We start from the raw sequence: 50,228 nt of genomic DNA on the forward strand, positions 1-50,228 counted from the left end.
ATACTGGTCGCCTCCCTAAGAAATACAATAATATATTGTAGGGTAGGACTCCAGTTTCGTTAGGGGGCCGTGGAGCTATCGCAGGTTTTTAAACCAGCTACTGAAGTGAGCACTCAAAAAGATGTATTTCTGCAGGCTTTTACATAGTCACTCTGTCCCTGCCAATCTTATAGCCTGATATAAATTGTTTCAACGAACCGGAACAGTACGCAGGTAAGCCAAAGCATGGCGGCATGTACATAGGGAAGGAAGGATGTGTTGATCTTATGAAAAAGTTTTGGACAGGAGTATTATGCGGAACCGCCTTATTGGTTGCTACCGCTGCGGCATCCTCGGATACAATTCAGGCCACGTTGTTTCCCAGTAAAGTAACGATTCATAATGGCGATCAGAAGATCACTGTCGATGGTGACGAAATGATTAACTACAACAACAAAGCATATATTCCTCTTCGCACGTTTTCGGAAGCGATGGGTGCGACAGTAGATTATCAGTATCCGTCGGAAAGCACAGATGGATTGCACAAGATCGATATTTACCAGAGTGTGGCTCCGATAGAATGGACTTTAGAGCGGAAGTCTGTGGATCCATTTTGCGGAAAAGAACAACCATTCCATATCACAATAGGTGTTGATCTGATAGATGATAAACCTAGCGATCGCGCTTTTATTGTTAGCATGAATAACAACACGGATGATGACATAACTGTAGGTCCCATCGATCTAACTTTTCAAGTTCGTTCAACTGAAAGTAATGAGGTGGTATACGGTCGTCCACTGCCTTCTTTTGCAGGGGTGATTCCAAGCTCATACGAATATTTTGCGAAAGTTACATGGGATCATATCGGGATAGACGGCAAGGAAGTTCCTCCTGGACAAAGTGTTGGACAGTGATGAAGAGAAGACAGCCATCATTGAAAGACTTGGCGCCTGTAATTTGGGTTACTTTGGGATAACATTAAGATAATTCATCCCCGCGAAGAGTAACTCTAATTTCTTGGAAATTGGTTTTTAGATTAACCCGCAACGAAACGCCATGTAATTGGTATAAGGAAGGATATGTTAAGATTGTGAAGAAGTTTTTGACAGGAGTATTATGCGGCACCGCCTTACTGGTTGCTACCGCTGCGGCGTCCTCGTATACAATTCAGGCCACGTTGTTTCCCAGCAAAGTAACGATTCATAATGGTGATCAGGAGATCACTGTCGATGGAGATGAAATGATTAACTACAACAACAAAGCGTATATTCCGCTGCGGTCCTTCTCGGAGGCGATGGGCGCGACTGTAGTTTATCAGTATCCGTCGGACAGTACAGATGGTTTGCACAAGATCGATATTTATCAGGGTGTGGCTCCGATTATATGAAATCTAGTGAGGGTAGGGGTAGACCCCTTTTGTGCAGGTACTCAAACCATTCACATTACCCCCCACTACTTGGAATGGATAAATGGCAATGAAAGCCTTGATCTTGGCGTCAAAATAACCAATAATCTCGGTGAAGATATTGTTATAAACGCAATCGATCTTATTTTACAAATTCGTCCACTAGATAGCCAAGAAGTAATATACAGCCGTACACTACCGACTTTTTCAGGAGTCATTCCCAATGCTTTTTCATACGAGGCTAAATTTACATGGGACCTTACCGGGAATGATGGGAATCGAGTAGCTCCAGGGGATTATTTCGTTGAAGTGGTACGACCTGAGAATGTACGATACGAATCGCTGGATAGTGTTGAAGAGAAAACGACTCCCATTTATAAAGGGGTGGGGGGTTGTAATTTGGGGTACTTCGGGACAACGTTAAAATGATTTCCAGGGATCATACCGGGATGGACGACGGAAAAGAAGTAGCACTCTGTGATTACATTCGCTCTTCTCTTTCATCGTTGCCCATTGAACCATTGGACCATTGGAGCAAATGATGGGCCAGGCGAGGATAAAGCCAACACGTCGCAAAGACGAGCAAAAGTGCATTAAAAATCTGCCTTTTTCCAAAAAGAAGGCGAAAGACGCTCAAATGTGCAGGTCTTTTGGACGAAATGGGGCCATTTCGCAAAAATCGCTCCAAAGACCTGCATTATCGCTCTAGAATCAGGCATGTGGCGACTTTTACCCAAAAAGACCTGCACTATCGCTCTAGAATAACCCATCACGCGGCTTTTCCCAAAAAGACCTGCACTATCGCTCTAGAATCAGGCATATGGCGACTTTTACCCAAAAAGACCTGCACTATCGCTTTAGAATAACGCACCGCGCGGCTTTTACCCAAAAAGACCTGCAGTTTTGCTTGTCTTTTACACAATCCCGGCGGACAACCGGGCCTGTCCCAGAGTTCGCATAAAACTAAGCTCTCCGGTACTGAAAATCCGCAAACCGGATATTGGGACAGCTCTCTGGGCCGTATCAGGCTAAAACGTTCGGTTTTAAATGCCGATTTTTTGAGCTGCCTACGTCATTTACCGCCAAATTGAACTGGAACAACGCTCCAGAATTTGCGATATAACCGGAATGAGAGATTCCGCCATCCGGGTAAAGCCTAAATCATTGGGGTGAACGCCGTCCACGGTGCACTCGTCATAGCGCTCTCCAAGCAGCCGGTCTCCGTCGCAGAAGAATACTCTGTCGTCGCCGGCTTCATTAAGCTTGCGGACGAGCTCGGTCGCAATTCGCTTCCGTTCCATTCGGTCTTGCCGGGAGATGCTGTTCACCTGCTCCTTCGCATAAGGAATCCGCGACACGACCAGGATAGGAACGAGCCGCTGCTCTTCCCGGTAGAGGCGAAGGAACGGCTCCAGAGTCCGGCCATACAGCTCTGTCGAGCAGTTGGCTTCATAATCGACAATGAAGCAGTCCACATGGGGAATAAGCCGGATGACTCTGGCCACCTCCTCTTCCCCCTTGCCGCTGCCCGAGAACCCGAGATTGATCACTTCCCGCTGCAATCGTCTGCCGATCTGCTGAGGATAAGCAAGACCCGGACGGCTTGCGCATCCCCCTTGAGTGATCGAGGTTCCATAGAACACCAGGCGGCCTCTTGAGCTTGGAAAATCATTGGCTTCCAGGGCGGCTTCCGGAGGGAGGCCCACCATCACTTCCGTCACACTTTGGTACAGAGGAAAATTAAGCGTGACCGTACGCAGCCGATCCGGCTGATCACCTTCAAACAGCAACGACTCGTACTGCTGCTCTCCCGGCTTCATTCGGCTTGTTCCTATGTACCGCTCCTGACCGGGCTCCCCTACATAAGCATCGAAACCGATCTGGCCGGTAGCAGGCATATGATCCATCGATGCCGGCCCCCGCAGCTTAACCCGGATCGCTACCCGCTGCGCATCGGTCTTAAAGCGAATTTGTCCGCCTGCGGTACAATCCGCAAGCTTATCGACCGCTTCGGGCAAAGCATGATTGGGGTGGAGCGGCAAACGGCGGTATACCCTGTCCTGCTCCAGCCATGGGAAACCCAGCACTTTAAACGGAGCGGAAAGCGGAGAATGCCATTTCCAAGTCCCCTTAGGCTGCTTTAGCAATAAATTCGTATCCAGAAGCTGAAACAGCGTCTGACTTTCTACGGACAACCTTACCACTCTCCATATACTCCAAACAAATTTACACAGGATGGACGGCCCCCCCATCCAAGATTAAAATTCGTTATCTTTCCCTTGAATAATTACCCTTTAACAGCCCCCATCGTCGCCCCTTCCATCAGAAGACGCTGGAACAGCATAAAGATAATGACGGACGGCACCATGGCAATCGTAACTCCGGCAAACAGCGTGACCCAATCGGCGGTATATTCCATCTGCTTGTTGGCGGAATACATCTGTACCGCAATCGGATATTTCTTGGGATCGCTTAAATAGATGAAGGGTCCCATGAAATTATTGTAATATCCAAGAAACTTGAATACGGCTACGGTGACGATCCCCGGAGTGGACAGCGGAACGATGACACGCCAGAATCTCTGGAACAGCGTCGCCCCGTCCATCGTCGCACTCTCTTCCAGCTCCTTCGGCAAAGAGCTCATGAAGCCTCCGAGCAGCATTAGAAAGAACACGCTCTCCCCCAAGCTGGACAACAGAATCAAGCCGGTCAGGCTGTTGGTCAAGTCGAGCTCCCGCATAATGACATATTGGGGAACAAGCGCGTTGACCCCGGGAAGAAACAAGGACAGCATGATCAGGCTCCAAATCAGTTTTCTTCCCTTAAATTCCATACGTGTCAGGGCGTAAGCATTGAGGGTCGTAAAGAACAAGCTGACCACCAGGCTCCCGCCAACATAATAAAGTGTATTTAGAAGCGACTGTCCGAATCCGTATTGGTTCCAGGCTTTCAGATAGTTGCCCCACTTAAGCTCTGTAGGCAAAGCCCAGATATCCTGGAAAAACTCCGGATTGCTCTTCAGAGATTCGTAAATGACCCAAACCAGCGGAAAAAGAATCGTCAGCGCCCACAGGTACAGGATTATTCGCCAGACGACATCTAACCATGTCCGTTTTTCCTTCAAAATTATCCCTCCGAACCTTCAAGCGAATAGAGACTAGTACTCATAGCCCCTGTTTGGTAAAAATTTATCCATCAGCAGCTTGGCAGTGACCAATATAACGAAAAGAATCATCCCCACAGCAGACGCATAGCCGAAGTTCCTGTATTCTTCCCCGAAGGCCAAATTAAACATATAGAGCCCGATGACATCGGTAGCCCCATAAGGACCTCCGTTGGTCATGATGAGTATGATCTCGAAGCCCTTCATCGTTCCTACCACCAGGAACAGCGCACTAACGCGTATTATTGGCGATACAAGCGGAATCGTAATCCGGAACAGACGAGTCATATGCCCGGCCCCTTCGAGGATCGCTGCTTCATACAGCGATTTCGGAATCGCAAGCATGGCATTGGCGAAGATGATGACGTACAAGCCGACTCCGCCCCAGACCCATGCCGGGATAATGGCCGCAAGCGCTGTTTTGTCACTACCTAACCAATAAAAGTTACCCATGTCTATTCCGACCAGTTTAAGCATCGCGTTCAACAGGCCATAGGTGCCGTCATAAACAAATGCAAAGAGAAGTGCAACCACAACCGTGGACAATACATTCGGGAAGAAAAACAGCACCTTCAGGAAACCGTTCTCACGATAGCTTTTATGGGTGATCAAGTAAGCCAGTAATAAGGAGATAAGAACGACGAAAAGCGGAACCGTCACCATAAAAATCAGATTGTGGGTTAAGGCGCGCCAGACATATTGATCTTGAAACGCAGTAATGAAATTTGAAAATCCGACAAAGGTGGAATCTGTAAGTCCATCCCAATCCAGCATTGAATAGTAGACGGACAAAATATTCGGAAATAAAGTAAACAGCAAATACCCTCCGAAGGGCGGGATGATAGCCAGTGCGAGAAAAATATATTTCTGCGTGTTCGCGTTATCCAGCCTCATCCTTCTTCTCGAGGTCTGTGGCTTTCTTACCACGGTTGATTCAGACATCGAAGTCAACTCCTATCATAAAATGGAGAGCGGAGAGTGAGCCTCCCCGCTCATGGCAGCATTTACTTCTTCGCTGCCTCCACCGCTTTTGTCAGCAATTTCTCCGCTTCCTCCAGAATAGGCTTCGGATCCTGCTTGCCCAAAGCAAATTTCACAATATTTTCGTTCAACAGCTTCTCTGCCTGCGCCAGGTTCGGATCCGAGATGCTGACCGATCTGCTTGCTTTATACGTATGGGCTTTATTATCCGCAATGTACTTCAGAACAGCTTGAGCCGAGCTCGTAAGATTAACCGTTCGGGACGGGTCCTCCGTCAAATCCTTGCGCATAGGCAGCGCACCCGCTTCTTCCGCAGCAATTTGCTGATTATCAAGGTGAAGCAGCCAAACGATTAATTCCTTGGCCCACTTCTTGTTCAAATCCGGTTTGGCCGCCCAGATGTAGTTGAACCCTGTAGTCCCGCTTCGAATCCAAAGTGTCTGGTCTTCGCTGTCCCGGAACGGAACGGCCATATACCCCCATTCGAAATCCGCGGGTGTCGCTTCCTTCATTTCATTCTCGACGTGAGTTCCGGTCGATACCATGGCCGCCTGTCCTTGAAGCACTTGCATTTGCGATTGCGTGTGGGTTAAAGCCGGCAGACCTTCTGCAAAATACCCTAGTTTACCCAGCTCATAAAAGCGTGTCCAGGTCTCAACCGTTTCCGGACTGGTATATTGCGGCAGCGTATATGTTTTGTAATTCTCGATAAATTGTTCGGCATGTCCGTTAATATCAGCCAATTCAAAATTTTTCGCCGGTCCGAAAGCCCACGTATGATAGTTGGGATGGATGCCCGGGAACGTGATTGGAGCGATGCCGTCCGCCTTAATATCCGCTAACAGCTGCTTGAACTCCTCCCAGGTTTTCGGGTTTTGATTCCAGCCATGCTCCTCGAACAGCTTCTTGTTGTAGAACAGTCCGCCGAAGCTGGTGAAGATGGCGAATTCATACCTCTTCCCTTGAATCAACGGTGTAGATTCATACATTCCCGGCATACTCAGATCTTTCACTGTTTTATCAGGCACATCCGGAAGCTTGTAGTCCCAAATGTCGTCCATGGGCTCCAGCTTCCCGGCTTCAGCCAGCGATACAACGCCGCCGGCAGGTGCGGTATTGAACAAGTCGAACATATCTTTATCATTGCCTGCTGAAATCTTGGTGGAGAGGATCGTTTGCATATCTGATGATGCCGTAATATCTATCTTGACATTCGGATATTTCTTAGTGAAGGATTCCACTGCTTTGTCAAACCATTCACGCCCGTAACCCCCAATGAAATAACCGACTTTAAGCGTAACCTCCTCATTTTTCGGCAATCCATTCTCAGGGTATACCTCTACTTCTGCAGACTGCCCCGGACTGTTCGACGGGGATGAAGCAGGTCCCGAAGTATTCCCGTTGCCGCCGCAAGCCGCGAGCATAGTAGCCGATAGGATGGCGGCCGCTCCAGCAGACATCCATCTTTTCATTTTGGTGTTGAACATCGTTATAGCCTCCCCTTTTCATTAATAAATAAAATTGATTGACTAAATTCTGTGTTTAGTTTACTACCTGTTTGTTAATTGAATATCAATTATGAGCACGGATTATGTAAAAATAATGTTGTCGTCTCCTTCCAGCTTCACCTCCCCGCCCAATGAAATCGTTTTCAATAATTGGTGTAGTCTCATCGGTTTTTCCTTCTCGGGATTAAAACAGCGTGTGCCTTGAGCTTCCTAAAGAAAATCAGGAGGCTTATTAGCCCTGCGTTAATGCCATGTTTAGCTATAGCACCCTCAGAACTTATGCCTTCTCCCGTATCCGGCAATCAGACAACTCGCCGCCTCTGCATCAGACAATGCAACAAGCCCGAAAAACAAAGTATAAAAGTTTTCAATAGTTAATCAAATTGCTTTATTAATTGATATAATTAATAATATCGTTCTTTTTCGTATTGTCAATCCTAAATTACTGCAGAAGTTGAAACTTTTCTTTATTCCCGCTTTAGTGCTAAACTAGGGCGAGAATCTTCTGCTAATTACAAACCGTTAGCTGTTTATTTTTTGAAAAGAACTGGGAGTGTGGAAGGGGAAAATGAGGCATGAGCGACTCAGAAAAAAGAACAAGCCATATGCTTTTGAAATCAATTAATCAACAGAAAGTACTTTATCTTATTTATTCCGAAGGACCGATATCCCGTGTGGAATTAGCAGAGAAAACGGGGTTAAGCCGGCAAACGGTTACCAATATTGTCAATCGGTTGCTGAAGGAAAAGGTGATTACCGTTGGCGAACATATGGCCCTGGAGTCGGGAAGCGGCAGAAAAAGAATCGCGCTCCATGTCAACAGCGGCAAACTGTATGCCATCGGAATAGAGCTTGCAGGAAAATATATTCGAGGCTGTGTCTATAATTTGCGCCAAGAACGCATAGCCTCCTCCGAACGCACCATCGATAAATATGGATCGATCGAAGTCCTGCTTCGCCTGCTGCACGAAGTCATTGATGAACTCCTTCCCCAAGTGCCGGCCTTGGACAAGATCAAGGGCATCGGCATCAGTATGCAGGGGCTCGTTGATTCACAGAACGGCATCATCCTGCGAACTCCCGGAATAGGTGTTCACCGCTTTCCGCTTAAACAATTGCTGGAAGACAAGTATCATATTCCGGTCTATATAGAGAATGACGTCAATTTACTGTCCGTTAACGAAAATATGAACGGCTGTCTGAAAGATTCCAGGGACAATATTACAATAAAATTCGATTACGGAACGGGCGGCGCTATCGTTTCCGAGAAGCGTCTGATCCCGGGCTCGAACTTCGTGGCAGGCGAATTCGGCCATTACAAAGGCTTCTATGGAGCGGACGCCTACCCTTGCCACTGCGGAAGAAGCGGTTGCCTTACCACCCTGGCCTCTATTAGCGGTCTTAGCGTATCTATGAAGTGTACACTTGAACAGTTTGCGGAAGGTGTACGTAACGGCGATCCCAAGATGCTTCGCTTGTACGAACTCGTGATCGAGGGAATTTCTATCGCAATTACCAACATCATCACCTTTATTAATCCCGATAGCGTGCTGCTGTCGGGCAGGGTACTGCGTACTATAAGCCCCTATATGATCCCTGAGATCAGAGCAAGGGTAATCAAGCAGCTGCCTGTTACCGTCAACAATGTCCGGATCATGCATCTGGAGGACAAACCGGATGAGACCAAGCTGGCGGCCGGCCTTGTCATTAAGCGGGCTTTTGAAATTCCGCTGGATACCCTGTCCCTATAGGGTTGTATTGGCTAATAGCCTCTTTGGCAGGGAAGGGGTTGTCTCATAAGTCAAGCTATGATTTTTCAAGCCCCACCTAGAGTTAAATTTGGCTGCTATAAAAGGACCCCGTTCCCACTCAAAGTGGGATTTGAGGTCCTTTTTGCTTCGTTTTGGGATGTTCCCTTTTTTGTGCGAACACTTTTGGAACAGCCCCTTCTTATCCTTTCAATTCTAGCTGCCCCACACCTGAATTAACGACTGACTCCTTGAATGAAGCGTTCGTTTGGCGGCTTCCGTCACATAAGGAGCCATGGACTTTTTGTTCAAGTGCTTCTGGAAGTCCTCCAGCTTCTTAACCGCCTGATCCGCTGATCCCTTGTCCCATTGATGCCTGGCTTGCTTGATCGATTGCGACAGTTGATTGGCCAGCGGGTCGCTCACCTCTCCCGAAGCGATATACTGATTGAGGATACTTTCCAGAACGGCAATATCCATCCGGCTGGTAGTGACTACTAGAGGTTCGCTTGGCTGGGAAACGCCCAGTGTCGGATGCTCCGCAACGACGGTGAGGCGATACTCCGTATCCGGCTCCAGCCCCTCTACCCGATATACCGATTCCGTAACCGTAGTTATCCACCTGTTATCCGCATAAACCGAATAGGTCACTGCCGCCCCGTCACGGAGATCTACTTGGTCCCAGCTTAAATCCAGGCCCGTTGCCGTAATATTGTGAGCCCGAAGTCCTGTCGGCGCCGCCAGAACGGCCTTCGTGCGGAAATTCCACAAGTCGGAAACCGTTCGGCCCCCGAACTGATCTTTGGCGATAACATACCAGTAATAGACTTGATCGCCGGACAGCCCGTTCCACGTCATCTGCACGCTATCCCCGCTTTCCGCCTGCACGGTGCTTCCAATTTGCTCATCTGTGAACACCTGAACCACGAAGGAATCGGTCCCTACCCGTTTCAGTTGCGGAGTAAGCTCCATCGCGAGTGTCCATTCATCCTTCTCCGGCTCATAATGATTGTAATCATCCAGCTCGGGAGAATAGGTATTCACATACACCAGCTTGTTTTTCGTATCGAAATGCAGCAGCTTGAGATATCCCGAGCCGCCTTCTCCGATCCCTTGGTAATCGGCCAGCATTTGGTGTACCGTTCGATCTGCTATACCATCCCCATCATCGTCAATCTCATCGCTCCTCACAGCGCTTCCCGTGAAGTGACCGCTTATCACCAGCTCTACGTTCGGATTCGGCACCACTACCTCATTGTACAATCTATTGCCTGTAGCGGAGCGTTCCGCTTTCGCCGTCAAATATTCATGAGTGACAATCACTGCCTTGCGCTCGGGAAACTTCTTGATCGCCTGATCCGTCCACTTCAGGACACTGTCATTCAGCCCCCAGCCGACATAAACGATAATGTAATCATTGCCTGCGGCCGAGATGAGATCATAGTGTGCGCGATTATTCTCGTAAGATTCTCCATAATAAGGCATGTCCTTGAAGCGGTCGGCGCCAAAATATTTTCCAAACAGCGAATAATCGGGTTCGCCGCCCGTTACGCCCCCATCAAAAACATCGTGGTTCCCGGCAGCAACGCCATAAGGAATACCCGCATCCTCCAACACCTTCATGAAGCGATCCGCCCGATCCCACTGATCCAGATTGGGGGTTGTATTCACAATATCTCCGACATGAGCGACATAACGAATTTTCATCGCATCCTTGTTGTCACGAATCCATTCCACCTGGGATTGGAAATACTTCGGATAAATTTCCGCATACATTTGGGTATCCGGCAGAACGACAAATGTATAATCATATTCGTCAGCAGACGGAATCAGATCCTGAACCATGGCTTGAATACGACCTTCATTTACATAAGGACCTGCATCAATAGTTGCCGCCAATGTGAAATCGTCGTCGGATTGAGCAATGAGAGAGGCTAGCGGCTGCCACTCATTCGCTTCGTAATTCCAGGCATACATGGTCACTTTACGTCCTTCCAGCGAATGGCCTTCCCACTGCAGCTCTATGGAATCGCCGGCTCCAATGTCGTCCCCTACCTCAACCTCAAAGCGATGATAGGGAAAGTGGGTGATAGAGTCCGTTGTAACGTACTCGTCATCGGAAGCGGCCAGCTTAGCCTTCTCCTCAGCGGAAAGCAGTGTTTCTCCGTGAGAAACTATCGTTAGAGGCGGTTCTCTATCTACAGAATTGACGTATATGTTCATGGCTTCGCTTGCGCCATCTATGCGATTTCCGCGATAGAACCCAACCTGCATGGGGTCGTTGGACGGATCGCCCACTTTCACCTGAAGCTCTGCCGTTGTGCCTACATTCCCCTCGCCGTCTGCCGGTGCAAGCAATTCCGGTGAGTAGGGATGCTCTTCCGGTGTGCTGAAGTTTATCGTCTGAGCGGTCGTTTGGCCAACCTTGTCCGTTGCGGTCAAGAGCAGTTCATGCGTTCCAGGGTCTAATAACCCCGAAGAGGTTAGATACGGAACTTGAATCTCCTTGCCGTCCAGAACTGCCGTAAATGAAGATACTCCGGATACATCGCTGGCTTGAGCCTCAATCGTAAACTCGCCTTTGTAAGTCTGGCCCTCCGCCATATTGGTCGTTATCACCGGTCCGCTGTTATCTGTTGTTACATTCACGGAATGCTCAAGCCCGTTATGGTTCTTTACCTTGACCTGGTGCTCACCGTCCGGCATGGAAGCCGTATTCCAACGGTAGGAGGAAGCATTCCACTTGTCTTCCGGGATCGTGAAGTTGAAATATACAATCGGCAGGAACCGTCCGCTATCTCCCATATCTAGGACGAGTGACGGATCTTCATACTGCGGATCTCTCAGCTCGGTTCCGTCCGCAAGAATCAGCCGCACGTTGCGAATGTCGAAATCATCCAGCCCGCCCTCCGGAGCATGCTCATAATAAGCACGATTGACGGAGCCTGCCCGAATGGCAATCGGGTTCCTTTCCCCATACTGCAGCAATTCCGGACTGATTGGAACTACAACTGTCGGGAAGCCTTTCGTTCCCAGAGGAATAAGCTTCAGCTCCTGCTCGCCCATCGTAATAAAATTCTGTCCTTTATCAATGCCATCGACCTCGAAGACAAAATAGGCGGGCTTGTCCATCGCTTTGCGAACCGGCCGCTTCTCCCATTGGCTCTCCGGGATCGCGAAGTTGAAATAGACGACCGGCAAGAACCGTCCGTTGTCGCCCATATCCAAGACAAGCTTGGGGTCGGCATATTGGGGATCGCGAAGCACCGTGCCATCGGCAAACTCCAGCCTCACATTACGGATGTCATAATCATCCAATCCTGGCTCGGGCGCCTCTTCAAAATAAGGACGTTTCGTAGAGCCGGCCCGAATGGCGATCGGATTATCCTGCCCATACTTGAACAGTCTCGGACTCATGGGCACCCTGACCGTAGCGAAGCCTGTCGTATTCAGCGGGATAATCTGAACGACTTCATTTCCAACCGTAATTGCATTTTGCCCCGCATTAATGCCGTTCGCTTCGAAAACAAAATAGGGCATGGAGGAGAGCGTTTTCTCTTCATCCGTCTCTTGTACGCTTTGGCCGTCTATCATTAGTGTCAAGTGCTCCGGCAGCTCATTGGCAAAAATAACTTTGTCGCCGGTCAGGACATCGCCGTCCTTCACATTCCATTCAAGTGCGTCAGGATTCCCCGCCAGCGAAAGAGTTTTCTCGGCGGTAGCAACCACGTTCATGCCGTCAGTCGCCTCAAAATAATAAGTCAAGGTCGGGCTTCCGTACCACTGCTCCAACTCGAGCGAATGCCTGAATAAACCATCCTCCCCCTGAATAATGTAAGCGGTTTTAAAATCAGGATCGTAAGCGGCCTTATACTTCAGAGATACCGATGTCAGCAACCGATCGTCGCCGGCTTCTGCCACAAACTCCATCGGCTTCATCAAGTCAGGGGTGTCAGAAGTAGTCAAATCGGTGATAACCGGCGCCACATGGTCCGGTACAACGATGTTCGGCTGTGCCGGAACCTGTTCCGGGCTAACCGTACCCGGCGTTGCCGTATCGGCATATGGGCTCACCAGCTTCATCCTTATACTGCCGGGATCCGGCGTCTTATAGTGAACTCCCTTATCGGGACTCGTGGCGATATATCCTTGATTATACCGGGCTACGACAAGATCTTGTCCTGTGTTCGTCGCCAGCACGATCTCACGATCTCTTGCGTCATGCATGCCGGACGGAATTCGCACAATCGTTTCGTTCTCTACCAGCGAAGTGCCATAATTAGCGTTAAAATCGGCTACGGTCAGGTCCTCATTTGTCCCAACCATCCCCCACAAGACCAATACTCCCTTCGGAGGAATGACAACAGACGAGTAGGGATGCCAATACCGGTCGCTAGCCTTCGTATCCGGATAGCGATAGATGAGCATATAATCTTTGATATCCATCGGCTGGTTCGTATTGTTATAAACCTCGATAAATTCATACGCATCGGCGTCATTGATGTCGGTGGAGTCAGGGACCAATTCCGTTATTAACAGTCCGGGCACCTCATCGGAATTTGCAGGACCGGCCGCTTCCGCATAAGCAGGTGCAGGCTGTCCCGATATCATCATTGAGCCCGCCAGCAAACTTGCTGCAAGGAGGGATGACAGCTTGCGCTTCCATTCTTTCCTATTGATTCCAAACATAGATTCAAAACTCCTTTCTTATTTTATTTGAGCATGAACTTGCAGCTGGAACTAGGATTAGCGCTCTCAGTTACCTCCTCCCTGTCATATTTGAGCAGAACCAGGAATTTAACACAATATAATAAATCAAATTGATAGACTATAAGGAGATTCTACAATCCATTCCCGGTCCCTCCATAAATCTTAGTTCGCTAAAGCACAAGAAACTCCTTCTTAAAAATCAAGGTTTACAAAGAATTTAATTTTACCAGATCATCAACCACTCAGAATGATTTTAAGTCAAAACAATGGACTATTTCCTTCTGCCAACAACGTACAGCGTTCTATCCCGATGCACTGCGGATTGCGCATAATATTCCCGCAAAGGTGTCCCCTATAGCGACAGGGATAAAGCAGCACATTGGGATTCAACGCCAAACTATGATCCCTGGTTATAGGGGTGTTTTCATGCTGCGAAGGTGGAGTAACCAACTCTATAACGTCAAAAAAAACCACCCGGGATTTCAGGTGGTTTAAATCATTCGTGTTCTCAACAGCCCTATCCTTACTTCCGGGCCTTATTCCAAATGAATATTGAAATAAGTGCGCAGAGCCTCGTTATACTCCTCTTCCGACTCGGGGGTAAAGCTGCGTACTCCTTCCGGGGTGAAAATGCGAAATTCCTTGCCGGCTAGCGTGTTGCGTCCTTCGCGGGTGCGGATAGCCGCCATAGCGCTCTTCGTAAAAATCGATTCCGGCGAATTCTCACACCAGTAGGTCGCCATAATAAAGTCTTTGGCCAACTGCGGCTCCTCGGTGAAGGAATACAATCGGCTCCATTCGCCATGCTTGAGCTCGCATAGCATCCAGCCGTATTCCGGGTCCCTCTCCAGGCGATAGCACTCATCCCCTTGCGGATGCTTCAGCCCTTCCACCATCTGGATCGGCCGCCTGGGAACGATTCCCCCTACCCCCACGTCGCACAGATAGTAAGCATCCCCCGCCTTGACCTTCAATACATGATGGCGCCTCTTCGGCGGCGGATTAGGCTCATCCCGCCAGAAGCGGGACATCAGGTCGGTTACGGGATATCCGAGCTCGCGCAGCAGCCAGCCAAAGAGGGCATTAAGCTCGAAGCAGTACCCGCCGCGCCGGCGGACAACGATTTTCTCGATCAGGTCCGGAATTTCCAGCGATAGTGGAATACACTTCAGAATATCCAGATTTTCATAGGGCACCGTATGCAGGTGACACTCCTGCAGCTCGGCAAGCACGGCCGCACTCCCGTCCAGAGGACCCTCATAACCTATACGTTCCAGGTAAGCGCGTACATCGGGCTTTAAATGATTACGGCTGTCGCTCATTCTATCCGCTCCTTCCATGTATTAAATTGCTTTCGGGGCTATATCTCGAACGAGTTTTCAACCCTTCCAACAAATCGAATACCCTCATCTTAACAACTTCCTTTTCATTCAACAAGCCCATCCGCCGGGTGAACGTCTCCGCCTCGGATACTTATACTTCCTGATTCCAGACAACGGCGGATTCGTCAATTGGATAGGGACGAGCTCTGGGGGAACAGCAGCAGAACCCCAAGCGCCATAATTATGATATATAAGTAGCGGTCAAATTTTGCTGCCGGAATTCGCTTATTAAAATAACTTCCCAGAGCGATAGCCAAAAGAATGGCCGGCAGGGAATAACCGTACAATACCAATGATTGCTTAGACCACAGTCCTCCAAGAGCATGTCCCGCAACGACCAGAATGCCGGAAATGAGAAAATGAGCCTGCAGCGTACCACGGAAGCGTTCCGGGTGCCAGCGGCGCAAAGTTCCGTAAACGACAACAGGTACGCCATTCATATTATACGCGCTGCCCAGCACCCCCGAGGCAAAGCCGAACGGCAGCACCCAGCCGCGACCTTGAAGAAGCGGACGTTCAGCCGCCGGGGTGAGGCTCTTCGAATCCACATGAAATCGATAAAACTCCTTAAAATCGAATTTTGGGCGTTTAATCAAACGGCCTATTATCAATAATTTTCCAACCTGCATAAAAGACAAAAAATAAAAAAAGCTCCAAACGGAGCCTCTTCGAAGACGAATAACCCGGTTTTAAAGGTAGCTTTTTATGCCAATTAGAAAGTTGTTCCATTTTAATGCTTTAATGAACTTAAACTTTCTAATGTGGTAAAAAAGCCGTCCGGGATTTTCCCGAACGACCCAGGGCATACCTGCTTAAACCGTCGATTTGCGAAGCATGAAATAGGACAAGATCGCATAGCCGACCGTGAGCACAACCGCCCAGGAAGCGAGCATCGATGCAGGGTGGCCGGCCAGCCAATGAAACAGAGTCACCCACCATTGATTAAAGGTTATTACATACGAGCAAACGGTCATCAATATCAATAACAAGACGAAGAAGACGCCAAGACCCTTCTTGCCGAATCTCCGATAGATACTGGAGACGAAAAACCCGAGAAAGAACATGTTTATCAAGATGGAGAAATAGACCCATAGCTGCTCCGCGATCCCGCCGTCATTAAGATACGGCAAACCGAAGAAATGCAGATCCACGCCCCAAAATCCTGTCAGTTGCTCCACGTAGGAAAGCAGCAAAAGCAGAACCGCTATCAGGGCGCAGACCGCCCCGGCAACCATTCCAGTGCCGGCAAAATAATCCGTTCTCCGGACACTTAAGCCCAACGCGAAAGGAAATGATTGGATCAGGGAAATTGCCCCCGCAATCAGCATGTAAATGTAGAGGGACAGTATTCCTCCGGTATAGATGGGCTCTTCGACAAAATAGCTTATAATTATATTCACAAGGAAACTGGGCAGCACTACCAGAAAGGGGGTGAAGAACCATATCCACCTGTCTCTCAAATGCATCTTCATAACACCTTGCACCCTATTCATCAGGCATTCACCGCCTTCCCCGCAGAATGATCTCGTGTCAGATAGACGATCAGTTGCTGTAAGGAGACGGAGGCAAGGTCCAGACCCAACGCTTCCGCCTGCTCCCGCTCTTCGGCCCCCGGCCGGCCCAGAACGGCAGCCGATACCAAACCGCCGATCGACTCGCGATGGATCATTTCTTTGTCCTCCGTAAAGCTCTCTACCTTGGAAGCGGGACCCACGACGGTAAACGCGCGGCCGCGAAGAGCTTCCGCATCCTCATCAAGCAGAAGCTTTCCTTTATCAATAACGATGACATGCTCCAAAATATTGCTGACCTCGTCAATCAGGTGCGTGGACAAAATAACCGTGCGCGGATGCTCCGAATAATCCTCAAGCAGCCGATCATAGAACAAGTTGCGGGCCACGGCATCCAGCCCCAGGTAAGGCTCGTCAAATATCGTAAGCGGAGCGCGGCTGGCCAGACCGATGACAATTCCGACCGAGGAAAGCATCCCTCTCGACAGCTTCTTCATCCCCCGTTTCAGCGGAAGGCGGAATTCTTCTATTAATGAATAAGCGTAGTCCCGGTCCCAATTGGGAAAGAAGGCTTGAGCCGCCTCCAGAACATCGATAACGCGGAAGGAATCCGGATACTTCTGGCTCTCCTTAATAAAGCATATTTGGCTGAGTACACGATTGTTCTCATACGGATGCTGCCCGAATACTTTAATTTCCCCGCTGGTGGGGAATAATTGTGCTGTAATCATATGCATGATTGTCGTTTTGCCGGCGCCATTTCTTCCGAGAAGCCCATATATCTTTCCAGCTTCCAAGGAAAAGCTGACTTCGTCGACGGCCGTTACCTGGCTGAACGATTTTGTTAAGCGGTTAATCTCCACGGCGTAATTCATTTCGGCCTATCCCCTTTCCGAATCATCTCCGACAGCTGCTCTGTCGTTATTCCAAGCTTCTCCGCTTCCCGGATCATAGTTACCACATACTGCTCATAAAACTGTTCATTCCTCTTTTCCCTTAGCTTCTCTCGAGCTCCCATGGCCACAAACATCCCAATCCCCCGCTTTTTGTACAATATATCCTGTTCGACCAGCAAATTGACACCTTTAGCTGCCGTCGCCGGATTGATCTGATAGAAGGAAGCGAATTGATTGGTGGAAGGGACCTGTGTTTCTTCAGGCAGCCTTCCTTCAAGGATGTCATCTTCAATTCGTTCGGCAATTTGCATGAAAATCGGCCGACTGTCATCTATTAAGGATCCCATAACCCACCCTCCTACTTAAACACTCAATCGGTTAATTACTCATGTAACTAACTATACAAGCGAACAATATTGTTGTCAATAAACTTTTTCATTTTGGGCAGGGTAAGATTCTTCAAGACGAAAATACTGGACACCCCTTCCTTTTTTCAATAAACTATTGGAAAAAACAGGAACGGGATGGGTGGATGATCATGACAATAAGGAAAGCACGTCTGAACGATGCCTCCGGCATTGCAAGAGTACAAGTGGATAGCTGGAGATCGACTTACCGCGGAATCGTTCCGGATCATTATCTGGATGGAATGTCGTATCAACAAAGAGAAGAGATGTGGCGGGGGATGCTGAAGCTTGCCGGCGTCCGCCCTGTCTATGTCGCGGAGGAGAGGGAGGGAATCGTCGGCTTTGCCGCCGGAGGACGGGAGAGGACCAATCATCCGGAATATCAGGGAGAGCTGTATGCCATTTATTTGCTAAAATCCCATCAAAGACAAGGAATTGGAGGACAGCTGGTCCGTTCCATCGCCACCGAGCTGCAAGGAGCCCATGTTCACTCCATGCTGATCTGGGTACTGGCCGATAATCCGTCCCGGCGCTTCTATGAGGCTCTGGGGGGAGTTCCTGTTCAGCAGCAGCCAATTGACATCGGCGGGACTACTCTGACGGAAATCGCCTACGGCTGGAGGAATCTCGGTCTGCTGACGAAACGCTGATACGGCCGGGACCCCTTCCTCTTATTAAGTATGGCTTCGAGGCGTTCCGTCCGCTCCGCAACAATGTCGGCTTCTAAACCTTCCTCTTATCGCGATCATTCTTCCACACTTTGCTTCGATAGAGAGGTTTTATGGTACTTGGTGGGGGCCTTGACCTTAAAAGCCTGCAAATCTGCATGCTTTTGGCCATTTGGTTTCCTGTCCGTGGCAAAGCCTGCGAAAATGCATCTTTTTTCTCGTTCCGTGGGAGACCGGGGTTTTTTTTACCGAAATTGCTGTATTATCGCAGGCTTTTTTCCCAGAGTGGTCGCAACGCTTCAAAATTGATGCAGATTCGCAGCAATTTGTTCCTGCTCTAAACGGCATTGAACCTTCCTTAACGCGGTTACGATGCGAAATTCCTGCATTTTCGCAGGAATTTCAAGCCCACTTTTAACACGTCTAAATTTCCTATAACCGCGGTCGCCCCGGCGACGAATAACCCCGTACTGGAAGTGGAGTTTATGCCAAAATTTTATTTACTTTGTTTTAACGCTTGAAGTTTCTTATGTGGTAAAATAAATAGCGGCATGTTGAATTTTAATAGAATCGAAGGGATCGACAGATGAAAGTGATGGAAAGATGTTTCGGCCAATATTGGAGCCCATATGTTGCGATGGGACTTGCCGGGCTCCTTAGCGCGGTCTATTTCGGCATTACCGGGACGGTATGGGCGGTGACCGGGGAATTCACCCGTCTCGGAGGCCATGTGCTGGAGATGTTCGGAGTCGATATTTCCGATTGGGCTTATTTCAAGCTTATTCATATGGATGGAACGACATGGAGCCGGACAGACGGCTGGATTGTATGGGGGATGTTCATCGGGGCGTTGTGTACCATTCTCTTCAGCAACAATTTCAAAATACGCGTCCCGAGGCAGAAACGCCGCCTGGTTCAGGGCCTGATCGGCGGCATCATTGCCGGTGCCGGCGCCCGTCTGGCATTAGGCTGCAATTTGGCTGCCTTCTTCACCGGGGTTCCGCAGTTTTCCCTGCATTCCTGGATATTTATCGTCGCCACAGCCGCAGGGACTTATCTCGGCACCAAATTAGTCAATACCTCCTGGTGGAAAGGCAAACCCGTACTGCTTAAGGGAGGCCTGACTTCACAGTCCGGCAGCTCCCGTAAAATTCAGCCTTACATCGGCGGGCTTATTATGCTGGCATACGCCGGGCTTATTGTCTACTTCTTCCTCACCGGACGCACGATGCTGGGCGTTGCGGCCATATTCGGAGCCGCCTTCGGAATTTTGATAGAGAGAGGACAAATTTGCTTCACCTCGGCGTTCCGCGATCTATGGATCAGCGGAAGAGCCACCATGACGAAGGCCATCTCCTTCGGTATGGCAATCAGCTCCGTAGCAACTCTGGCCATCATTCTGGCTTACGGCCTGGACCCGATTACGAAAATCGCTGCCCCCAGCACATTGGTCGGCGGAATTCTGTTCGGCCTGGGCATCGTCATGGCCGGGGGCTGCGAAACCGGAATGATGTACCGTCTGATGGAAGGGCAAATCGTCTTCCTGCCGGTATTTATCGGCAATATTATTGGCGCAACCGTTCTCGCCTATGCCTGGGATCACCTTGGGGTCTACAGCTTGCTTGTCCAAAGCGGAGCGCCGATTAATCTTATAGCAGAGTTGGGGCCTTCTGCGGCCCTCATCGTTACGCTGCTTCTGTTAGGATTAAGCTTCGTTATCGCCATGTACTGGCAGAAAAATTATCGCTTCGGCACAGGCTTTAAGAAAGGAGCATAGAACATGACAGCAGACTTCACATTAGATCTTAGAGGAGAATCCTGCCCTTATCCTGTTATCTATACCTTGGAGACATTGCGTGATTTGCAGAAGGGGCAGCTTCTGCAAGTGATTACCGACTGTCCTTCCTCGTTCCGCAACGTTCCGGAAGAAGTCGTCAAGCACGGCTATACCCTCGAACAGGAGCCGGTCAAGAACGGCCAGGAGTTTCTGTTTTACATCAGAGCTTAAGGTTCTTACCTCGTCGAATGTTTCTAACCTGACCTGGCTTGACAATAAGGAGAGGCCCGATACGGCCTCTCCTTATTTATTATAGAGTCGGATGTTCAATGTTATGCACTCCTCTATTCTCCCTCCCTAACCTCATAACTCCCGCAACTTAAAGAGGGGAAAACTCCCCGGCAAATGAATAACTTCGTCCTCTATACAGGCTATTTACCACACCTTATCCTAAGAGCTTCATAAAATGATCTGAAATCGTTTGGGGGAGGACGCTCATGAATAGGGAGAGGAAACTAAAGCTATGGGTAATGACCAATGAATTCCATCCGAATATTATCGGAGGACTCGGGGTTGCCGCCACTCATCTGGCCAAAGCGCTAAGCAACGCAGGGTTGGAAGTTACCGTCTTATGCTCCGGCGACTCGGGAGCGCCGGCGTTGATGAACCCGGGCGGCATGCAGCGCATTCTGCGGCTTCCCAAAGCTTCTTATTACTTTAGCCGTCCCTCCCAATCGTTCAAGCCCGGCGCAGTGCTAAGGTCAGCAGCCGCCAACCAATGCAGCAAGCCTGACCTGATTCATGTTCACAGCACGGAATTTGCAGCCGTTGCGGCAGCGGCCGGAAGCTTGTACCGGGTTCCGATCGTCTATACATGCCATTCCATGGTATCAGCGGGAGCCCGTTCTCCGGCGGGACAAAACCAAGCGAAGCTGATTCGTATCGCAAGCCGGATCACGGTTCCGAGCAAATGGCAGGCGGCTGAAATCATCCGTCTTTATCCGGGCAGCCATACTAAAATCACCGTCATCCCGCACGGCGTAAACTTCGTATCAAGACAAGCCAATATTACCCCGGCCAAGCTGCTTTATGTTGGCAGACTCATTCCTTCAAAAGGCATTGAACCCTTAATTAAAGCCATTGCGTTGTTATCACGAAATCGGAAAGAGGTCAGTTTAACGATTGTCGGAAGCGGCAAAGCACAGTATGTAAATCATTTATATACTGTTGCCAGAAATAGCGGCATCGCAAACCGCATTCACTGGATGAAGAAAAGCTCGAACGATGCGGTACAGCGGATGTACCCTTCGTACGGAGCCGTTATAGTGCCGAGCCGGAAAGAGTCGTTCTGCCTTGTCGCTCTGGAAGCGATGGCCAGCGGCGTTCCGCTTGTATCGACCCTGTCGGGCGGACTGAAGGAGTTCGTAAGTCCCCGCAATGCCCAAGTCATAGCATCTCTTGACAGCTCCGCCATAGCCCGCGCCATCGCAGCCATGTGGAACAATCCGGCCAGGACGAAGCAGCGGGTTAACGCCGCTCAAAGGACTGCCGCCCGGTATAGATGGCCTGCTATCGCTCTTCGTTATCAATCTCTGTTTATGAATCTAAAGAAGGGGAGGTAGATTATTGGAGGAAGTTGGTTACTAACTGGGGGAAGTTGGTTATTGGGGCAAGTTGGTTATTGGAGGAAGTGCTATCGGAGGAATCCTGCCGAATCGCTCAATCCGGTCGCAGGCCGGGATTGGGCAAGAAGGAGTACGAACCATTTGATCTCGACAAGTTCTCCCAGTAGGGGGATTCCCAGTAGTTCCCATTTCGGTTCGTCCCATTCACTCATCCGATGGGTCCCATGAGCAAACCTTGGATGGCTAAATGGAATTTATACAGTTAGTTTAGCCCTCTCAATCCGAAATATGGAAACTAACTGGAAAACCTACAGCTAGTTTGTGCAAAATGGCCGAAATCAACAGAAATCCTCCACTTTAACTGTAGTTTTTCCAGTTAGATAGTCCAAATGAGAAATTCGCCTGAATTTACCTACATAAAATACAGTTAGTTCACTTCTCTCATGCGATAATGGCAGCTAAGTGGATATTTGGAATTGTCGGCCATAATTCTCGTCGCGTTTACGGAGGGGATACAGTATATTAAGCTAAGGTTAACCACGGCCGCTTCCAGTCTTCCATAGACCTCCAGCTTATTTTGTAAAATTGCAACCTTGTCATTAAATTCCTTAGCAAGCATCACTTTAAATTCTTTATACAACCAAACAAGCAGCGTCCCCAATATAGTAATAACCAGAGACCAGGCCGGATTTAATTTTATTAAATCGGCTATTTCACTCCACATTCCTTATGCTCCCCTTTTCTATATTGCAATTGATTGGACTACGTCTGCTTACTTGACCCGATAGGTCCAAACCAATATCTTGTAAGTAACTGCATACCTTTTTAGTTAAAACGATCCTTTAACCACCTTTAGTCCTTTAAATAGTCATCGGAAGTCTTAGAAAAAGATTTAATACAATCTCCTACCCCTCCTAAAAATTTGATATACAAATGTATCCTCAAGAAGAGCTGGTATCCCCCTCCAAGAGAATAGTCCTTTCGACCAATTACAAAAGACCCATTATCATTCCGATCTTAGACATTCTGATGTTGATAAAAATAAAAAAACAGTTGTATTTGTAAAATTTTGTGATAAATTAGCACTTAAGGACAGGCCCCATGGAGATGAGTAGTCCATTAAGACTATCTTCTCGGACTATTTTATTCTCACTTAACATTTAAAAGGAGGTGGCTGCGCAATGAAGGTCTTGCTTAGCACCGAGAGCGGTCTATCCAAAGAAGTTAAAGTCGGATTTAGCTGGACTACGCTCTTTTTTGGATTTTTCCCCGCTCTTTTCCGTGGAGATTTAAAATGGGCCGCGATCATGTTTATTGTCGCTCTCGCTTTTGGCTCGTTTACCTTTGGTATTGGCGGATGGGTAAGCGGTATCATTTTTTCCTTTATATACAGCAAGATATACATAAAAGGTCTGATAGAAAAAGGATATCGTCCGGCAAATGAGGTGTCGAGATCTGTTCTAGAGAATAGTCAAATTCTTTCTAGAACGGCTTAATCTAGCAAGTGGCCTTAACACGATTAATAAATCGAGGCTAAGGCCTCCGTTTATTTCAGACTCCCTTCATCCTTATCGCCCTCCTAACAGGTGTCCATTTAAAAACGGCCCTCCAAAGAAGGACCGTTCCTTTAGAAACAAATATATCTTACTAACAATATTACAAAACATGCCGGATCACCGGTAAGCAGCGCAGATTTAGCAGATTTCCTCTTCTATTAGTCTTGCAGAGGCTCGACCTGACTGCTGTCATTTTGAATCGGCCCCACATTGTATCCGTATTTAATATTCGATGTCGTCCCTTCGAACCAAATCCCTCTGCGGAAGGCTCCGGACAGGATGTTGTCCCTTACAATGCCCATATTCGTACCCTCCTTAATAACGAGAGCATCGTAGGCAGAGCCGGCTCCTTCGGTCAAGAAGTTGCCTGAAACAAGTAAACCGGTAGTGGCTGCGATTTCCATACCATTCGTGGATATTCGGGCTGTATGATTTCCTATAACTCTAACATTTCGGCAATGGTTAATCATCAGGGCCTTGGGCGAATCGCTGATCTGATTATCTTTTGCAATTAATCCTTGCAGTCCTTCGCAGCCTATTCCGGTTTCACGCCCATTCGTTATTACACTTCCGCCAATTTGCACATTTTCCCCATCTTCTATATAAATACTTTGCTTTTGAGCCTCGGTAATCTGATTATCCAGGATCAAACAATGATTGCAGTTTTTCAGCAGCACCCCATATTCGGAAGGCTTGAAGATTTGATTTCCTTGCACAGTCACATTCAAGCAGCCGGTAATCTCTATAGCGTCCTTTTTCATATAGTTAATCGTATTATTGCAGACCGATATGCGCTTGACGTTCCTTATAATGATTCCTGTATCTTCAGCTACGCTAAAGGTGTTTCCGGCAATCTGCACATCCTCGGAAACGACATCCGTCGAAAAGATACCTATCATAAACCGCCGATTCCCTGCAAAAAAGTCCGGATAAACCGCCACCCCATTAATAAACTGATTGTTCACAATCGATAATCTCCGGAAGGGTCCGGCTGCTCCGTAGACGGCATGTTTGGCCCCGCTTACGGCATAGATGCCGCCCCCGCATTCATAGAATCGGTTCTCTGCGATCAACGTGTTCAGCCACTTGTAGGGGCGTATCGCATAATAGCGCATTCCTTCGAAAGTATTGTTTCGGATCGTAATGTTCTGGTGCCATTTTCCTTCCTTATGGGTGTGTCCGCCGACCCCGGCTGTCCAGGCCTTGAACTCTACCGTAGTAGCAATCCCCCCTTTGTTGAATGTATAACTATGACCTTTGCCAAAATAACAATTTTGGATCGTAATGTTTTTACAGTGCGTGTCATCATACGGCAGGGCCCCCTGAATCCCGCTTGTCGAGGCGTGATCGATCTGGATCGCCTCCACATACCAGCGATTATTCGCCAATTCCCGGTAACCATAAAATTTACAGCCGTCAATGACAACGTTCTGGGAGGAATTGATTTCTATCGCATGAGCATCAATGACATCATAAAATTCACAGTGCCGAAAAGTCCAATCCGACGCATGGGCAAATTGAAGTACGTTGCCATCCTCATAACATAAGACAGACGGATTTAACCCGACAAATTCGAAGCGGGCATTCTCGAACAGAATATTCCCGTTGCCGCTATAGCCGGCATTGGCCTCGCCATTATACTCATAGTTGTACATCATCGTATTTCCGTGATTCCGCCAGAACACCGCTCCTTGTTCACAGATGACCGAAGTGTTTCCATAAACGACAACAGGCTGGGACCAAACATAATCCCCTCGCGGAACGTAAACGGTTACAGAAATCTGATTGTCCTTCGACAGCCGAAACACATTCCGGAATGCCTCCGTATCGTCCGTTTGTTTATCTCCTTTCGCTCCCCACCATTGCGGATATACCCCTTGCCCATAGAAGTCGCCTGTTACCTTCCCCGCCCCGCCGAAAATGTGACCCAGTCCGGCCTCTACCGAAGACTGGATCTTGACGATCACGCCGGCATCCGGAACCAGCATTGCGCCGTAGTCGAAACGCAAGTGAACTCTTCGGGGAAAAGTCAAGTGACTGCCAATCCGGTAAGTTCCCGCAGGAAAATACAAGGTTGCCTCCGCACGCTGTGCTGTAGATTGAATTAACGCTTCCAAGGCAGCAGCGTCATCTCGGGACCCGTTGCCAAGAACATTGTAATCTTTGACATTATACCAGTCTATATGAACAGACGTTTTTGCCTTCTTACTCCCTTCGGCGCTCCATAATTCTGCGCTATCTTCCTGGGCATAGGCCTGTATTCCCGTCGGAATCTGACTGGTTATTGCCGCACCGGCCAATATTCCGAGCGAGGTAACAAAGCGTCTCCGACTAATACTGCCGGATGAGGAAGCACCCTCCTCACTCTTCGGTTTCTGATCGCTTCGGCTTTCATTCATAGTTATTCCTCCATTTCTAATAAGGGTGGATCAAGCTACTTCTCCCGGGCTTGCAAGCCGTAACTAAAGGCTATTGCAGATCAAGCGGGAACGATTCGTCGTACATTGGAGACTTAACTTAACAAGCGATTCGCCACTCATCCTAAGGGATTGCCACGATGAACTCCCGATCCTGCTCCCTCCCCTGTACATAAGTGCGAGCTTCATTATAATCCGGACTAAATCCTGTCAGGCCCGACAAATCCAGGCGATGGGTCGTCATTCTCACTTGTGTATCCGAGACCTCGACCAGTTTATATTCGAACGGAGTCTCGATCAGGGAGCTGGCGGAGGCGAAGGCGGCTTCCTCGGTCAAATGAAGTGTGTTGAGATGGTTGTGCCCGGATAAGACCACCTTCAAGCCCGGATGCTTGCGAACCAGATTAACGATGGATTGGCGAAAAGTTTCAGGCGCATCATGGATGACTCGGTCCAGTCCGCTTTGCTCCCGGCTCATGCCAAAGACCGGACTATGGGTGACGAGCACATGCGCCTTCCCTGGGTGAGCCTCAATGGCCTGTTCCAACCGATGGAGCTGCGATTCGGTGAAGCATGGCATCTGCGCGCCCTTCCAGTAATACTCATAGCCGCTCTCCCAATGATTGGGCATAACGTGGACGACACAGGAAGTGCAAACTACCTCATAATGGGGAGAACCGCCGATAAACAAATCCGGAGCGTGAGACAACCACAGCTCCACTGCGTCGGGGCGGTCCAAATCGTGGTTCCCCAGACATAAATAGACGGGAACGGGCAGCTTCAACAGGTCATAGGCCTGACGAATCAAATCGACACTGCAGCAGTCTATCAGATCTCCACCGTGAATAACGAAATCGGCGGAATGCCGGATCACTTCTCCACGAAGCGCGTCAATCAGATCGGCCAGGCGTTCCGGATAGGCCGGCTGCTGATGAAAGCCAATCGGATTGGCGCCGAAATGAGTGTCTGTCAAATAAAGAAAACATGTCATGGAAACTTCTCTCCCTCATCCATAATGCAATCCCAAGCAACACAGGATCGTAAACGATTGCCCCGGTTTATGTCATGGTTTGTTCCTTTAGTTCCTTCGCTGCGCCCTTAGCCAACTCCTTCACTAGTTTGTTTACTATTCCTTCCCGCGCCTCTTCAATTGTTCTATCATCACTCGTTCTTTCATTTGTCCCTTCGAATCTTCCTTCAGTTGATTTCCAGATTTATTTATACTGTTGTTCTCCTATTTGTTCCCCCCTTCCTTCTTCACATGTTTCCTTCATTTTGGTCCATTGCACCTTCCCTAACTTGTTCCTTCTCTTGCCTAGGGCAGCATGAGACTGCTTGGCCAACCTCATGCAGCACCGCAATACACGCCGGAGGAGCGAGCATCGGTAAGAAGCTTTACCACTTATACGGAAGGGGAGAGGAGACCGCTCCCCCGCCATCAGTTATTCTTATACCGCTCGTAAGCCGCTTGCTCAATTTCCATATATTTATCAAGCCCCATTTTCTTTACCGTATCGACATATTTATCCCACTCGCTAAAAGGAGTGTCGCCGGCAATCAATTTGGCCTCGGTTTCTAGAATAAAAGTATGGATATCCGAGCCGACCGACGTCATGAATTCTGCCTCCTCCTCCGTATAGTTGAACGCATTCCATATTTCCTGCGGCACATACGGCTCTACCTTCTTCCCTGTTTCTATAGCATTCGGCAGCGATTCGGCTCCCTGGAAGTATTCCGCTTGGACGAAGCCGGGATAGCTTCCCCCGTTCCAGGTGAAATATTTAGTTCTTGCCTGGGTCATCGTAAGACCGTTCGGGTTATCGGTAATATCCTCTACGTATTCCAAGGATCCGTCCGGCTTTTTCGTATAAGTGACCCCTTCTTTTCCCATAAAATAGAACAGGGCCCCCTCGTCGCTGTAGAAATAATCGATCCATCTGACCGTCGCTTCCGGATATTTGTTTTTATTGGTAATCGCCATAGATCCGGGTTGAACCAAAGGCGATTTCACATGGGAGTATAATTGATCGCCATGAGGCCCTTTCAGTGCCCCTAAACCGATGTAATGGTCTAAATTAAAAGCGGTAACCGGATTAGTCGTAATGGCCGATCCGATGTTTCCTTCGGCTCCTTTGGCTCGGAATGCGCTATCCTTAATCGTGAAGATTTCCGGATCGATCAATCCTTCAACATACAGCTTATGAATAAATTCCAGAACCTCATTATATTTCGGATCGAGGCGGAAAAAACGCAGCTGATCCTGGTCCGGGTCCATATCGACAAATAGATGGCCAAGCCCCCGATTACCCAGACCCCATGACCCTTGAAGCGAATACTTCAATACATTGATATTAGACCCGCTGTATGGAATTTCGTCCGCTTGGCCATTCCCGTTAAGATCGGTCGTCTTGACCGCTTGCAGGAATTTGTAATAGTCTTCAATCGTTTGCGGCTCCTGCATATTCAATTGGTCCAACCAGTCCTTATTGATCCACAGTGGCGTCCCGATCAACATAGGCAGAAACTCGGGAGAGTAAAAGGTTGGGAACGAATAAATATTGCCGTCCGGCATCGTCAGCCCTTTTCTTAAATCCGGATACTGATCCAGCAGCTTTTTGAAATTCGGCGCATACTGATCAATGAGATCATTTAATGGAATCAGCACTTCCTGCTGCGAGCCATATTTCATCAGATCCGTTGCACTCAGCCTGGCCGTATAGAACACATCGGGGTAATCTCCGCTCGCCAGCGCCAGATTGCGTTTTTCTGTTAGGCTTTCAAATGGCACCAGCTGAAAATTCACCTGGATATTGGACATTTTCGCATATTCTTTCCAGACGAACGTTTCTTCGAATTTACTGCTGTTGGATGCATCCTTACCGGTAAAGAAAGTAAGGGAAATCGGTTCCTTCACAATCGGAAATCCGCTTGGATTGAGATTGCCGGCTTCGTCTTGCCCTTCCCCTTTCGCTTCTCCTTGTGCTTCACCTCCCTGGCTCCCCGTCCCTGGAGAGCTTCCTTCCTTGCCACAGGCAGATAATAAGGGGGTCAGAGCCATCACCGCCGCAAGCAGCAGCGATCCCCATTTATTTATTTTCATTAGAAGGATTCCTCCTGTTTTCTTGTTTTCTTTGTCTAGAATATCATCCTTTAAGCGCCCCGATCATAACTCCTTTGACAAAATATTTTTGCAAGAAGGGATACAGTATCAGCATGGGCAGATTAGCCACCACCACGACCGCATATTTCAATGCTTCAATCTGCAGCATGTAATTCATTAGAGTATCATCGTTAGACGAGGCCATCTCATCCATTTGCTCTTGAATCAAAATTTCCCTCAAGAACAACTGTAACGGATATTTGTCGCGATCGGTCAAATAAATCAGTGCGTTGAAAAAAGCATTCCAATGCCCTACCGCATAAAACAGCGTCATGACCGCAATAATCGGCATGGACAAGGGCAGTACGATACGGAGGAGCGTTTGAATATTCGAGCAGCCGTCAATAAAGGCCGATTCCTGAATTTCGAATGGAATGCTGGTCTGAAAGAATGTCCGCATAATGATAATATTCCATACCGACACCGCCCCGGGAATGACCAGTGCCCAGATCGTGTTCAACATGTGCAGATCCCGGATCAACAAATAGAGAGGGATCATCCCGCCACTGAAAAACATCGTAAAAACAATGAGCGCCGTAATGAGGTTGCGCCCGTAGAAATCTCTGCGGGAAAGAGGATAGGCCGCCATGGTCGTAAACAATAGATTAATAGACGTCCCCGTAACCGTATACAGAATCGTATTAAGATACCCCGTCATAATGTCCCGGTTTTCAAATACTTTTCGATAAGCATCGAACGTGAAGCCTTTGGGAAGCAGCCAGATCTCCCCTCGCAGAATGGCCGCCGGCTCGCTGAGTGAAGCGCTTAAAACATAGATTAACGGGTAGATAACGATAAGCAGCACCAATCCCAGGGCTGCATAGACAATTCCTTCAAAGACACGTTCTCCCCGGCTCTTGTACACCATCTACATGATGCCCCCTCACCACAAACTGGTATCGTTAACTTTGCGCGCGATGTAATTGACCACCACCAGCATCAAGAAGTTGACCACCGCATTGAACAACCCTACCGCCGCTGAGTAGCTGTATTGAGCCCCAATAATTCCCGTTCGGTAGACATGCGTCGCAATCACATCGGAAGCGTCCATATTCAGTGAGTTCTGCATCAGGAAAACTTTCTCGAAGCCAACGCTGAGCACCCTTCCGACGTTAAGAATAAGCAGAATCACTATCGTCGGTGCAATAGCGGGAAGATTAATATGCCAAACCCTCCGCAGCCGGCCGGCGCCATCCACTTTGGCCGCTTCGTGAAGCTGAGGATCCACCCCGGACAACGCCGCCAAATAAATGATCGAGCTCCAGCCCATTTGCTGCCAAACTCCGGACAAGACATACACCGTCTTGAACCAACCCGGCGAAGTCATGAACGATACGGGCTCGAAGCCGAACCACTGCAGCAGTTGATTAACAGCTCCGGTTTGTGGAGACAGGAACAAGAACAGCATACCGACAATGACGACGGTGGACAAAAAGTGGGGAGCGTAAGTGACGGTCTGAACGACCCGCTTGAACAGCCGGGAACGGACCTCATTAATCATTAACGCCAACAGAATGGGAATGGGAAAGCCGACAACGAGCTCATACAAACCGATCCCGAGCGTATTCTTGATCAATCTCCAGAAATAAAAGCTTTCGTAAAAGCGCACAAAATGCTTCCAGCCTACCCACGGGCTGCCTAAAATCCCCTTGGTCGCGATAAAATCCTTGAACGCAATCTGCACTCCATACATCGGATAATACTCAAAAAGGACAAAGTAAACGAGTACAGGAAGAATCAACAAATACAAATCCATATTACGGCGCAGCCTTCTTTGGAGCGGACTTTGCAATTTTTTGCTTACGGGCTCTCTCCCTTGCGGGAGGGCTGCTTTCTTTTTTCCCCCTCGGATGATGTCACCCGGTAACGATAATTTAATTTTCTTCACCCCCTTCTCGCGTTTCTCACGGCGATTATATATCGAGCGGGCGGTGAAGCCTATTTACCGTTTTCTCATTCGTTGACAACATTATCAACCAGTCAAAAAAGTGAAAACTTTAGAGAAAAAAGGCAATCCATTTATATAAAAAGATGGCTGTGGCCTAAGATTTCGCATGATACAATCAAAAGGAAACGCTCCGTCGCCTTATACGGCGATGATTTTCCGAGCACGGAAAGAACGTCTATAAGTTCAAGCTTGTACAGTGTCTAACAAAAAAACTTCTGAGGGTGTTGTCCAATTGTCATCTCGCATTAAGACCAGAAACTCTTTATTTATCCAAATGTTCACCGGATTTCTTGCCGTGATTTTTCTGCTTTCCTCCCTTCATTGGATTTCTTTCTCCATTTTAAAAAACGATACCAAGGGGGAAATGATCAAGTACAATCGTCTGCTGCTGCAGAACGCGGTGAAGGAGTACGAGGATCTATTCAAGTCCGTCAAAAGCATTCTATACAGTCTCTACTACGACCCTAAAGTAACGTCCGCCAACGTGAAGCTGGCCTTGCAAAGAATGGACCGGATCGATTATATGAAAGAGGGGCAGATCGTTAACCAGATTGAAAACCATGTTTCAAACAGCGATTTGTTTTTGGACAATATTCTTATTTATTTCAATCAATCCTCCCTCGTTCTGGATAAGGGAGGGCGATCGGACGCAGAGTTTACTTTTGCAAACGATTACAGAAGTTCAAGCTATCCTTTCAGTTTTTGGCAGAAGCAATTCGGTGAAGGGTATACTTACCGGACCTTTCCAAAAAGCGAATTTTCCGTTGTCCCGGGGTTTACCAAAAGCCTTCTGCCTATCTCCATCAAAGAAACGCCAAAGTATCAAATTATCGCTTTGCTGGATGCGGATCGGATGCTGCAAACGTTTCACAACGTGCCTGATGCCGAATTTATGATTATGAATAGCGACCGGCAGATCATTTTCCAAACAGCCGGAGATTTTCCGGAACCCGCCCTCAGCGCAATAGAAGGAAAGGAAGGGGAGCTTGAGTGGGGGCAGCATTATTATTTCTTGCAGAAAGGAAATGAAACCGGATTCACTTACGTCACCATGATACCTGCCTCCATCATTACTTCACAAATGGAGAAATTTAACCTCACGTTGCTGCTTGCTCTAGGCTTGTCGATTGGAGTGGGGATTGTCTGCTCCCATTTCTTCAGCCGCAGGCTGCATCGCCCGGTCAAGCAAATCATCGCCTCCGTCCAGCAATCGCAGCAGGGGAGCCTGGGCAGCGCGATTGGCGAGTTCAATTTGATCCATGATAAAATTCATTCTTTGATCAAGGAGAAGAACGACATTCAAGCCGAGCTGCTGAACCAAAGGTCGCTGCTGACCAATTACGGGTATATTAACAAGCTGAAGATGATCCGCTCGGATTTGTACGACCTGCAGGAATTCATCCGGGCGAACCGGAAATTCCGAATCGTTCTTTATCACCTGCAGTATTGCAATGCTTCCTTACAGCAAATGGGCATTTCGACTGACGAAGTCTCTTACTATCTTCGGGAATATATTAATTTAACAGTGTCCGAAAGCTTCCCGGGTTCACATACGTTTCAGATTGAAAGCGATCAGATTTTATCGATTCTATTCGAAGATGAACCGACAGAGAATGTCAAGGAAACTCTGCTCCCATTGAAAAAGGTTTGGGACGGGGATGCCGGGTATTACCTTATTTCCGTGGCTCTAAGCTCCGTCTACACTTCCGCTGCAGAGTTCAGTACCGCATACAATGAAGCTTTGGACAAGGCCGCTCAGGCCAAATTGCTTGGGGAAACGCAAATTATCTCCGATCTCCGCCCGCCGGCCAAGCATCACCCTTTTATACCGGAGAAAGAAAAGGAGTTCGAGCTTAACCTGCGTGAAGGGAATGACGTGGAGTGCAGGGAAATCCTGAACCGGATGCTCGATTATTTGCAGCACAAGGAAGAGAGCGCCACGCGTATCAAGCAGTTTGCCAAATCGATGCTGGAGACAATGATCCATCTTGCCGGATCGATTATCCCGGACCCGAACCTATCCGAGCTTCAGAAGGCATTGCGGCATACGGAAGAGTGCTTCACCTTGGACCAATTGAAACGGCTGCTCGAACCGCAGGCGTCCCGCGTCGCATCGTTATTCAGCTCGGTTAAGAACGAGCGGAACGATTTGGTCAATCGCGCGACAGACATTTTGGAGTTGCGCTATGCGGAGGATATTTCGTTGGATTCGGTGGCGGACAGCCTCAATATTTCAAGCAATTATTTGTCTATATTGATGAAGGAGAAAACAGGGATTAATTTCAGCGAGCACTTAAACAATATCCGTATCCGCAAAGCGAAGGAATTGCTCGAATCTACCAGCCTTAGTGTACAGGAAGTAGGTATAAGGATCGGCTACCGCAACGTCACTTCTTTTATCCGCATGTTCAAAAAGATAACCGGCCTGACGCCGGGCGATTACCGCAAGCAGATCAAGCTAGAGACTTTGCGGTAAGCTGCAAATTCCGGTAATGATACGGTTTCCGTGATCAGCACAGCCACCAAACGGTTATTGTGCCTGCAATTCCGGTCGGGGAGAGACCTGGAGGAATCGCAATAACTCCCATAACGATTTAAATAGGGGAGGGGTCACGTTGGAAAAAATACCAGACTTTAAGACCGAAATAAAACTGTAATGCTCTTACGACGATCACCAAATCGTAAGGTACGGACAATTCCTGTGAAGACCACCAAGGAAATGGGCAGGCACGACGTCCGGTGAAAGAGGCGTATATCCGGAGCGCGTCTTTAACTTATTGTTTTTCATGAATTTTTTTAGCAGGGATTTAATATAAGCTATAGAATAAACCTCCAAATGAAATGTTAGGATAGGAGGGACTACTATCTATAACAAACGAACTGAATTATTTTTGATACTCTGGAAAAAGGTCAAAGAGCGCACATTATATAAAACGATATTTGTATTTTTCATGGGAATTTGGGGAGCGGCTATAGGTGTTTTTTTCGCCATATTACTTCTCTGGGGTTATGAGTATAAATGGAAATTAATATTGATACTAATCGGTTTTGTAGGCGGAATTTTGTTAAGTTATAGTCAATATGGATACTGGGACAAGAAATATAATAGTTTTAAGGATTTTGCCGAGAAGCATCAATCAAGAAAATGAAATTTATTGTGTGGGAGGGGGGAGATCCCCCGCCGAGAACTAGAAAATAAATGCGTGTGATGCTCGATGATACTTAAGGCCAAGCCAGCTCCACGCCATGTTTCGTCAGCAGCTTCTGGAAATCGGCCAGTTCGGCCTTATCGTTCCGCACGCTGCGTGGAGAAATCCCCCGGTCCAGGCAATAAGCGGCCAAGGCCCCCGAGGCTTCGCCAATGTTCCACTCCACCGGATGAAGCCGGTAGCAGCCGTTCGAAATATGGGTCGTGCCGATGTTCTTGCAAGCCGGGAGCAGGTTATTCATCCGAACGGGCAGCAGGCTGCCCAATGGAATATGGAACGGCAGGCTGGCCACATCAATATAGTTGCGGCCTCCGGTGCTGGGGTGCAGATCGATATGGTAATATCCGATCCCTACGCTGTCCTCATACCGAACCGCGCCCTGCTCCCCCCGAATCTCCGGACTGAGATGCTGCTCCACGACCGTGAACTCCGCCTTGATTCTTCTCGATTCCCGGATGTAAGCCATCTGCGCCAGGCCGTCCTCGGTCCCCATGACATCGCCCCTGAGCCGTAGCCCGGGATAGCCTTGCTTGTCATCCGGACGCGGCGCTTCGGTCTGCATCCAGTACAGAAGAGACAAGCTTAACTGCTTGGCCTGCTTCAGATGCTTCTGCCTTTCCTCCGGGCTCACATCGATGACCGGACCGAGCCAATAGTCGTTTTGCGGCCAGTTGACGATCGTGATATCGCTCTGGAAGGTACCCGGCTCGAACAAATTTTTGTCTATGACTCTCCGGTAGTTCCAGAGGGAGAACAAGCCGTCCCTTGGAAACAACGCATATTCCACCTTCTCCAGCGTACGCGGCTTGGGGGAATACCAGCTCAGCTGCTTCTCCGGCCAGAAGTCCGCCTGGTACTGCCTCCAGAAATCGTAATCCTTCGGCCTGGCAATCGTATGGTCTTCCCCTTCGATATAATCGACGGCGAAGCAATGCGTGATGGCCTGCATATCCATCGGATCAGCCGCTCCCTGCATGGCGTGAGGCTCCCCCGTCTCCTCCACGGATTCCGCTCCGGTCGTATATTCCGTGCCGGTTAACGGCAGCAAATCGCCGCAATCGGTCGCATCGAGAAAATACGGAGCGGTCAGCACCAGTCTCTCCCCATCCGCCAACCGGCGCACGGTGACTGCCCGGACGTTGTCGCCGTCCGTCTCGGCTGCGATCGGAACGACCCCCGTGATGACGGTTAACCGACCGCTGTGCTCATACGGGGCCAGCATCGCCTTAAGCACGGCATAAGCCGCCCTCGGCTCGTGGCTGATGCGGCTCACCATCGCATTGCCGGGATTTAACAGCGGCTTAAGCTTCTCGCTCTCCCGCAGAGGGAAGAACTGCCTGTAGTAGCTGCGGACATGCTCCCGGTAAGCCCGGTAGCTCCTAGTACAGCCATGATGCTCAATCCAATGATGCTCATCGGGAGGCACCGCCTGCGAGGTTAACTGGCCGCCGATCCATGCCGCCTCCTCGGTCAGAACGACGCGCTTGCCCATCCGGGCAGCCGCCAGCGCTGCTGCACAGCCCCCCGTGCTTCCGCCTACAATCACAATATCGCTATGGATATGCTGCAATCTTTATCTTCCTTTCTATTCCTGAAAATCGGATGGGCTTTTGCCCGTATATTTTTTGAACACCCGCGCGAAATAGCTTGGATCCTTGTAGCCCAGCCTGTCCGCGACTTCATAGACCATCACTCTCTCCACCTGGAGGAGATGAATCGCTTTCTCCATTTTTTTGCGGATAACGAAATCGGAGAAAGACTCTCCCGTCACTTTTTTGAACATGCGGCTTAAATAAGAGGAATTGATATAGACATGCTGGGCGGCATCCTCCCTCGTAATATTTTCATAGATATGCTCGTCCACATAATCCATCACCTGCTGGATGATCTTCGTCTTGCGATCCGTGCGGAACCCTTCGTAGCTTTTGCTTAATTCGATATATAGCTGCCGCCACCAGCTCATCATTTCCTCCAAGGTGCGGAATTGCTCGGGATGCCTCCACTTCTCCATCTGCTCATCATTAACGAAAGAACGGACACTCTTGCCCAGCCGATGGGCCAGCCCGGTGAAGATGCCCGCCAATTGAAAAGACCATTCGTCCGCATAAGCAAGGCTGCCGCTCTCCTTCCATTGCCCGAACAACTCCTCCATCATTCTCGCGATTTCTGCCTCGTCGTTCATTTCGACATGCTGCACCAGCAATATCTCATCGGAAGGATTAAGGAGGGCGAACGGATTCTGCTCGGGCTGAGCCAGACTTTTATGAAGAATCGTATTCGTCCCGAGGGATAGCTTCAGCCTGAGCAGACCGATCGTTTCTTTAAAAATGCGGGGAAGCTCCGCGGCGTGCACCGCTTCGGCACTAACTGCCGCGGTCAGGCTGATCTTGAGAAGGGAATTGATCTTGACCCGGGCCTGCTCCGCCCACAGCGACAAATCCTCCGCCAAATCGGAGGAGAATGATTGATAAATGACCACCGTCTGCCCGTTCCCCCGCTGATAAGCAATTCCGCTGTCACCCAGCAATTCTCCTATGACGTTGTTCATCGCGAACTCCAGCAATCTGCCGTCGCCGCTGGACAAGCCTTCCTTCCCGTCCATTTCGAATATGGCTATGGCGGCTTCCATATCCCACTCGTAAGGAATATTCAAGAAGGAGAAGCTCTCCCTTAAGGTATCTTCCCCTGTAGGAGCGGCTCCGTTCAGCCATTCTTCCAGGAAAGCGTTGCGAAGCACCGGCAGACTGCTCTTCAGCTTCTCCTCCCATTCCAATGATTTGGCCTGCCGCTGAAGATCTGCTTGCAGCTCCTCCCGGACTTTGTCCAGTTCCGTATGAAAACGTTTCTTGCCGATAGGCTTCAATAAATAATTGGTGACCCCGAGCGATATGCATTTCTGGGCGTACGTGAACTCGTCATGTCCGCTGATAATAATGACCTTCGTATGCGGCTGGATTTCGAGAATCGCCTCGGTCATGGCCAGCCCGTCCATAACCGGCATGCGAATATCCGCTACGACCAGCTCGGGCCGATGAAGGCGGAACAGCTCCAAGCCTTCCAGCCCGTTGGCTGCCGTCCCGATAAGCTCCATGCCGAACAGCGGCCAATCGATCGCTTCGGCCAAGCCTTTGCGGACCCGCGGCTCATCTTCAACGATGATTACTTTTATGCTCATGCGTATCTGCTCCTTCCAGGCGATCCAGCCGAATCCGAATGGCGACGCTGGTTCCTTCCTGCAGCTTGCTCGTCATTTGGAAGTCCATGTCGTCTCCGTACACAATCTTCAGCCGCTGATACAGGTTCCGCAGCCCGTAAGTCGCGTCGGAAGACCCGTGCTCCCGCTTGATTTCATTCCATAATTTCCACAGGCCCTCTTCGTCCATGCCAATCCCCGTATCGGTCACCCTGCATGTCAAGCACTCCCCTTCGCGCTTGATCCGGATCGTCAGCCGGCACGTATCCGCGGCCTTCTCCAGCCCGTGAACGATGGAATTCTCCACGATAGGCTGCAGCATCAGCTTCATGATCCGCAATGACGATACCGCGGGATCGATGTCCCAATGAACTTCAAATTTGTCGGTATGCCTGAACTGTTGGATACGTATATAGCCTTTCAAGTGCTCTATCGTTTCCTCCACCGTAATGAAATCTTTGCCGCGTGACAGGCTTAAACGGAAAAAATTGGACAAATCCAGCACCACTTCGCCTATCTCATCCACGCCGCTTTCCTCCGCCACCCAATAAATGGAATCGAGCGTATTATACAAAAAGTGAGGGTTCACCTGCGATTGCAAAAATTTCAGTTCTATCTCTCTCTTATGAAGCTGCTCCTCCAGAATTTCCCTCCGCATCTTCTGTTCATTCTGCACCATATCGTTGAAACGCTGCTGCAAAAAGCCAAGCTCATCCATCCGTTTAATGGGTATCGGACGGAACGCAAGACCTTTCTCAATGGTAAGCATGCCTTTAATAAGCCTCTTGATCGGATTGAAAATTTGCAGATAGAGCACATGGAACAGCAGCAGCAGAAAAATAGCGATGACAAGCAGGACCGCAACCGCTATCCGCTTCATCGTAAGTACATCCTTCATGATTTCGGCATAAGGGATAATCATATGAATAGTCCAATCGGTCGTCTCCGACCGCTTATGCACCGCAAGATAAGAGTTCCCGTCTATTTGGATCGTCTCGTAGGGCTGCCGGAACGATTCCTTCACGGCCAGAGCTCCAGCCGATTCGCCCAGAGGGGCACCCGCGGTGTAAAAAAGATCCCCTCCGGCGCTATGGATCACAATCCCCGTCCCGTTCCATAATTCGATCCGGCCGACGAACAAATCCAGCACCTGCTTGTTAAAATTGATCATCAGCAGGTTTTCGTGATTTTTGCCCGGCAGCTTCTGCACCACGGTGATCATGGATTGCGTTCCCTGTTTGAACGATGGCAGTACACCCGGCAGATCGGCGCCAATTGCCAGCGGCTCGTTCTGTCCAAGCATATGCTGGATCCACCCCATCTGTTCAGGGTCGGTATTATAAATGCCGTCGGCGGTCGACAGTACCTTCCCGGATTCCGGATTGTACACCCCGACGGAATAGAGATAAGGATTTAAGACGGAGTAATTTTTCAGCTTGTCCAGCAGTTGAATCATCGACCAGACGGAGGAAGAAGACGAGAAATCCGGGTTCTCCCTGAGCAGCTTGTTGAAGCCGCTGTCACCGGCTATTGCATTGGACAGCCGTATATTGTTGCCGATGTACACCTCCATATTTCCCATCAGCGTCTCCATCGTCTGTTGGGCCAGCACGCTAACTTTATTCTCGAGAGTCGACTGAAACCAGAAAAACAAGGCATACACGAGAACGAAAAAAAGAAGAAGATGGCCGACGACCAGCAAGATTAATTTTTGTTTAATCCCCAGCTTCTTTCGTCTTTGTCCCATCTTCTTCATATAGTCTCACCGTACCTTAGGTTGTCTTCGTTATTATTTCGCGGTGTCGTACCATTCCTGCACTTCCCGGGCGATATCGTCTCCGCCCTTCTGCTTATATTCCTCTACGAAGGAATCGAAAGCGTCAATCGGCAGCTCACCGACAATGATTTTAATAAAGGTTTCCTCCCGCAGCTTGTTCAGACTGCTCTGCTTCTCCACCATGGTCGGAGTCGGAGCACCCAGATACTTATTCGAAATGCCATACATGGAGGAATGCTCGATCGTGCCGACCAGATTGAATTGGGCGCCGAGAGATTCCATCTTCTTGGCGTTCAGCTCTTTGGGCTGCATGAACATCAGCTGCTGACGGTAGCCGTACTTGTTATGATTCTCGAAATTCAGAGCGTATTTCCCGTCCTCCATAGTATACATGAAACCTTCTCCCAGATCGTCAAAGCCGAAGACAAATTTGTCGATCGTCTCCGGAACCGCCATCCAGTTAAGCATGCGCAGGATAGCATCCAGATTTTTAGCCTGGCTGCTGATCACGGCAAACGATTTATATTCGGCTCCGCCCGCTACACCTTGCTTGCCGTTCGGTCCGATCGGAGGTGCGATGGGAATCCATTCCGCTTCCGGATCGTTCTGCTTGCTCGTATTAATCTCGCTTCTCGGAGCCGCCCAGCTTCCTTCATAGATGCCGACCTGATTGTTCGCCACCTTCTCGTTGTAGGCGGCAATTTTCGTAATTGGCCATTCGTTATCCAGCAGCTTATCCTCATGCAGCTTGCGGATGTAGGCCAGCGCTTCCTTCATTTCCGGCTGGATATCGGCCTGGACCAGCTTGCCGTCCTTCTCCACCCAATATCCGGGAATGACCCCGAACGCGCCAAACAGGTGCGACCAGCCGAGCATATTTTCGTAAGCAATCATTCCGTACGTGTCGTTCTTATTCGTGCCGTTCGGATCCTGATCGCGGAAGGCTCTCGCCACATTCTCGAATTCCTCCAGCGTCTTCGGCACTTCCAGCCCCAGCTTATCCAGCCAGTCTTTGCGGATATAGACGTTGTCGGTCGCTTTATTGCCATCATTCAGAACGGGAATGGCGTAAATCTTGCCATTGTTCTTAGCTGCTTCCCATGCGCTTGGATAAACCGCATTCATCAAGTTGCTGTAGGAATCCAATTTCCCGTCCAATTCCATCAAAGCGCCCATTTCCGCATTTTCCATCAGCCAGTTCTGATAGCTGGCGGGGATGACGAACAGATCGGGAATATCATTGGAGGCGAATTTCAGCGTGAGCTTATTCATAAATTCATCGGCCGCCGAAGGGCCGTATTCGATTTGCAGATCGACATTATTTTCCTTCTCGATCAATTGCGTCCAAGGGTTGTTGTTAATATCCTCGCCGGCCGGGAAGTTGGCTCCGCCGGACATAAATACTTTAATCACATCGGGCTTCGCCTTGTTTTCTCCTTGAACCTCCTGCCCCTTATCGGTGGAGCTTGGGCCGGCGTTGTTCGACGTACCGGAGCCGCAAGCAGCCAGCATGGACAGAGACAGAACGGCGGCCAGCGGGATCATAGCTTTTTTCTTCATGAACATGGACCCTCCCTAAATATAAGTATAGAACACATCAGGACAAACGGCGCGTTATTCCTTAAGCGAACCGAGCATCACCCCTTTGGCAAAATATTTTTGAATGAAAGGATAAATCAGGATCATCGGAATGACGCTGGCCATAATAGTCGCTGCCTTCAATGTCTCCGGGGAGACCAGGAACAAGCCGGTGTTGTTCGTCATTTCGATGTTGCTGTCGTTAAGCACGATCATATTTCGCAAATACACCTGAAGCGGATTCAGATTAACGTTGCTGATATACATGACCGCATCAAAGTAGCTGTTCCAATGCATGACCGAATAGAACAAGGTCAAGGTCGCCACCGCCGGCAGCGACAGCGGAATGTAGATTTTCCACAAAATCGTGCCATGCCCCGCTCCGTCCATCTTGGCCGATTCCTCGAGGCTGACCGGCACGGATTGAAAGAAGTTTTTCAACAGAATAAGGTTAAAGGCACTGACGGTGGAAGGCAGCAGCAGCGCCCACAGCGTATCCAGCAGGTGCAGCTCCTTCAGCAGCAGGAAAGACGGGATCAATCCCCCGTTGAACAGCATGGTGAAGATAACCAGATTCATGACGAGACCCCGGCCCTTCAAGTCTTTGCGGGACAGCGGGTAAGCCATCAGGCTCGTTACGACCATATTGATCGTCACCCCCGCCACTACGCGGATGATCGATATTCCGAACGCTTTATAGAAAGCACTGTCCTGCAGCAGCAGCTTGTAAGCCTCGATTTGAAAATCAACCGGAAAAATCGTCACCCGGTTAGAGACGACCGCCGTTTGGCTGCTCAGCGACTGCGCCAGCACATGCAGAAAGGGGAAGAGGGTTACCGCCCCGAACAAAGCAAGCAGCGAATAGTTGAGCAGGCTCCCCAGCTTGGATGAAACATTAACTTTGCCCATTACCACAGTCCCCCTCCGCCCAAGCGCTTCGCCAGCCCGTTCGCAATGTAGATCAAGATCAGCCCGACCGTGGACTGAAACAGGCCGACGGCTGTGGCAAAGCTGTATTTTTGTTCCGTCAACCCGACGCGATACACATAGGTGTCGATGATGTCTCCGACCTCATAAACGAGCGGATTGTACAGCATGAATACTTGCTGCACGCCCAGCTCCAGAATATTTCCAAGCTGCAGGATAAACAAAATGACGATCGTCGTCCGTATGCTGGGCAAGGTGATATGCCAAATCTCGTGCCATTTCCTGGCTCCGTCCATTCTCGCCGCCTCATACAGGGAAGGATTCACTCCTGCGATGGCCGCCAAATAGATGATGGAGGACCAGCCCGACTCTTTGACAATGTCGGAGATGACCAGTATGGCCCGGAAGAATTGCTTCTGTGTCATAAACAGGACCGGATCGCCTCCGAACCAGGAAATGAGCGAGTTGATCATTCCCTTCGAGGAGAGCACCTGAATAACAATCCCTCCGAAAATAACCCAGGAGAAAAAATGCGGAATGTAAAACAGCGTCTGCGCCGTCGCCTTGAACCATGTCTTCCGCACTTCATTGAGCATGAGCGCCAGCATAATAGGAACCGGGAACCCGAATAACAGCTTGTACATGCTGATGATAAGAGTATTGCGAAAAACGGTGATGAACTCGGCATCTTCGAAAAAACGGATAAAATGCTTGAACCCGACAAAGCTGCTTCCCGAAATTCCTTTGAAGGGGCTGTAATCCTGAAAAGCTATAATGATGCCGTACATCGGCAAATATTTGAAGACGATAAAATAAAGCAGTCCCGGCAGAAGAAACAGATAGAGCAGCCAGTCCGCACGAATGGTTCGCAGCCATCCTCTTCTTTGCATCCATACTCCCCCTTGCTGTTCGGTGCGGCGAAATTGCGCCCTTCGTTTGCCATCATTGTAGATAAGATCGGTCTTCGAGGGCAGATGAAAATCGTTGAATTTATGGGACGATTGTGACCTTTTCCTCTCCGAGGAGGTATGCGGCGGCAGAGGCCTGCAAGGACGGGGCCCGGTCATAAGCGAGCAGGCACGACGCGGAGCGTTCCCGCACATCGTATTCGGAGCCGAAATGAATCCACAACCCCTTCCGCACGCCGCCCAGCAGCCGGTCGGCCGCTTCCGTGAAGGCCTCTCCCATGGGCTTGTTATGGGAAACGGCCAGCAGAACCCGGGCATCCGCAGGGAGCTCCGATAACAGAGCGAGCGTTCCCTCGTAGCTTGGAGCGGATTCTTCACGCAGGTTCGGCAAACCGGAGCGGAGCCGCTCGGCAAACCCGGCGGTATGCTCGTCGCGGATCAGAATCCATGGCTGCTTCTGCGGTTCTCCCGCCAGCACTCCCCGCTGCAAGCCGCGAAGAGGAGTCAGCGCTTGGTCCGCAAGCGCCCTGCTGATCCGCTGCGAGGCCGGGGAGTTCAGCCGGTCCGTCGATATATCCGGGAACTGGTATTGCTCCGCCGTTAACCGGTACTTTTGCTTCATCTGAAGGATTCTCCGGACGGATTCCTCAATACGGGCCTCCGTAATTTCCCCCTGCTCCACTGCGGTTACAACAGCCTCCAGCACCGATTCCGCTTGCTCATAACTGTCCACAGTCGCGAGTAATATGTCCGCTCCGGCCTGAACAGCACGAACACAGGCCTCCTCCAGTGTAAATTGATTAGTAATTCCTTTCATGGACAGCCCGTCCGTTACGATTAATCCTTGAAAATTCAACCTCTCTCTAAGCAAACCGGTCGTCAAAGTATAAGATAGGGAAGCCGGCAGGGAAGAGTCGTCCCAGGCGGGAACGGCAATATGTCCGACCATTACGGCATCCACCCCGCCCCGGATTGCTTCCCGGAAAGGAGCCAGTTCGAAGCTTTCGAGCCGCTCCCGGCCGAAGGGAAGCACGGGCAAGGCTTCGTGGGAATCGACGTGAGTGTCCCCATGACCCGGAAAATGCTTCGCCGTGGCGATCATCCCATGCTCCTGATATCCCCGAATGACGGCTCGGCCCAGTCTGGATACCGTATCCGCATCCTCTCCAAACGAATGAGTGCCGATGACCGGGTTGAGCGGGTTATTGTTAATATCAACGACCGGGCTGTAGTTGAAATTAACTCCCATCGCCAAGGACTCCTCTGCCGTAATTCGCCCGGATTCATAGGCAAGCGCTTCGTCCCCGCCGGCTCCAATCGCGCGGTTCTTCGGGAAATGGACGGCTCCTTCCCGAAGCTTACAGCCGGCACCGGCGACGAGGTCCGCCGCTATGAACAGCGGAATGCCGCTGCCTTCCTCAAGCGATGCTTGCTGTAAATCGCGGCAGAGCTCCCCGACCTGTCGGGGACGGATTAAAGCCGACGTGCCTAGAAATATCCCCCCCGCCTTCAACCGGGTGACCAGCTTCCGTGTGTCGTCATCCAGGACAGAAGCGAAAGCGGGAAAAGTGAACAGCTGCGCAACCTTCTCTCTAAGATTCATTTCTTGTAAATTCATAGATTTCTCCTCCGTTTTCCATGTCCGATAATGGATTCATTGTAAAAGGCGGAGAATTAAAAACGTAGAGGAATAACGTACGATTTCCGGTACTATTGTGACCAGATGTCCGCCAACCTGTGCCCAGCCTGCCCAGCTTGCCCTCTAGCGATGCAGTCGCTAGTCAGGCGGACTAAACATGTGGTTGACCGCCGTCATGAGGACGACAAACACCGCGCACTGGGAGTCTCGCGCGTTGCGATGCGGAAAGAAAGTGCAAAGTGATGATGCATGGCCTTCGAAGCGTATCCCGTCAGCCTTGGCGGGGTCACGCGCCATTCCGCTTGCACGGCACCAACAGAAAATGAAAACAGACGGATTTTCAAGGTAGACGCCCACTATCAGATGATGAAAATGGATGGATTTTCATGGAAGAATAGAGTTGAATTGCTTCAATAAGTGTGAAATTTGAAAACTAAATGGATTCAGTTAGATTTCTATATTCGGAAGAAATATGGAAACTAACTGGAAAACCTACAGTTAGTTTGCGCCAAAACAGCCGTTTCGCCCAAAGTTGCCCATTTTAACTGTAGTTTATCCAGTTAGTTTGATCATTTTCGCCCATTCGCTTGAATCTACCTGTACAAAATACAGTTAGATGTGCCGCTCCGCTTGCAACGATGCCTGCAGACGGTAAAATAGACGGATTTTCAATGTAGTTTTCGTTTTTACCTCAAACGGGAGCAAACTAACTGCAGGAAATCCATCCCGAAAGTTGACTTCGAGGGTAAATGGCTTAAATGGCTATCGTCGTCCTCTGGACAGGCACGTTTACTGCTGAAATATAAGAACAGGTATAAGGTGATGAGAACTTATATTTTCTTATATTTTTACTTTAAGCAAAACGGCCCTTCATAAGGAAGGACCGTTCTCACATTTGATAATGATTCTATTCCCTAACTCCCAATCTCACATTGTCGATATACAGATAGTTTGGCATGGCCAGATAGTGACTATTGTTTCGTTGATAAAAGTCCACTCTTTTCATAGATTGCACATTCAATGCCGTGGAAGCTCCCTCATCTGCGGTGGCGTTAGCCCCGGATGCCAGATCCGCGATCGGCACTTGGACTGTATTCCATTGTCCCGGCTGCAGCACTACCCGCTTATAATAGGTTTGATTCGAGCTGTCGGTAAATTTCAGCCCCAAATTCATAACGGCGCCGTTCGGGTTGTAAATATCGGCTTTGAACGACTGTTGGCCGCTCCAATCCTGAATTTTAAAATGCGTCGGCGCTTCCATCCAGGCCTGAGAGACGTTATAGGCTCCATAATCGATTCGGATGGCCGTATTTTGCTCGTTAATTGTATCCTTGGTTTTGCTCAAGCTTACGGAATTATTGCCCCCGAAGGTGAGCCATTCCAGATCGTTCAGACGGTTACCGTCCTCCTGGACCAGCCTCATACTGTCGAAGTAATATGTATTCGGCAGCGCCCGGTAATGGCTATTATTTCGCTGGACCAGCTTGATATAAGCGATCCGGCTCACATCAATCGGAACGGTTCCGGGTTCCTGGGAAGCTCCGCCCGTGCCGTTGATCAAGTCCGATATAGGAATCCGCACCGTATTCCATGAGTTCTTATATAGGGAGGCATAACGATAATGCTGCTTACCATTCTCATCTCCGATAATGATCGTGACAGCCCCCGTCTCGGAAGCGGGATTGAACACGTCCACGCGGAAAGAATCGAACGGACTCCAGTCTTTCAAAGCAAAATCCTGCCCGTAGTTGCCGGTTACCAGACTGGTAGCATAAAGACCGAAATCTACTTTCATGGAAGCTTTGCCCTGCATAACCGTATCCGCCGCATTAGAGGTCATGGCGCTTGAACTGCCGGCGAACCGGCGGCTGTCGAACGTGTTTAAGGTGGTAGACACTTGAGTGTCTCCCTGATAGATTCCTTTGACAAAGCGATAAATATCCTCGTAAATCGGGTAGCCGACGTCCGGGTTGCGTGTCAGTTCGTAGAGGCCTCTGGCATCCTGATAATAGGCCAGAATGGAGTTATTCATGTACCCGTATTCCACTCCGCCGTTTAAATAATCGTAGAACCGTTCGCGGAATTTATCCGATCTCATAATTTGACCGTCAAATTCGATCTCTACCCCCATGCTCGCCTGATTAGACTTGTTTGCCGAGTTTTTAATCGTTTCCGGCGTCGTGGTGTTGTCGCGGTTCATAAAATGGTTCGGCTGCAGAATGGCAAAATCAAAGTTAAAAGAAGCCCATTGAGTGGCCGCATAAGCACGGGACCACGGAATCCAGCAGAAAATATAATCTCCTTTGCCATGAATATAGTTGGCCGTATTTTTAACCAATTGAACTTCATCGGTCTTCGTTGTATCCATGTCTTCCTTGAGCCAGTAAAATCCGCTTAATTCCAGATGGGAGTAATTTTTCTGGTTGAACCGTTGGATGACTTGATCGATGTACCACCGAGTCACCTTGTCCCGTCCGGCTAAAGTCGTTAAATTTTCGCTTATGCCATCTCCGTCCACATCTCCAAAGTTTGTGACGATTTCGTTCGCAAATGGAACCATAATAACCACTTTACTTTTCAAATCCGGACGGTTCAACTCTTGGGCCGTCAGCTTCGTTTCCTCATTCAAGGCATTCAACTGCAGCATCTCGCTCGTAAAGATCCGGTCCAGAAACCATTCCCAATCCTGCTTGACACCGGCCTTGGACACATCCGTCTCCCGATGAAAGGAATGCCCATAAGGACTGTTCAATCCCAAGAACAGAAATTCCTGAAAGAATGTATCCTGCCGGTTGCCCTGCTTGTCTACAAAAGCGGTATAGGGCTTGAACTGTTCGCGAGGCCATGCAGATATGTCCTCTCCTCCATAGTTGGCCGGGTTATAATATCCGCTATAGATCAGCACCAGATCTTTCAGGTAAGCACCGGCCGGGTTATTCGGCGGAAAGTAAGCGGCTTCCGCCCTTGGCGACATTGCTGGAATTCCCGTGCTTAGGACCAGCAGCGCCATCATCATGAGGCAAATCGATCTTCCCTTAGCGAGAAACTTGCTCTTCATCAGCATCTCTCCTTAGACCGTTTTAGTAACGATCCCTTCCCGCATAATGCGGTTAGCCGGAAGCTGCCCGCCGAAGAATGTAACGCGCTTCACAGACAAGGTCGCTCATCAAAATTAACCGTTGAAGCGGTTACAAACGAGGAAAGGCAGCCCCCGAATTCGGGTTCGTTATCGCCCCTATTCTAACTGGAAGTGCAGACTGTCGATAGGGGAAGAATGTGCAAAAATACGGATAATCGTGACATTTTGCTGCCTAATGGATGGTTAATACAGTCGCCGGAACACTCACCTTGTACTTAGCATAGTCCGTTTACCTCCTTTTGTGCTATCCCTTTCTCCCAGGCGGCCTCCTCCCTCTTTGACTAGTAACCCCTCCACTGCTTCTTCCCACCCTCTTTGGCTATTATCCCTTTCACTCAGACGAATTCTTCTAAGCCCCACGCCGGTATTCATTCCTCTCCAAAGACTGCTTCTTCCCAGCCTCTTTGGCTATCATCCCTTTCACTCAGACGATTTCTTCTAAGCCCACGCCGCTACTCATTCCCTCACTTCCAAGCTTCGGCCACTGTCCCTTGCCCTGAAACGACTTCCTCCATCTTCGGCTCTCCCCCCTTCTCTCAAACGCTCCCCAGCCCCTCCCTGGGCTGCTATCCCTTTCTCTTAAACCAGCTTCACGCAAGATCCTTTGGTTGCTATCCCCTATACTCAGACGATTTCTTCTAGGCACACGCCGCTGCCCTCTTTGACTGCTATCCCTTTCTCTCAGGCGGCTGCCCCAGGCAGCTTTGATGTGATCACAATAATCCTGATTTTCTAACATTATTCCTCTAGGTTCCTTATTCTCGGAATGCTACTTTATTCTGTGAGAGTTTAGGAGGCCGACTTTGGGGCTCCAGGCAGCAGCACAAGCTCTTTGAAACTTCGAATTTAGTATGGCAGGGGGTTATTTTCAATTGGATAAGACACATTCCAGACGGCGTGTAGCCGTTATTACTGATACCGAAAGCGATTTGCTGTCACTGATGAAAAGCTTGGACCCGGACCTATTGATTGTAAAACCGGACGATGCCGCGGTGGTCGATTGGACGGCGGTGGATTCAATCGCCCTTCTGGGAGGGGCGGCCCCTAAGCCGATGCTCCTCCCTCCCCCCGCAAGAACGCTGATTGAGCGGGAATGCTGTGCCGGCAAAAGGATTTTTGCCGAGTTCGTCGGCAGTATTGGAAATGTATATTTCGAGCCTCCAGTCGCTACCCGTTACGAGCGGCTTGCCGTCGTGACATCAGGCTGGCTGGAGAATGAGCCTGACGGGGCGCTGATCGACGATCAGTTCGGGGAACGGCTTCGTCCGCATGAATTTACGTGCTCGCCAACCAGACCGCTCCTTTCCTTCTTTATCGCACAAGCCCATGGGCGAATGGAAACAGCCGATATGAAGGAGCCTGAAGTTATGCGAGAACGGGCACTTTGGTTTGAGGCCGACGACCGGCTGCTCGTTTGTGCGTTCCGCCTCGCGAACTTTGCCAAAGCTCGTCATGCTCCATGGCCAAGAGTGCGGAAGCTGGTCAGCTTTATCCTGAACTGGTTGTATGGCCAGGATATCGCCAACCACATCGACGATTTTCCTCGCAGCTACCGAGTTGGAGCCGAAGCCCGTCCTTCTTCGGATGCACTTGATGCTTCCGATATTCTTATGGCGGCCGACCGGGCACTGCAATGGGTCAGACGCTCCGGCATGCTGATCGATGAAGGACGCGGCGGCGCCCTGGAAGGGCTCGGGACGGAAATCGACTATACCGGCCGGCAGCGGCTCAGCCGCATCCGCCGTGTCGATTGCATAGGAGAGCTGGCCTTGCCGTTCTGGCTGCATTCGCTGATAAGCGGCAATACCCGAAGCCAGCGAATTTCCAACCAATTGACCGGCTACGTTCTGGACCATTACGTCAATCGGGAGCCCGGTCCCCTATACGGCATGATGCGTTGGACCGATGAAGCTTGGGGAGTCTGTTATCAGGACGATGTGGCGCGAGCACTGCTTCCCCTCTTACTCCGCTGCTTCTACGAAGGGACATCTGAACGGCTGGACGAGTGTGCCGACATTCTCGACTTCCTTATCCGCACCACAGGAACGGATGGAACCCGCCGATTCCGCACCGACAATAACCAGTTGACGCCCGAGCAGCTGGAGAAGCTGGCCACTACGCCAGGCGATCTGCCGAGCGCTCACTATAACGCTTATTACTTCGCCGCTCTGTGCATCTATTACCGGCTTACCGGACGCGAGGAATATAGAACGGCCGCGGTCAAGGGATTAACGACGATTATGAAAGTGTACCCGGAGACCAAACGGGAGCAGAGCCAGACCCAGGAGCTATGCAGGCTTATTCTTCCGCTCGCTTGGCTGTATGCCGTGACGGAGGAAGAGCAGCACCTCCAGTGGCTGTATCGGGTAGCCCGCGATCTGCAGAAGTTTGCCCATCCCACTGGGGCATATCTGGAATGGGACGAAGGGTATCAGGCGTCCATGCGGCATCAAGCGGGCTCGGGAGAAAGCTCCTTGCTCGGACGCAACGGGGACCCTGTCGCCGACCTTCTGTATACGAACAACTGGCTGCCCATCGCTTGGATGCAGGCCTATTTGATTACCGATGACACCTGGTTCAAGGAACGTTGGATGGAGACGGCAAGATTCATGCTGAAAGCACAAATCGAAAGCGATGATCCGATGATCGATGGAGCATGGGCGCGGGCGTTCGACGTGGAGCTGATGGAAGTGTTCGGCTCTCCGGCGGATGTCGGCTGGGGCCCATGGGCGATCGAATCGGGATGGACGGTGGCAGAAATCTCCGCCGGGCTTTATATGGGGCTGCTGGAAGAGAAGCTGAAGCCGCAGCATAAGGCATGATTGCGGCCAAGTAAAGTTGGACAACCGGGGAAAAGTAGACCTGATTTTGGTTAGAGGAAACCATGATTTTCATGCCTGGTGGATAGTACCGCTTCAGATGTGGGCTGCAGGAGGAAACTACCTTGAAAATCGGTCTATTTTACCGTCTGCAGGCATCGTTGCAAGCGGAGCGGCACGTCTAACTGTATTTTGTAC

The 50,228-nt window shown here is 49.6% G+C and carries 34 protein-coding genes; 10 read left to right on the top strand and 24 right to left on the bottom strand.

Going from position 1 to position 50,228, the window contains the following annotated elements; all coding sequences use genetic code 11:
* Positions 1-266: 266 nt before the first annotated feature.
* Both ACTHRH_RS23185 and ACTHRH_RS23190 read left to right on the top strand, forming a co-directional pair.
* Positions 267-893: a stalk domain-containing protein gene (locus tag ACTHRH_RS23185; protein WP_440417822.1), complete on the top strand. Its 627-nt coding sequence runs from the start codon at positions 267-269 to the stop codon at positions 891-893.
* A 176-nt stretch (positions 894-1,069) separates the two neighbouring features.
* Entirely contained in the window at positions 1,070-1,366 is a 297-nt protein-coding gene (locus ACTHRH_RS23190; RefSeq protein WP_440417824.1) for a stalk domain-containing protein, read from the top strand.
* 1,094 nt (positions 1,367-2,460) lie between these two features.
* On the opposite strand, the gene ACTHRH_RS23195 is transcribed toward ACTHRH_RS23190, so the two are convergent.
* The 4 genes from ACTHRH_RS23195 to ACTHRH_RS23210 all read right to left on the bottom strand — a co-directional run bounded on the left by ACTHRH_RS23195 (position 2,461) and on the right by ACTHRH_RS23210 (position 7,015).
* Positions 2,461-3,579: an SGNH/GDSL hydrolase family protein gene (locus ACTHRH_RS23195; RefSeq protein ID WP_260982174.1), complete on the bottom strand. Its 1,119-nt coding sequence runs from the start codon at positions 3,577-3,579 to the stop codon at positions 2,461-2,463.
* Between the two features lie 92 nt (positions 3,580-3,671).
* Positions 3,672-4,508 carry a carbohydrate ABC transporter permease gene (locus ACTHRH_RS23200; RefSeq protein WP_144939830.1) on the bottom strand — a complete coding sequence of 279 codons (837 nt, stop codon included), beginning with the start codon at positions 4,506-4,508 and terminating at the stop codon, positions 3,672-3,674.
* A gap of 33 nt (positions 4,509-4,541) precedes the next feature.
* On the bottom strand, positions 4,542-5,489 hold the full coding sequence (locus ACTHRH_RS23205; RefSeq protein ID WP_144939828.1) for a carbohydrate ABC transporter permease: 948 nt from the start codon (positions 5,487-5,489) through the stop codon (positions 4,542-4,544).
* A 62-nt stretch (positions 5,490-5,551) separates the two neighbouring features.
* Positions 5,552-7,015, bottom strand: a complete 1,464-nt coding sequence (locus ACTHRH_RS23210; RefSeq protein ID WP_379290686.1) for an ABC transporter substrate-binding protein — start codon at positions 7,013-7,015, stop codon at positions 5,552-5,554.
* 596 nt (positions 7,016-7,611) lie between these two features.
* Here ACTHRH_RS23210 and ACTHRH_RS23215 point away from each other — a divergent pair.
* Positions 7,612-8,787: an ROK family protein gene (locus tag ACTHRH_RS23215; protein ID WP_379290688.1), complete on the top strand. Its 1,176-nt coding sequence runs from the start codon at positions 7,612-7,614 to the stop codon at positions 8,785-8,787.
* Between the two features lie 213 nt (positions 8,788-9,000).
* On the opposite strand, the gene ACTHRH_RS23220 is transcribed toward ACTHRH_RS23215, so the two are convergent.
* The 6 genes from ACTHRH_RS23220 to ACTHRH_RS23245 all read right to left on the bottom strand — a co-directional run bounded on the left by ACTHRH_RS23220 (position 9,001) and on the right by ACTHRH_RS23245 (position 17,630).
* Positions 9,001-13,473, bottom strand: coding sequence for an FIMAH domain-containing protein (locus ACTHRH_RS23220; RefSeq protein WP_440417828.1), 4,473 nt, complete (start codon positions 13,471-13,473; stop codon positions 9,001-9,003).
* Positions 13,474-14,030: 557 nt separating this feature from the next.
* Positions 14,031-14,816: an arylamine N-acetyltransferase family protein gene (locus ACTHRH_RS23225; RefSeq protein WP_440417830.1), complete on the bottom strand. Its 786-nt coding sequence runs from the start codon at positions 14,814-14,816 to the stop codon at positions 14,031-14,033.
* Between the two features lie 185 nt (positions 14,817-15,001).
* Complete coding sequence (locus ACTHRH_RS23230; protein ID WP_440417832.1) at positions 15,002-15,424, bottom strand: TSUP family transporter; 423 nt, start codon at positions 15,422-15,424, stop codon at positions 15,002-15,004.
* Positions 15,425-15,688: 264 nt separating this feature from the next.
* The gene (locus ACTHRH_RS23235; RefSeq protein ID WP_440417834.1) at positions 15,689-16,348 is read right to left on the bottom strand and encodes a hypothetical protein; all 660 of its coding nucleotides are present in this window, start codon (positions 16,346-16,348) and stop codon (positions 15,689-15,691) included.
* A 20-nt stretch (positions 16,349-16,368) separates the two neighbouring features.
* Complete coding sequence (locus ACTHRH_RS23240) at positions 16,369-17,262, bottom strand: ABC transporter ATP-binding protein (RefSeq protein WP_440417836.1); 894 nt, start codon at positions 17,260-17,262, stop codon at positions 16,369-16,371.
* Positions 17,259-17,630 (bottom strand): GntR family transcriptional regulator, encoded by a 372-nt coding sequence (locus ACTHRH_RS23245; RefSeq protein WP_440417838.1) that lies wholly within the window; start codon positions 17,628-17,630, stop codon positions 17,259-17,261. Before ACTHRH_RS23245 ends, ACTHRH_RS23240 begins: the two co-directional genes overlap by 4 nt.
* 191 nt (positions 17,631-17,821) lie before the next feature.
* Here ACTHRH_RS23245 and ACTHRH_RS23250 point away from each other — a divergent pair, with 191 nt between their 5' ends.
* From ACTHRH_RS23250 to ACTHRH_RS23265, 4 genes are all read left to right on the top strand, one after another.
* A complete protein-coding gene (locus ACTHRH_RS23250) occupies positions 17,822-18,340 on the top strand; it encodes a GNAT family N-acetyltransferase (RefSeq protein ID WP_440417840.1) in 519 nt (172 codons plus the stop codon).
* 604 nt (positions 18,341-18,944) lie between these two features.
* Positions 18,945-20,135 carry a selenium metabolism membrane protein YedE/FdhT gene (gene yedE, locus ACTHRH_RS23255; RefSeq protein WP_379289727.1) on the top strand — a complete coding sequence of 397 codons (1,191 nt, stop codon included), beginning with the start codon at positions 18,945-18,947 and terminating at the stop codon, positions 20,133-20,135.
* A gap of 3 nt (positions 20,136-20,138) precedes the next feature.
* On the top strand, positions 20,139-20,366 hold the full coding sequence (yedF, locus tag ACTHRH_RS23260) for a sulfurtransferase-like selenium metabolism protein YedF (protein WP_144939806.1): 228 nt from the start codon (positions 20,139-20,141) through the stop codon (positions 20,364-20,366).
* 266 nt (positions 20,367-20,632) lie between these two features.
* Entirely contained in the window at positions 20,633-21,757 is a 1,125-nt protein-coding gene (locus tag ACTHRH_RS23265) for a glycosyltransferase family 4 protein (RefSeq protein WP_379289725.1), read from the top strand.
* Between the two features lie 430 nt (positions 21,758-22,187).
* Here the strand turns inward: ACTHRH_RS23265 and ACTHRH_RS23270 are convergent, their stop codons facing one another.
* Positions 22,188-22,484: a hypothetical protein gene (locus ACTHRH_RS23270; protein WP_144939804.1), complete on the bottom strand. Its 297-nt coding sequence runs from the start codon at positions 22,482-22,484 to the stop codon at positions 22,188-22,190.
* Positions 22,485-22,941: 457 nt separating this feature from the next.
* Between ACTHRH_RS23270 and ACTHRH_RS23275 the strand changes: the two genes are divergently transcribed.
* Entirely contained in the window at positions 22,942-23,256 is a 315-nt protein-coding gene (locus ACTHRH_RS23275; protein WP_144939802.1) for a DUF2628 domain-containing protein, read from the top strand.
* A 218-nt stretch (positions 23,257-23,474) separates the two neighbouring features.
* On the opposite strand, the gene ACTHRH_RS23280 is transcribed toward ACTHRH_RS23275, so the two are convergent.
* From ACTHRH_RS23280 to ACTHRH_RS23300, 5 genes are all read right to left on the bottom strand, one after another.
* Positions 23,475-25,715 carry a right-handed parallel beta-helix repeat-containing protein gene (locus tag ACTHRH_RS23280; RefSeq protein ID WP_440417843.1) on the bottom strand — a complete coding sequence of 747 codons (2,241 nt, stop codon included), beginning with the start codon at positions 25,713-25,715 and terminating at the stop codon, positions 23,475-23,477.
* A gap of 142 nt (positions 25,716-25,857) precedes the next feature.
* Complete coding sequence (locus ACTHRH_RS23285; protein ID WP_379289719.1) at positions 25,858-26,724, bottom strand: metallophosphoesterase family protein; 867 nt, start codon at positions 26,722-26,724, stop codon at positions 25,858-25,860.
* Between the two features lie 447 nt (positions 26,725-27,171).
* The gene (locus ACTHRH_RS23290; protein ID WP_440417845.1) at positions 27,172-28,833 is read right to left on the bottom strand and encodes an extracellular solute-binding protein; all 1,662 of its coding nucleotides are present in this window, start codon (positions 28,831-28,833) and stop codon (positions 27,172-27,174) included.
* A 43-nt stretch (positions 28,834-28,876) separates the two neighbouring features.
* Positions 28,877-29,761 carry a carbohydrate ABC transporter permease gene (locus ACTHRH_RS23295; RefSeq protein WP_144939794.1) on the bottom strand — a complete coding sequence of 295 codons (885 nt, stop codon included), beginning with the start codon at positions 29,759-29,761 and terminating at the stop codon, positions 28,877-28,879.
* Positions 29,762-29,776: 15 nt separating this feature from the next.
* Positions 29,777-30,649 (bottom strand): ABC transporter permease, encoded by an 873-nt coding sequence (locus ACTHRH_RS23300; RefSeq protein ID WP_379289714.1) that lies wholly within the window; start codon positions 30,647-30,649, stop codon positions 29,777-29,779.
* 424 nt (positions 30,650-31,073) lie between these two features.
* On the opposite strand from ACTHRH_RS23300, the gene ACTHRH_RS23305 reads away from it, so the two are divergent.
* The gene (locus ACTHRH_RS23305) at positions 31,074-33,317 is read left to right on the top strand and encodes a helix-turn-helix domain-containing protein (protein ID WP_440417848.1); all 2,244 of its coding nucleotides are present in this window, start codon (positions 31,074-31,076) and stop codon (positions 33,315-33,317) included.
* A 746-nt stretch (positions 33,318-34,063) separates the two neighbouring features.
* On the opposite strand, the gene ACTHRH_RS23310 is transcribed toward ACTHRH_RS23305, so the two are convergent.
* From ACTHRH_RS23310 to ACTHRH_RS23345, 8 genes are all read right to left on the bottom strand, one after another.
* Positions 34,064-35,620 (bottom strand): FAD-dependent oxidoreductase, encoded by a 1,557-nt coding sequence (locus ACTHRH_RS23310; protein WP_440417850.1) that lies wholly within the window; start codon positions 35,618-35,620, stop codon positions 34,064-34,066.
* A gap of 15 nt (positions 35,621-35,635) precedes the next feature.
* Complete coding sequence (locus ACTHRH_RS23315; RefSeq protein ID WP_144939788.1) at positions 35,636-37,225, bottom strand: response regulator transcription factor; 1,590 nt, start codon at positions 37,223-37,225, stop codon at positions 35,636-35,638.
* Positions 37,200-38,999 (bottom strand): cache domain-containing sensor histidine kinase, encoded by a 1,800-nt coding sequence (locus ACTHRH_RS23320; RefSeq protein ID WP_440417852.1) that lies wholly within the window; start codon positions 38,997-38,999, stop codon positions 37,200-37,202. Before ACTHRH_RS23320 ends, ACTHRH_RS23315 begins: the two co-directional genes overlap by 26 nt.
* Positions 39,000-39,032: 33 nt before the next feature.
* Positions 39,033-40,580 (bottom strand): extracellular solute-binding protein, encoded by a 1,548-nt coding sequence (locus ACTHRH_RS23325; protein WP_440417854.1) that lies wholly within the window; start codon positions 40,578-40,580, stop codon positions 39,033-39,035.
* A 54-nt stretch (positions 40,581-40,634) separates the two neighbouring features.
* Positions 40,635-41,507: a carbohydrate ABC transporter permease gene (locus ACTHRH_RS23330; RefSeq protein WP_144939782.1), complete on the bottom strand. Its 873-nt coding sequence runs from the start codon at positions 41,505-41,507 to the stop codon at positions 40,635-40,637.
* Positions 41,507-42,415 carry an ABC transporter permease gene (locus tag ACTHRH_RS23335; RefSeq protein WP_440417856.1) on the bottom strand — a complete coding sequence of 303 codons (909 nt, stop codon included), beginning with the start codon at positions 42,413-42,415 and terminating at the stop codon, positions 41,507-41,509. The genes ACTHRH_RS23330 and ACTHRH_RS23335 overlap by 1 nt, the downstream gene beginning before the upstream one ends.
* A 100-nt stretch (positions 42,416-42,515) precedes the next feature.
* Entirely contained in the window at positions 42,516-44,051 is a 1,536-nt protein-coding gene (locus tag ACTHRH_RS23340; RefSeq protein ID WP_440417858.1) for a glycoside hydrolase family 3 protein, read from the bottom strand.
* Between the two features lie 928 nt (positions 44,052-44,979).
* Positions 44,980-47,130 (bottom strand): DUF4855 domain-containing protein, encoded by a 2,151-nt coding sequence (locus tag ACTHRH_RS23345; RefSeq protein ID WP_440417860.1) that lies wholly within the window; start codon positions 47,128-47,130, stop codon positions 44,980-44,982.
* Positions 47,131-48,083: 953 nt separating this feature from the next.
* Between ACTHRH_RS23345 and ACTHRH_RS23350 the strand changes: the two genes are divergently transcribed.
* Positions 48,084-50,033 carry a hypothetical protein gene (locus ACTHRH_RS23350; protein ID WP_440417862.1) on the top strand — a complete coding sequence of 650 codons (1,950 nt, stop codon included), beginning with the start codon at positions 48,084-48,086 and terminating at the stop codon, positions 50,031-50,033.
* The last annotated feature ends 195 nt before the right edge of the window (positions 50,034-50,228 follow it).

It is taken from the genome of Paenibacillus sp. SAFN-117 (assembly GCF_051966115.1).
GTDB lineage: Bacteria > Bacillota > Bacilli > Paenibacillales > NBRC-103111 > Paenibacillus_L > Paenibacillus_L residui.

What these genes read in the sequence shown, in the direction of transcription:
- ACTHRH_RS23265 (WP_379289725.1), top strand. Translation starts at nt 20,633, where the DNA reads ATGAATAGGGAGAGGAAACTAAAGCTATGGGTAATGACCAATGAATTC.
- ACTHRH_RS23210 (WP_379290686.1), bottom strand. Translation starts at nt 7,015, where the DNA reads ATGTTCAACACCAAAATGAAAAGATGGATGTCTGCTGGAGCGGCCGCC.
- ACTHRH_RS23335 (WP_440417856.1), bottom strand. Translation starts at nt 42,415, where the DNA reads ATGCAAAGAAGAGGATGGCTGCGAACCATTCGTGCGGACTGGCTGCTC.
- ACTHRH_RS23235 (WP_440417834.1), bottom strand. Translation starts at nt 16,348, where the DNA reads ATGAAGATGCATTTGAGAGACAGGTGGATATGGTTCTTCACCCCCTTT.
- ACTHRH_RS23280 (WP_440417843.1), bottom strand. Translation starts at nt 25,715, where the DNA reads ATGAATGAAAGCCGAAGCGATCAGAAACCGAAGAGTGAGGAGGGTGCT.
- ACTHRH_RS23215 (WP_379290688.1), top strand. Translation starts at nt 7,612, where the DNA reads ATGAGCGACTCAGAAAAAAGAACAAGCCATATGCTTTTGAAATCAATT.
- ACTHRH_RS23185 (WP_440417822.1), top strand. Translation starts at nt 267, where the DNA reads ATGAAAAAGTTTTGGACAGGAGTATTATGCGGAACCGCCTTATTGGTT.
- ACTHRH_RS23240 (WP_440417836.1), bottom strand. Translation starts at nt 17,262, where the DNA reads ATGAATTACGCCGTGGAGATTAACCGCTTAACAAAATCGTTCAGCCAG.
- ACTHRH_RS23275 (WP_144939802.1), top strand. Translation starts at nt 22,942, where the DNA reads ATGAAGGTCTTGCTTAGCACCGAGAGCGGTCTATCCAAAGAAGTTAAA.
- ACTHRH_RS23320 (WP_440417852.1), bottom strand. Translation starts at nt 38,999, where the DNA reads ATGAAGAAGATGGGACAAAGACGAAAGAAGCTGGGGATTAAACAAAAA.
- ACTHRH_RS23285 (WP_379289719.1), bottom strand. Translation starts at nt 26,724, where the DNA reads ATGACATGTTTTCTTTATTTGACAGACACTCATTTCGGCGCCAATCCG.
- ACTHRH_RS23225 (WP_440417830.1), bottom strand. Translation starts at nt 14,816, where the DNA reads ATGAGCGACAGCCGTAATCATTTAAAGCCCGATGTACGCGCTTACCTG.
- ACTHRH_RS23330 (WP_144939782.1), bottom strand. Translation starts at nt 41,507, where the DNA reads ATGGGCAAAGTTAATGTTTCATCCAAGCTGGGGAGCCTGCTCAACTAT.
- ACTHRH_RS23345 (WP_440417860.1), bottom strand. Translation starts at nt 47,130, where the DNA reads ATGAAGAGCAAGTTTCTCGCTAAGGGAAGATCGATTTGCCTCATGATG.
- ACTHRH_RS23205 (WP_144939828.1), bottom strand. Translation starts at nt 5,489, where the DNA reads ATGTCTGAATCAACCGTGGTAAGAAAGCCACAGACCTCGAGAAGAAGG.
- ACTHRH_RS23340 (WP_440417858.1), bottom strand. Translation starts at nt 44,051, where the DNA reads ATGAATTTACAAGAAATGAATCTTAGAGAGAAGGTTGCGCAGCTGTTC.
- ACTHRH_RS23270 (WP_144939804.1), bottom strand. Translation starts at nt 22,484, where the DNA reads ATGTGGAGTGAAATAGCCGATTTAATAAAATTAAATCCGGCCTGGTCT.
- ACTHRH_RS23220 (WP_440417828.1), bottom strand. Translation starts at nt 13,473, where the DNA reads ATGTTTGGAATCAATAGGAAAGAATGGAAGCGCAAGCTGTCATCCCTC.
- ACTHRH_RS23250 (WP_440417840.1), top strand. Translation starts at nt 17,822, where the DNA reads ATGACAATAAGGAAAGCACGTCTGAACGATGCCTCCGGCATTGCAAGA.
- yedF (WP_144939806.1), top strand. Translation starts at nt 20,139, where the DNA reads ATGACAGCAGACTTCACATTAGATCTTAGAGGAGAATCCTGCCCTTAT.
- ACTHRH_RS23245 (WP_440417838.1), bottom strand. Translation starts at nt 17,630, where the DNA reads ATGGGATCCTTAATAGATGACAGTCGGCCGATTTTCATGCAAATTGCC.
- ACTHRH_RS23295 (WP_144939794.1), bottom strand. Translation starts at nt 29,761, where the DNA reads ATGGTGTACAAGAGCCGGGGAGAACGTGTCTTTGAAGGAATTGTCTAT.
- ACTHRH_RS23315 (WP_144939788.1), bottom strand. Translation starts at nt 37,225, where the DNA reads ATGAGCATAAAAGTAATCATCGTTGAAGATGAGCCGCGGGTCCGCAAA.
- ACTHRH_RS23325 (WP_440417854.1), bottom strand. Translation starts at nt 40,580, where the DNA reads ATGAAGAAAAAAGCTATGATCCCGCTGGCCGCCGTTCTGTCTCTGTCC.
- ACTHRH_RS23290 (WP_440417845.1), bottom strand. Translation starts at nt 28,833, where the DNA reads ATGAAAATAAATAAATGGGGATCGCTGCTGCTTGCGGCGGTGATGGCT.
- yedE (WP_379289727.1), top strand. Translation starts at nt 18,945, where the DNA reads ATGAAAGTGATGGAAAGATGTTTCGGCCAATATTGGAGCCCATATGTT.
- ACTHRH_RS23300 (WP_379289714.1), bottom strand. Translation starts at nt 30,649, where the DNA reads ATGGATTTGTATTTGTTGATTCTTCCTGTACTCGTTTACTTTGTCCTT.